The organism is Dactylosporangium sp. CA-139114, from assembly GCF_050955725.1.
In the GTDB taxonomy this organism is placed as follows: Bacteria; Actinomycetota; Actinomycetes; order Mycobacteriales; family Micromonosporaceae; genus Dactylosporangium.
Genome location: NZ_CP192080.1, coordinates 6649007 through 6705725, shown reverse-complemented (window position 1 = coordinate 6705725; position 56719 = coordinate 6649007). Strand labels below are relative to the sequence as shown.

Sequence of the window (56719 nt, the reverse complement as noted above, 5' to 3'; positions counted from 1 at the left end):
CCCGGCTACGACCGTGCCACCAGCGACCGGCCCGGCTACGACCGGCTCGGCACGGAGCAGCGGCCCGGCTTCGACCAGCCGGGCGGGGAGCGCGCCGGGTCCGACGCGGACCGGCCCGGAACGGAACGCCGGCCCCGCTGACGATCGGCGCGGCGCCGCCGTGCGCTGCGGCGGTCATCCGACGACGGGAGCCCGTCCACTGCCTACAGACGGGCTCCGTCGGGTTTGGCTTGCGGCGCCCGAGCACTGAGCGTGGTCATCGATATACAGAAGGTTCGGCCGGGCGTAGCATTCGACCATGAACAACTCCGGCGAGATTGCGCAGATCGAGGACGCGGAGGGCTACATCGCGTCGATCTGCTTCAAGACGGGTCCGCCCCTGTCCGTCGGCGTCGAGATCGAGCAACTCGTGCACGACGCCGATCATCCGCACCGGCCGCTCAGCGCCGCGGCGCTCACCGCGGTCGTCGGCGGTCACGAGCCCGGCGACGGCGGGCGCGTCTCGCTCGGGCCGGGCGGGCAGGTGACCCTCGCGGCGTGGCCCCAGGCCGGCCTCGAGCGGCTGCACGAGACCGTCCACGCCGAGATCGAACGGGTCGATCTGCTCATCACGCGGGGTGGTCTGCGCCTCGCCGGGCTCGGCATCGACCCGCACCGGGCACCCCGGCGGGTGCTCGCCTCGCGGCGGCAGCGGGCCATGGCCGCCGCCTTCGCCCGGCGCAGCGGTGACGGGCGCATCCTGATGTACAGCACCGCCGGGCTGCGCCCCCTGCTCCCGGCCGGGCCGCCCGGCGAGCTCGCGGCGCGCTGGGCCGCCGTGCACGACCTCGGGCCCGCGCTGCTCGCGCTGTTCGCCAACTCCCCGGTTCACGCCGGCCGCGACACCGGCTGGGCGTCCACCCGCATGCGCGCCTGGCAGGGCCTCGCCCGCGCCGGCGCCCGCCCGACCGGCCCCGACCCGGCCGCGGCCTGGGCCGAATACGCGCTGCGGGTCCCGCTGCTCTACGTGCGCGGCCCCGGCGCCAGCTGGAGCGTGCCCGACGGGGTCACGTTCGCGGACTGGATCGGCGGCGCGCTGCCCCGCCGGCCGACCTACGACGACCTCGACGAGCACCTCGGCACGCTCTATCCGCCGGTGCGCCCGCGCGGACACCTCGAGGTGCGCTACCTGGACGCGCAGCCGGGCGGGGACTGGTTCGCGCCGGTCGCGTTGCTCTCGGCGCTGCTGGGCGACCCGGCCACGGTCGACGCCGCCCGCGCGCTGGCCGAGCCGGTCGCCGATCGCTGGGTCGAGGCCGCCCGCTACGGGCTGACCGACGCCGGGATCGCCGCGGCCGTCGCACCACTGGTCGACCTGGCGCTGGGTGCGCTCGACCGGGGCGGGCTGCCGGGGTCGCTGCTCGAGGAGGTCTCGGGCGCGGTCCAGAGCCGGTTCCGTCGTGCCCATATGCTATAAATTCGATAGGAGACGTCGGCTGATTGCGGGGTCGTGATGGCGGTCGCGGCCCTGCTCTTCACCGGCGCCTTGGTCGCGCTCGGCCTGCGCCACGAGCTCGGGTTCTGGGTGCTCGCCGGGCTGGCGATCGGATGGCAGCTGGTGCTGGTCGAGCGGGCGCTCGGCCGGTCGCGGGGCCGTGATACCGGAAGTCCGCCTCCGCCTGATGCGTGATGCGGTGCAGGGCGCGGTCCGGCGACAGCTCGGCCCACACGGGCGGCTCGGGCGGGGTGTCGACCCCGAAGCCGACGAGCTGATGGGCGAGCCGCACGACCCGGTTCACCACGAGTGTCATGGCCTGTCGTCGCATGCCAAAAGCATACTTCTCCGATAGGATTCAGTCGAGGGTGTTCGCCGGCTTCCGCCGCCGGCGGTGCGGCGTCTGCACCCGGGCCGCGCCCCGCGGCAGCCGGCCCGCGCCGGGCGTCACACGGGCTGCGCCGCGCGGCGGCCGGCCCACCGCCGGGCGTGGCACGGGCTGCGCCGCGCGGCGGCCGGCCCACCGGGCGTCGCACGGGCTGTGCCCCGCGGCAGTCGGCCCGCCGCCGGGCGTGGCACGGGCTGCGCCTCGCGGCGGCCGGCCCACCGGGCGTCACACGGACTGCTGCTCGGTGATGCCGGGCCGGAGGTTGGCCGACGCGACCGCCTTGCCGTTGGGGCTGTAGACGGTGATCCGCGGGTACTGCGCCGCGGGCAGCGGCGACGTCTTGCCCTCGACGGCGACGCTGGACGGCGCCGGCTTGCCGTGCCGCTGCAGCCAGAAGACGACGACGGGGGCCTGGGCCGGCGCCGACCCGGCGGGCGTGTCCGTCCAGCGCGCGAAGGTGGCATCGGTACTGGTGCCGTCGGCCTGGCTGGTGATCCGGGACACGGCACCCTTGTAGGCGCCGTACTCGATCAGCGAGCCGTCGGTGGCGACGCACTGGTGCAGGCCGAAGAACGGATTCTGGTCGTCCGAGCCGGTGCCGCCCGTGCACAGGCCCTCGCCGTTCGGGTCGACCTTGCCGGTCGCGGTGTCGCGCACGGCCGCGTCGAGCTGGGGGCGATTGCCGAACACCAGGATGTACAACACCAGCTCTTTGCCGTTCACGGCGATGCCCGTCGGCATCGTGTTGCCGGCGACCTTGGCGCTGGGGCCGATGTCGATCGGGATCGACGTGGGGGTGACCGGCCCGCCCGGATGCGACCCGTTCGTCGCCTTCGCGCAGGCGGCCGGGGCGAACAGGAGCGGGACGAGCAGGAGCGGCAGGCTACGACGCATATCGACCAGACGCCGCGGGCGGGTCAGATGGTTGGCGGGGCGGTGCTGCCGCGCACGACGAGCTCGGTGGCCAGCTCGACCCGGGCCGGCTCGACGGCCCCGCCGAGGGCGAGCTGGAGCACCATCCGGGCCGCGGTGGCGCCCATCTCCGCGAACGGCTGGCGGACCGTGGTCATCGGCGGGCCGCACCAGCGGGTCACCTCGATGTCGTCGAAGCCCACGACGCTCAGGTCCGCGGGGATGCGCAGGCCGAGCCGGCGCGCGGCCTCGTAGACCCCGAGGGCCTGCAGGTCGTCGCCGCACACGATCGCGGTCGGCCGGTCGGCCCGGGCGAGCAGGTCGTGGCCCAGTTCGATGCCGTCCTCGAAGGTGAACCGCCCGTGCCGGACCAGCTCGGGGCCCAGGGGGCACCCGGCGGCCTCGAGCGCGCCGCGGGACGCCTCGAGCCGGGCCCGCGCGCACAGGTACTCCATCGGCCCCGTGACGACCGCGATCCGCCGGTGCCCGAGGTCGAGCAGGTGCCGGGTCGCGGCCACCCCGCCGCTCCAGTTCGTCGCCCCCACGGACGGGATGGTGTGCGTCGGCTCGCCGGTCGGGTCGAGCACCACCATCGGCACCCCGCTGGCGATGAGCTGCTCGTACTGGCGCATCCGGTACGCGGAGTTCACGGCGATGACCCCGGTGGGGCGGCGCGCGAGGAGCCGGTCGGCGGGGCGGCGGCCGCTGGGTGCCGGGCCCTGCAGGTCGGTGAAGCCGACGGCCAGGCCGTGCTCGCGGACGGTCTGCTCGACGCCGCGCAGGATCTCCATCGCCAGGTGGCTCTCGAGGCCGAAGAAGGCGACCTCGACGTTCGGGGTGGTCGCGGCGGCGTCGGCGCGGCGGTACCCGTGCTCGCGCAGCAGCGCCTCGACCCGGTCGCGGGTCTCGGGCGCGATGCCGGCCCGCCCGTTGAGCACCTTGGACACGGTGGGGACGGAGACTCCCGCCAGCTGCGCGATGGCGGCCACGGTGACCTCCCCCCGGCGGCGCGCGCTCATGCCGTCACCTCCGCTTCGCTCCGGCGCCGGCATGAGGGAAGGCTGTGCTGCTGATGAGCGGCCACTCCGCTTCGCTCCGTACCGCTCATGCGAGCGGGGCCGTGCTGCCGCGGATGACCAGCGGGGTGGCGAGCTCGAGGCGGGAGGCGTCGAGGCGTCCGCCGGCGGCGAGGGTGAGCAGCATCCGGGTCGCCAGGGCGGCCATCTCCGTCAGCGGCTGCCGCACGGTGGTCAGCGGCGGGATCGCCCAGCGGGCCTGCTCGAGGTCGTCGAAGCCGACGACGGACAGGTCGTCGGGGACCCGCCGGCCGCGCTCGTAGAGGGCCTCGTAGGCGCCGCGGGCCATCTCGTCCGAGCACGCGAAGATCGCCGTCGGCGGCTTCGGCAGGTCGAGCAGGGCGAGGGTCTCGCGGTGCCCGGTCGGGCTGGTGAAGTCGCCGATGCGGATGAAGCCGGGCGGGATCTGCAGGCCGGCCGCGTGCATCGCGGCCCGGTAGCCGTCGATGCGGGCCTGGGAGCACAGCACGTCCTCGGGGCCGCCGATGACGGCGATGCGGCGGTGGCCGAGGCCGATCAGGTGCTCGGTCGCGGTCAGGGCGCCGGTCCAGTTCGTCGCGCCGACGGACGGTACCGCCGGATCGGGCTGCCCCACGGGGTCGATGACGACGACCGGGATGCCGAGCCCGGACAGCTGCTCGAGCTGCTGCGCGGACAGCTCCGACAGGACCAGGAGCACCCCGTCGGAGCGGCGCGCGGCGAGGCCGTCGAGCCAGCGGCGGTCCGGCTCGGTGCGCACCCGCCCGTGCACGGCGGAGACGACGACGCCGGTCCCGGCGCGGTGCGCGGTCTCCTCGACGCCGGCGAGGATCTGCATCGACCACGAGTTGCCCAGGTCGACGAAGACGACGTCGATGAGCCCGGCCGCGGTGGACGGCCGGGCGCGCCGGGGCTTGTAGCTGTGCCGGCGCAGCAGCTCCTCCACCCGGTCCCGGGTCGCCGGGGCGACGTCGCGCCGCCCGTTGAGGACCTTCGAGACCGTGGGCACGGAGACGCCCGCCTCGGCGGCGATCTCCGCCATCGTGGCCCGGTGGTGCTGCGGCATCCGGTGTCCCTTCGCGTGTGCGGCCCGCAGAGTCTACGTCGAAACTTTCGCGAGCCACCGCACCTGCCGGGCCGTGTGCAGTGCCTCGCCGCCCTCGTGGCCGTTGAACTCGTACACGTGCATGGTCCGGTCCGCGCCGCCGTAGCGGTTGTAGGCCGCGAACGCGGTGCTGGGCGGGCACACGGTGTCGCGCAGGCCGACGCCGAAGTGGGCCGGGGCGGTGGCCCGGCGGGCGAAGTGCACGCCGTCCACGTAGGACAGTGTGCGGCGCACCCGCTCGTGGGCCTCGCGGTGCACGGCGAGGTACTGGGTGATCTCGCCGTACGGGGCGGCGTCGGTGAGGGCCAGGGCCCGCTCGATGTGGCACAGGAACGGCGCCGAGACGAGCACCGCGTGCAGGTCCGCCGCCAGCCCGGCGACGGCCAGGGCGAGCCCGCCACCCTGGCTGTTGCCGGCCGCCGCGACCCGGGTGGGGTCGACGCCGGGCAGCGCGCGCACGGCGCCGACGGCGCGCACGGCGTCGACGATGAGCCGGCGGTAGTAGTACTGCGCCGGGTCGAGGATGCCCCGCGTGGTGGGCCGGTGCCCGCCCGCGCCGCCGCGGTGCGGGTCGGGGGTGTCGCCGCCGTTGCCCCACTGGTCGCCCTGCCCGCGCACGTCCATGAGCAGGTGCGCGTAGCCGGCCGCGGGCCAGGTGAGCCGCTCGCCGGGCAGGCCCCGGCCGCGGCCGTAGCCGGGGAACTCCACGACCGCCGGCAGGTCTTCGGTGGCGCCCGCGGGCCGGGTGTACCAGGCCCTGATGGGCGCGCCGCCGAACCCTTCGAACGCGACATCCCAGACGTCGACGAGCGTGAGCCCGGTGTCCCAGGGCCGGGCGCTGAGCACGGTGCCGCCCTGGGCCGACGCCCAGAATGCGGCGAAGTCGGGCGGCTCGGGGACGTCGGGCGCGTAGTGCTCCAGTTCCGCCAGTGGCAGGTCGAACGCGGGCATGCCGGGGCCTCCGATAACCTCCGAAAGTTTCTGATCGCCGGACGGTCGGCGCCGCGCGTCATGGTAGCGCTACCAGGCCGTCGGCAACAGATCGGCGTTGGCAAGTGTTTGCAGCTCAAGGCGGCACAAGCGGGTCCCTTGACACCATCCATCGAAAAATCTACATTACGCGTTGCCTGACGTCAGGTTTCCGAAACTTTCGGGAGGACGCGTGATCCGAGCCCTGCGCCGGGACTGGCAGCTGTACTCCCTCGCCGTCGTCCCGCTCGCGTTCTTCGTGGTCTTCCGGTACCTGCCCATGGCCGGCAACGTGATCGCCTTCCGCCGCTACAAGCCCGGCGGCGACCTCTTCGGCGAGCGGTGGGTGGGCCTGCACTACTTCGCGATGTTCTGGGACGACCCCACGTTCTGGCACGTCTTCACGAACACGCTCGTCATCGGCGCGCTGACCCTCGCGTTCACGTTCCCGCTGCCGATCGTGCTCGCGCTGCTGCTCAACGAGGTCCGCACCCGCTGGCTCAAGCGCCTGGTGCAGACCGTCTCCTACCTGCCGCACTTCATGTCCATCGTGGTCGTGGCCGGCCTGGTCTTCCAGCTGCTGGCGCTCAACGGCGCGGTGAACGCGGGCATCCGGGCGCTCGGCGGGTCCCCGATCGCGTTCCTGCAGGAGCCGGGCTGGTTCCGCGGCATCTACGTCTCCTCGGAGATCTGGCAGACGGTCGGCTGGGGCACGATCCTGTACCTCGCCGCGCTCACGACCATCGACCAGGAGCTGTACGAGGCCGCCCGCATCGACGGCGCGGGCCGGTGGCGCCAGACCTGGCACGTCACCCTGCCCGGCATCCGGCCCACGATGATGACGCTGCTCATCCTCAACGTGGGCACGTTCATGGCGGTCGGGTTCGAGAAGATCCTGCTGCTGTACAACCCGCTGACGTTCCCGACCGCCGACGTCGTCTCCACGTACCTGTACCGCGTCGGCGTCGTCTCGGGCAGCTTCAGCTACGCCGCGGCCATCGGGCTCTTCGAGTCCGTCATCGGGCTGGCCCTGGTGCTCACGACCAACCTCATCTCCCGGCGCACGGTCGGGACGAGCCTGTGGTGAGCCGGCGCGTCTTCGGGGTCGTCAACGCGATCGTGCTCACGGCGGTCGTGGTGCTCACGCTGTACCCGTTCGTCAACGTCGTCGCCCGCTCCTTCAGCGGCGAGCAGTACATCCAGGCCGGCCAGGTCAACCTGTGGCCCCGCGGGTTCAACACGACGACCTACCGGCGCGTCCTCGGCGACCCGGTGTTCTGGACCGGCTACGGCAACACCGTGCTCTACACCGTCGTGGCCACCGCGATCTCGATGGTGCTGACCACCACCTACGCGTACGTGCTGTCGAAGCGGCACCTCAAGGGCCGCCCGGTGCTCATCGGCGTCGCGGTCTTCACGATGTTCTTCAACGGCGGGCTCATCCCCAACTACGTGCTGGTCAGCTCGCTCGGCCTGCGCAACTCCCTGTGGGCGATCGTGCTGCCCAACGCCATCAGCGTGTTCAACCTGCTGGTGATGAAGGCGTTCTTCGAGAGCATGCCGGCCGAGCTGGAGGAGGCCGGCGCCGTCGACGGGCTCGGCACCTACGGCACCCTGTGGCACATCGTGCTGCCGCTGTCCAAGGCCGTGGTCGCCACGATGACGCTGTTCTACGCGGTGTCGTTCTGGAACTCGTGGTTCTCGGCGTTTCTGTACCTCGACGACGCCGACCTGTTCCCCGTCACGATCTACCTGCGCAACCTCATCGCCGGGGCGACCGGCGGCACGGACATCAGCGCGCCCAGCGAGATGACGCTGCAGATCGCGGCCAACATCCAGGCCGTGACGATCGTCCTCACCGCGCTGCCGATCGTCATGGTCTACCCGTTCATCCAGCGCTACTTCGTCACCGGGGTCACCCTCGGCGCGGTCAAGGGCTGACGCGCCGCCCCGTTCGAGAAGGACCGAGGAGTCCACATGAAGGTTTCCAGACGGGCCGTGCTCGGTGCCGCCGGTGCCGCCGCGTTCGCCACCCTCGCCGGCTGCTCGGGCGACGACGGCGACGACACCGGCGACGGCAAGGCCCAGGACTACAGCGCCAACCGCGAGGGGGCGATGGACGGCTACACGACCGGCACCCAGTTCACCGCGAAGTCCCCGCTGACCTTCTCCATCATGATGCTCAGCAACGCCGCCTACCCGTACAAGGAGAACTGGACGTTCTTCCAGGAGCTCACCAAGCGCACCGGGGTGACGCTGCAGTCGACGGTCGTGCCGGGCAGCGACTACAACCAGAAGCGCAGCGTCGTGGTCGCCTCCGGGGACGCGCCCATGATCATTCCGAAGACGTACCACCCGGACGAGGAGGCGTACATCGCCAGCGGGGCGATCCTGCCCGTCAGCGACCACCTCGACCTGATGCCGAACTTCAAGGAGCAGGTCGCGAAGTGGAAGCTGGAGCCGGACCTCGACGGCTTCCGGCAGGAGGACGGCAAGTTCTACCTGCTGCCCGGCCTGCACGAGGACGCCTGGCAAGACTACTCGCTGGCCATCCGCACCGACATCCTGCAGCAGCTCGGCCTGCAGATCCCCAAGACGTGGGACGACCTGCACGCCGTGCTCAAGGCCATGAAACAGGCCTACCCGGACACCTACCCGCTGTCGGACCGCTGGAGCACCCCGCCCCAGCCCGGCGGCAACAACCTGCTGAACCTCGTCGGCATGTCCTACGGGGCCCTGGCCGGCTGGGGCTTCCAGCACACCACCTGGGACGACGGGGCCAAGAAGTTCGTGTACTCGGGCGCCACCGAGCAGTACAAGGCGATGATCCAGTATCTGAACACCCTGGTGGCGGAGAAGCTCGTCGACCCGGAGAGCTTCACCCAGCCCGACGACCAGGCCAAGCAGAAGTTCGCCAGCGGCAAGTCGTTCGTGATGAGCTGCAACGCGCAGACGCTCGTCAACGAGATCCGGCCCAGCATCAAGAACATCCCCGGCGCCACGGTGCTGAAGATCCCGGTGCCGACCGGCCCGATGGGCGAGACCATCTACGTGTCCCGGCTCGAGTGCGGCGTGATGCTGTCGGCCAAGGTCCGGCAGAGCAAGAACTTCGTCGCGCTCATGCAGTTCCTGGACTGGCTGTTCTACTCCCCGCAGGGCAAGATGTTCGCCAAGTGGGGCATCGAGGGCACCACCTACACCGGCAGCGTCGAGGACGGCACGTTCAAGCTCGCGCCCGACGTGAACTGGGGCGGGCTCAACCCCGCCGGCACCAAGAACCTCCAGGTGGAGTACGGCTTTTCCAACGGCGTCTTCGCCTACGGCGGCTCCACGAAGCTGCTCAACTCGCAGTTCCCCAAGGAGGAGCTGGCCTTCCAGGAGGTCATGAACAAGCGCACCAACCGGCCCCAGCCGCCCCCGCGGCCGCTCAACGCCGAGGAGCGCGAGCAGGCCACGCTGTGGGAGACCGCGCTGAAGGACACCGTCTACCAGCAGACCCTCAAGTTCATCCTCGGCACCCGGCCGCTGTCGGAGTGGAGCGCCTACGTCAGCGAGCTCAAGGGCAAGAACATGGACAAGTACGTCGAGCTGGTCAACGGCGCCTACCAGCGCTACAAGAAGGCGCACGGCTGAGTGACCGCCCCGATGCACGTGCCGGACCGGCCCTCGGGCCGCCTCACCGACGCCTGGCGCCACTGTGTCGGCGCCGGGCGGTTCGAGCTGGCGCTGCGCCGCGACTACCAGGACTCCCTCGCGCTCGTGCAACGGGAGATCGGGTTCCGGCACATCCGCCAGCACGGCCTGCTCAGCGACGGCGTTGGCATCCACCGCCCCTACGAGTTCGCCGGCTCGCGGCGCGTCGCGCACACCTACACCTACGTCGACCAGATCGTCGACGCCTACCTGGCGCTGGGGGTGCGCCCGTTCGTCGAGCTCGGCTTCACCCCCGCCGCCCTGGCCTCGGGCGGCCAGACGGTGTTCTGGTGGCAGGGCAACGTGACGCCGCCGGAGTCGCCGAAGGAGTGGACGGCGCTCGTGCGCGCCACGGTGGCGCACCTCGTCGACCGCTACGGCCTCGACGAGGTGCGCGGCTGGCCGATCGAGGTGTGGAACGAGCCGGACCTGAGCGTCTTCTGGCCCGGCGCCGACCAGGACGCCTACCACCGCCTCTACGAGATGACCGCGCACGCGGTGAAGGAGGTCGACGCGTCGCTGCAGGTCGGCGGCCCGGCCCTGTCGCCGGGGGCCGACGGGGACTGGCTGGCCCGCTTCGCCGGCTTCGTCGCCGACCGTTCGGTGCCGATCGACTTCGTGAGCCGGCACGCCTACACGTCCGGGCCCGCGCAGCCGGTGCCGTTCGGGTCGTACCAGACCCTGCAACCGGCCGCGGCGCTGCTGGAGCAGTTCGCGGCGCCGCGCCGCACCCTCGCCGGCACCGCGCTGGCCGGGCTGCCGGTGCACATCACCGAGTTCAGCTCCTCCTACCGCCCGGACAACCCGATCCACGACACCGCGTTCCACGCCGCCTACCTCGCGCCCGTGGTGGCCGCGGCCGGCGATCTCGTGGACTCGTTCTCGTACTGGACGTTCTGCGACATGTTCGAGGAGGCCGGCGTGCCGGCGACCGTGTTCCACGGCGGATTCGGGCTGCTGACCCACCGCCAGATCAAGAAGCCGACCTTCCACCTGTACGCCTTCCTCGCCCGCATGGGCCCCGACGTGCTCGCCCGCGGCGAGGACCACCTCGTCACCCGGGACGCGGCCGGGCACGTCACCGTGCTCGCGTGGGCCCCCGCCGACCACACCGGACGGTCCACCGTGGACGGCCACCGGGTGCGGCTGTCCGTGCCCGTCGGGCGGGCCGGGCACGCGTTCGCCGCCCGGTCCTCGGCCGGCGAGGACGCCGGCAACGCCCGGGCCGCCTGGGCCGCGATGGGCCGCCCGGCCTCGCCGAAGCCGCGCCAGCTCGACGCGCTGCGCGAGGCCGCCGAGCCGGTGCGCACCCACCGCCGCGTGCCGGTGCACGACGGCCGGGCCGAGCTCGACCTGACCCTCGGCCGCCACGAGGTGACCCTGGTCGAGGTGAGCCCGGTGACCGACGAGACGCCGCCCTGGTTCGACGACGACCGGTTGTTCGGATGAGCACCCTCTCGCGCGGCGCCGCCCTGATCTACACGCTGCTCGTCGTCGAGCTGCTGTTCCTGCTCGCGGCCGCGCCCGGGCTGGGGCTGCTGCTCCTGCTGGATCGTTGCGCGAGCAACGTGCCGCTGTTCGCCCTGTGCGCCGTGCCCCTGGCCCCGGCGGCGTCCGCCGCCGTGTACGCGTTGCGGCGCCGCCGGTCCGACCTCGCCGACCTGCGTCCGTCGCGGGATTTCCTGCGCGGCTACCGGCTCAACGTCGTCGCGGTCGTGAAGCTGTGGGTCCCGGCCCTCACCGTGCTCTCGGTCCTCGCCGTGACGCTCACGAACCGCGGCGCCGCGGGCATCCCGGCCTGGTGGTCCACGCTCCTGCTGCTGCTGGCTGCGGTCGTGCTGCTGTGGAGCGCCAATGCGCTCGTCATCGCCTCGCTGTTCGTCTTCCGCACCGCCGACATCGCGAAGCTGGCCTGGTATTTCCTGGTGAGGCGGCCCGGTGTCGCGCTCGGCACCGCCGGGATTCTGCTGACCGCGGGCGCGATCACCGTGCTCGCCTCCGAGGCCGTCGCGCTGCTGCCCGCCTCGCTGCTCATCGCCGGGCTGGTGCTCGTGAGCCGGCCGATGTGCGCCGAGATCGAGGAGCGGTTCCTGCTATGAGCACCGGCATGAGCACCGGCACGAACGCGCGGATGGACGGCCTCCGGCGAAGGCTGGGCGGGTTCGCGTTCGGCGGGGACTACAACCCGGAGCAGTGGGACCCCGCCGTGTGGCGCGAGGACGTCGAGCTCATGCGCCGAGCCGGCGTCAACCTGGTCACCGTCGGCGTCTTCGCGTGGGCGTCGCTGGAGCCGGAGCCGGGCCGCTTCACCTTCGGCTGGCTCGACGAGGTGCTGGACCTGCTGCACGCCGGCGGCATCAGCGTCGACCTCGCCACCCCGACCATGGCCCCGCCCGTCTGGCTCTCCCACGGCCACCCCGAGGTGCTGCCGGTGATGGAGGACGGCGAGACCTTCGGCTTCGGCAACCGGCTGCACTTCGACCCGACCTCGCCCCGGTACCGCGAGCACGCCGTGCGCATCGCCGGCAAGCTCGCCGAGTGCTACTCGCACCATCCCGCGCTCGCGATGTGGCACGTGTGCAACGAGTACGGCCCGACGTCGTACGGCCCCTGCGCCGCCGAGGCGTTCCGGGCCTGGCTGCGGCGCCGCTACGGAAGCCTCGACGCGCTCAACGACGCCTGGTACACCCGGTTCTGGGGGCAGCGCTACACCGATTGGGAGCAGGTCGCCCCGCCCGAGATCCCGCGGTCGTGGTCGAACCCCGCGCGCCGCCTCGACTTCAAGCGCTTCACCTCCGACGCGCTGCTGGAGTGCTTCGTCGCCGAACGGGACGCGATCCGGCGGTACCGCGACGACCTGCCGATCCTCACGAACTTCATGCGGTTCTACCGCCACACGGACTCCTGGCGCTGGGCGCGGGAGGAGGACTGCGCCGCGCTCGACATCTACCCCGATCCCGGGCAGCCCGACGCGCACGTGTCGGCCGCGCTGCACTTCGACCTCATGCGGTCCCTGCGCGGGGAGCCCTGGCTGCTCATGGAGCAGGCCGCCTCCGGGGTGTCGCAGTGGCGGGTCAACAACGTCAAGCGCCCGGGGCGGATGCGGCTGGGGTCGTACCAGGCGATCGCCCACGGCTCCGACAGCGTCCTGTTCTTCCAGTGGCGGGCATCGCGGGGCGGGCACGAGCGGTTCCACTCGGCGATGCTGCCGCACTCCGGCACGGGATCGCGCACCTGGCAGGAGGTCTCGACGCTGGGCAACGAGCTGCCGCTGATCGCCGGGGTCGCCGGCCGCTCGTCCTCGGCGTCCGTGGCGCTGCTGTTCGACTGGGAGGCCTGGTGGGGCCTCGAGGACACCTACGGCCTGCCCCGCAACGACTTCGACTACGCGCGGATCGCGGTGGAGCACTACCGGCCGCTGCTCGAGGCGCACTACGCCGTCGACCTCGTCGCGTTCGGCTCGGCGCTCGATCGCTACCGGGTGCTCGTCATACCCAACGCCTATCTTGTCCCCGACGGGTTCGCCGAGCGCGTCGAGGATTTCGTGGCGGCCGGCGGGAACGTCGTGATCTCCTTGTTCTCCGGTGTCGTCGACCGGGACAACCAGGTGCGGCAGCCCGCCTATCCGGGTGCGTTCCGGCGGCTCATCGGGGCCCGCATAGACGAGTACTGGCCGGCCCGGGAGGGGGAGTCGTTCGAGGTCGAGTTCGCGGACGGGACCACCGCGACCGCCGACTGGTGGCAGGAGAGCCTGCACCCGGAGACGGCCACGGTGCTGGGGCACTACACGACCGGTGAGCTGGCCGGGCGTCCGGCGCTGCTGCGCAACGACATCGGCGCGGGGCGGGTCGTCTACATCGGCACCCGGCTGCCGGCGGACGCGCTGCGGGACACGGTGCTCAGCGCGGTGCGGGCGGCGGGGGTCGCGCCGACCGTCGAGGGCGCACCGCCGCACGTGGAGGCGACCCGGCGCGAGCGGTTCCTGTTCCTGCTCAACCACTCCGGCACCCGCACCACGACGGTCGCCCTGCCGGGCCCGGGCGTGGACCGGCTGACGGGGTCCACAGTGGACGACGCCGTCGTGCTGGCGCCGCTCGCCGTGGCCGTGGTGGAGCTGTCGTGACGGCGGTGCACCCGGCCTGGCTGCCGCGAGACGTCGACGACAGCATCGTGCTGACCCGCGACCCGGACTGCGGGCTGGGGGAGGAGGGCTACACGATCGCGCGGGCCGGCGGGGTCACGACCGTCGTCGCGGCCGGCGAGCCCGGGCTCATGTACGGGGCGTTTCACGCGCTGCGGCTGCGCGGGGACTGCCCGGCCGCCACGCACCGGCCCGCCAAGGCCCGGCGGGTGATGCAGCACTGGGACAACGTGTTCGTGCACCCGGTGATGGGGCAGGTCGAGCGCGGGTACTCCGGCGGGTCCGTGTTCTGGGAGGACGGGGCGCTCACCGCCGACCTCGACCGGGTCTCGGACTACGCGCGGCTGCTGGCCTCCACCGGGATCAACCTGGTGTCGGTCAACAACGTCAACGTGCATGCGGGGGAGGCGCGGCTGCTCACCGACCGGCTCGGCGAGGTGGCGGCGCTGGCGGCGCGCTTGCGGCAGTACCACATCCGGGTGCTGCTCTCCGTGTCGTTCGCCTCGCCGGTCACGCTCGGCGGGCTCGGCACCGCCGACCCGTGCGACCCCGCGGTGCGGGCGTGGTGGGCGGGGGCGGCCCGGCGGGTGTACGCCGTCATCCCGGACTTCGGCGGGTTCGTCGTCAAGGCCGACTCGGAGGGGCAGCCGGGGCCGTTCGCCTACGGGCGCACGCACGCCGACGGGGCCAACGCGCTCGCGGCCGCGCTGGCGCCGTTCGGCGGGGACGTGTACTGGCGGGCGTTCGTCTACAACCACCGGCAGGACTGGCGGGATCGGACCACGGACCGGGCCCGGGCCGCGTTCGACCACTTCGGCCCGCTCGACGGGCAGTTCGCCGACAACGTCATCCTGCAGGTCAAGCACGGGCCGATCGACTTCCAGACCCGCGAGCCCGTCTCGCCCGTGCTGCTCGGGATGGCCGCGACCCGGCTGGCGGTCGAGTTCCAGGCGACCCAGGAGTACACGGGGCAGCAGCGGCACGTCTGCTACCTGCCGCCGATGTGGTCGCCGGTGCTGTCCGCCGTGGCGGATCGCGTCGATGCCGTGGTCACCGTGTCCAACGTCGGCGAGGACCCGTACTGGACCGGGCACCCGCTCGCCCAGGCGAACCTGTACGCGGCCGGGCGGCTCGCGTGGGACCCCGCGCTGGACCCGATCGCGCTGCTGGACGAGTGGATCCGGCTCACCTTCCCGGCCGCGGCGGCCGACGTGCTGCACGCGATCATGGACTCGTCGTGGGCCGTGTACGAGTCGTACACGGCGCCGCTCGGGGTCGGGTTCATGGTCAAGCCGGGGCATCACTACGGGCCGGACGTCGACGGGTACGAGTACAGCCCGTGGGGCACCTACCACTTCGCCGACCGGGACGGGGTCGGCGTCGATCGAAGCGTCGCGACCGGGACCGGGTTCAGCGGGCAGTATCCGCCGCCGTGGTCCGCGCGCTACGAGTCGCTCGAGACGTGCCCGGACGAGCTGCTGCTGTTCTTCCACCACGTGCCGTACGGCCATGTGCTGCACTCCGGCGTCACCGTGATCCAGCACATCTACGACACCCACTTCGCCGGCGCGGCGGCCGTGACCGAGATGCGCCGGCGGTGGGCGTCGCTGCCGCCCGCGCTCGTCGGGGAGGACCTGCACGCGCGGGTCGGGGAGCTGCTGGCCGAGCAGGAGCGCTCGGCCGTCGAGTGGCGGGATCGGATCAATACGTACTTCTTCCGCAAGTCAGGCGTCGCGGACGCGCTCGGCCGCCGCCTGTACTGACGCCTCGGTCACCGCCGCTCGTCGAGCACCGGCCCGGTCCGGCCCGCGAGCCGGGTGTGCAGCCGGTTCTCAGGCCGGCTGCGTGGGCCGGTTCGCGGCTCGTCGCAGCCGCAGGGCGGAGACGAGGAAGAAGATCCCGCCGACGGTCGCGTAGCCGGCCACGTTGGTCAGCGCCGGGTCGTCGGCGCCGGCCGCCAGGACGAACGACGTCCCGGCGAGGACGGAGAGGCCGCCGCTGAGGATCATCGCCCACTGGCCGCCCATCGCGCGCCGGCCGAGCGCCACGAACAGCTGGACGAGGCCGGCGACGATCGCCCACGCGCCCCAGACCCGCAGGACGGCCGGGATGCCGGACGCGCAGGCGACGGCGAGGCCGATCGCCGCGAGCGTGCTGATGGCGATGTTGGCGTAGAGGAGCCGGGTTTTCCGCGCCCCGGCCCCGCGGGCGTCGACGATCGCGGCCGCCACGTCGAACGCGGGGTAGAGCACGAGCAGCGCGACGGTCGCCGGCCCGAGCCGGTCCGCCCCGGTGACGAGCACGAGGGCGGCCCAGACGATGGCGAATCCGAAGCGGGTGAAGTAGAGCTGGCGCAGCGTCACCGGCGTCTCCTGGTTCATCGAGGGGTAGAACGTTCTGTCTCCCTAAATCTGACGGCCGGAGGCACGGTTGTCAAGACCGAACGTTCTATCTAGTACGATGGGCGCATGAGTCGCAGCGAGGCCGGGGCCCGGCCGTCCGAGGCGCGCTCGCGGCTGCTCGGCACCGCGAGCCGGATCTTCTACGCCGAGGGCATCCACGCCGTCGGCATCGACCGGATCATCGCCGAGGCGCAGGTGACGCGGGCGACGCTGTATCGGCACTTCCCGGGCAAGGACGACCTGATCCTGGCGTACCTGCACGCGGCCGACCGGGCGATCCGCGACCAGACCGAGCAGGCCCTCGCGGACGGGCGGCCCGCGGACGAGGCCGTGCGGGCGATCAGCCGGGCGATCGCGGACGGCATCAACGGCACGGGGTTCCGGGGCTGCGCCTTCCTGAACGCCGTGGCCGAATACCCGGACCCCGCCCACCCCGTGCACCGCGCGGTCCTCGAGCACCGGCAGTGGTTCCTGGACACGATCACGGCCCTGCTGGCCCAGCTCGGCTTCGAACCCCCGGAGCCCGCCGCGCGGCACTACGTGATGCTGCGCGACGGCGCGATGGCGTCGGGCTGCCTGTTCGACCCGGCCCTGATCGGCGACACGTTCCTGTCCGGCGTCGAGGCGCTGCTGTCGACCCGCTGAGGCCGCCGACGACCGGCTCCGGCTGGGTAGGGTTCGTCGGTGTGGACGCTCGTAGCCGGCGGGCCGCTCGCCCGGTGCGGCGGGTCGAACGCGATCCGGCCGCCGAATGGGACGCGCACGCGTGGTGGGCCCGCATTCCCGCGGTCCGTCAGGTGCTGGACGCGGGTCTCGACCTGCCGCCCGGCGTGACCTTCCTCGTCGGGGAGAACGGCTCCGGGAAGTCGACGCTGGTCGAGGCGCTCGCCCAGGCGTACGGCCTGAACGCCGAGGGTGGCTCGCGAAGCGCGATGCACCGCACCCGGGACACCGAGTCGCCGCTCGGCGACGTGCTGCGGCTCGTTCGCGGCGCGGGCGGGCGGGGCGACGCGTACTTCCTGCGCGCGGAGACAACCCACGGCCTGTACACCTATCTGGAGGGGCTGCCCGATTCGCCCGACCGGGACCTGCACGAGCGCAGCCACGGCGAAGGGTTCCTGGCGCTGCTGGAGCGCCGGTTCGCGCGGCCGGGCTTCTACCTGCTCGACGAGCCGGAGGCCGCGCTGTCGTTCACCTCGACCCTCGGGCTCATGGCGCGCCTGTCCTCGCTGGCCGAGGCCGGGGCGCAGATCGTGGTGGCCACGCACTCGCCGGTGCTCACCGCGCTGCCCGGGGCCACCGTGCTCGAGCTCGGTGAGCACGGCATCCGGGCCACGGCGTGGTCCGGGCTCGCCGTGGTGGAGCACTTCCGGGCCTTCCTCGGCGAGCCGGACCGGTATCTGCGCCACCTGCTCGACTAGGACGGCCCGGCGCTCAGGCGGTCTTGCTCGACCAGACGGACTGCTTCGCCGCGGTGTAGAGCACCGCCGCCCCGGCGTCCTCGACCTGCAGCAGCACGGACGCCGGAAACCGGCGAAATCCGGCCATTTGCCGTATACCGTGACCAATATGCGGATGAACGGATTGACCTGGCCGGCCGCTGCCGCCACCTCCGTCGTGCTGCTGGCCGCCGGGTGCGGCTCGACGACGGAGGACGCCGGCACGACGACGCCGGCCACCACCGCCGCGGCGACCACGAAGGCGGCCAGCGCCACCGAGCAGCTGACCGCCGCGGCGGCGAAGACGAGCGCGGCGGCGTACACGTACAAGGCGGCGGACCCGAGCGTCGAGGGCTCCATCGAGGGCGCGATCGACCCGGCCGCGGCCACCGCCACCGGCAAGCTCTCCGTCGGCCTCGACGCGAGCACCAAGATCTCCGTCGAGACCCTGCTCGTCGCGGGCGGGTACTACGTGAAGATCGGCGGGCTGCCGATCCCGGGCATCGACGGGTCGAAGTGGTTCAAGTACGACCCGGCGAAGGTCTCCGCGGACAACGCGCTCGGCCTCGGCGACGCCAAGGACCCGGTCCAGCTCTCCGCGATGCCCGCGAGCATCGCCGGCGCCCAGAGCACCGACGGCAAATCGTTCACCGGCACGCTCGACCTCACGAAGAAGGCCTGGGGCCCGTTCAACGACCCCGAGCTGATCACGGGCCTCGGCGACAAGGCGAAGGCGGTGCCGTTCACCGCGACCGTCGACGCCGAGGGGCACCTCGCGGCGCTGAAGGTCAGCCTGCCCGCGTACGCGGACACGCCGGCGTCCGACACCGAGGTGACGTTCGCGGGCTTCGGCCAGCCGGTCACCGCGACCGCTCCGGCGGCGGCGGACGTCATGGAGGCACCGGCGGCGCTGTACGACGTGCTGAACAACAAGTAGCTACGGCGCGGCGCGGCGGTCGCGGCGGATCAGGGGCAGGGCCGGCAGCATCAGCGCGGCGGTGAGCAGGAACGTCGCCGGGTAGCCGGCCGCGCCCACGATCAGCCCGGCGGCCATCGCGCCCGCGGCCATGCCGAGGTCGTACGCGCTGTTCCAGATCGCGCTCACGGTGTCCTCGCCGCCGGCGGGCACCCGGTTGAACATCAGCGTCAGGGTCGCGTTCTGCAGCACGCCGAAGCCGGCGCCGAGCAGCAGGGAGCCCGTGACCATCGCGGCCGGGCTGCTCGTCAGGGCGAGCGCGGCGGTGCCGGCGGCGGCCGGCAGGATGCCCGGCGTGAGCAGGCGGGCCGGGCCGTGGCGGTCGCCGAGGCGCCCGGCGAGCCAGCGCGCGACGGTCGCGGCGGCCGGCTGGGCGAGCAGTGCCGCCGGGGCCACCCACGCCGGGAGCCCGGCCGCGGCGAGCGGCAGGTACGTCACGATCACGCCCACGGCGGTCGTCGACGCCGCGAAGATGAGCGCCGGGCGGGTCAGCGCCGGGCTGCGCAGGCCCGCGAGCACGCCGCGCTGCCCCTCGGCCGCCGGGGTGCGAGCCGGCAGGCCCGGCACGGACAGCAGCGCGAGCAGCGTGGCCGCCGCGGTCGCGACGAACACCGGGCCGAAGCCCCACCGGTGCGCCGCCCACACGCCCAGCGGCAGCGCGACCAGGCTCGTCACGCCGCTCACCACACCGATGAGCGCCAGGCCCTCGCCGCGGCGCCCGGCGGGGATCAGGGTGGCGGTGAGGGCGCCGCCGGCGACGGTACAGACGGCAAACCCGGCGCCCCGCACGAGGCTCACGGTGATGATCGCCGGCGGCGAGGACTCGAACGCGAGCACCACCGTCGGGGCGCCCAGCAGCAACAGCCCCAGCCCCAGCGACCAGCGGTAGCCGATCCGGGCCACCAGCCGCGGCGTCACCAGCTCGACCACCACCGTGGCCACGAGCAGGGCCACGGTCGCGAGGCCCGCGCCGGCGGAGGAGTCCGCCAGCATCGGTACCACGGACAGCGGCAGGTAGAACCCGATGGCCGACCCGGCGATGGAGACCAGGCGCAGCAGCACGGGACGGGTCACGAGGCGCGGGCGAGGGAGCGTCTGAAGGGCCATGCACAGGACGCTATGCGCCGACCGGCACACTGATAAGGTCCGGTTCCATGCCTGTGGAGTGGGCCGGTTTGGGCCCGGAGCTGCTGGTGACGATCGACCGGAGCAGCGGCACCGGCCTGCGCACCCAGCTGGAGGAGGCCCTGCGCGCCGCGATCCGCACCGGCCGGCTGGCCGGCAACGACAAGCTCCCGTCGTCCCGCGAGCTGGCGCAGCTCACCGGCCTGTCCCGCGGCCTGGTGCAGGACTGCTACGCGCAGCTGCAGGCCGAGGGGTACCTGACCAGCCGCCCCGGCTCCGCGACGCGCGTCGCTCCCGGCGCGGCCACCCGCCCCGGACCCCCGCCGCGGCGGCCGTCGGCACCGGCGCCGCCGTCGGTCGCGGATTTCCGCACCGGCGTGCCCGACCTGGGCCTCGTCCCGCGCGAGGACTGGGCCTGGGCGGTCCGCGAGGCCTGCCGCACGATGCCGGACGCCGCGTTCGACTACGGCGACCCATCCGGTCAGCGCCGCCTGCGCGAGGTCCTGGCCGCCTACCTGACTCGCGTCCGCGCGACGGCCACGACCCCCGGCCACGTGATCGTCTGCGCCGGCATGGCCCAGGCCCTGTCGCTGATCCTGCCGGTGCTGCGGGCGGACGGGGTGCACACCCTGGCGGTGGAGGACCCCGGCCCGGGCTCGTCGACGGCGCAGCAGGCATCGGCCGCCGGCCTGCGGGTGCGGCCCGTGCCCGTGGACGAGCACGGCCTGCGGCCCGGGGCGCTGGGCGACGCGCGCGCGGTGCTCGTCACCCCGGCCCACCAGTGGCCGACGGGCGTGGTGCTCTCGGGTCCCCGGCGGCAGGAGCTCATCGCCTGGGCCCGCGAGCGCGACGGCATCATCATCGAGGACGACTACGACGCCGAGTTCCGCTACGACCGCGACCCCGTCGGCTCGCTGCAGGGCCTGGCGCCGGACCGGGTCATCTCCCTCGGCACCGTGAGCAAGTCCCTGGCCCCGGCCATCCGTCTCGGCTGGATCGTCGCGCCGGAGCGCTGGCTGCCCGCGATCGCCCACGCCAAGCACCTGGCCGACCGCGGAAGCCCGGGGATCGACCAGCTGGCGCTGGCGGCGCTGCTGGAGTCGGGCCGCTACGACCGGCATCTGCGCCGGGTGCGCGCCGAATACGCCGCGCGCCGCGAGACGCTCGTGCGAGCCCTGGCGCGGCACGCCCCGCGGCTGCCGGTGACCGGCCTGGCGGCGGGCTTCCACGCCGTGCTGACCCTGCCGGACGGCACGGACGAGGCGCGGCTGATCCAGCGCGCCCGCGCCCGCGGCGTCGGCCTGTACGGGATGTCCGGGATGTACCGCGGGACGGGCGCATCGAGCCCGCGCCTGGTCCTCGGGTTCGGCGACACGGGCCGGCGGGCGATCGAGGCGGGCATCGAGGCGGTCGCCGATCTGCTCGACGCCCCGTAGCGAGCGCCGCTCACGTGACGAAGAGGATCACCGCCACCGTCGTGGCGAAGACGACGATGATCCAGCGCAGCACCTCGCCCGGGAGGCGGCGGGCCACGCGCGCGCCCAGGTAGCCGCCGGCGATCGTGGCCGGGGCCAGGATCGCCACCACGGCCCAGTTCACCGGGCCGAAGACGCTGTAGAGCAGCACCGTGGTCACGCCGACGACGGCCGAGAACACGTTCTTGAGGGCGTTGAGGCGGCGGAGGGGCTCGGGCAGTACCAAGGCCAGAAACGCGATGAGCAGGACGCCCATGGCGGCGTTGAAGTAGCCGCCGTAGAGGCCGCAGCCGAAGACCGACAGCTGGGTCTGCACCGCGGCCCGCCGTGGCGAGATGTCGTGCGGGTGGCCGGCCAGGGCTCGCAGCCGGTTCTGGAAGGCCATCATCGCCGCGGCGCCCAGCAGCAGGAACGGCACGACGACGTCGAAGACCTCGTGCGGGGTGAACAGCAGCAGGGCGCTGCCGCACAGGGTGCCCGCGACGATCGTCGGCAGGATGGCGCGGATGCGGCGCGCCTGGCCCTCGAGCTCCGGGCGGCTGCCGACCGCGCTGGCGGCGTAGCCGGGCGCCACCGAGAGCGCGTTGGTGACGTTCGCGGCCACGCCGGGCAGGCCCAGGCCCACGAGCAGCGGGAAGGTGATCAGGGAGCCGCCGCCCGCGATCGCGTTGACGGTGCCGGCCAGGAGGCCGCCGCCGAGCAGGAGCAGGGCCTCACCGGGGTTCACACGATCATCATGCCGGATCCGGGGGCGGGCGGCCCGCCCCCGGATCCGCGTCAGGCCCGGCTGATGGCGTCCAGCACGTCCAGCCGGGCGGCCCGGCGCGCGGGCAGCAGGCCGGCGACGAGCCCGGCCACGGTCGCGACCGCCACGATCAGCGCGAGCCGCCCGAACGGCACCTCCACCGCGAGCGGGGTGCTCGAGCCGAGGGCGGTCACCGCGCCGGCCCCGAAGCCGAGCCCGAGGGCCACGCCGATGACCACCGCCAGCACGGCTACGAGCACCGCCTCGCCCCGCACCATCCAGCGCAGCTGCGTCCGGCTCATGCCGATGGCCCGTAGCAGGCCGATCTCGCGGGTCCGCTCGACGATCGACAGGGCAAGGGTGTTCGTGATACCCAGCAGCGCGATGGCCACGGTGAACAGCAGCAAAGCCGTGGTCACGCCGAGGATCTCGTCGACGCCGCGGGTCCGGCCGGCCACCGCCTCGGCCTGGTCGCGCAGCTGGGCGGTGGGCGTGCCGGCCAGCGCCGCCTCGATCGCGCGCCGGGCGGCGGCCGGGTCCGCCCCGTCGGCGAGCCGGACGAAGACGCTCGCGTCGACGTCCTCGGCGTACAGGCGGGCGTAGGTGTCCAGGCCGATGATGTAGTCGGTCGACAGCGCCTGCGCGTCCGCGTCCCGCAGCAGCCCGGCGACCGGCAGGCGCTGCTCGCCGGTGCGCGCGAACGTCATCGGCAGCGTGTCGCCGACGGTGAGGCCGCGCCCGCGGGCGACCCGCTCGGCCAGGATGACGCCGCCGCCGGCCAGCGCGTCGAGCCGGCCCGCGACCAGGTGCAGGGACGTGACCCGGGGCAGGGTCGCGGGGTCGACCGCGGTCAGGGCGCTGGTCATGGTGCCGTCCTTCCAGTGGCCGTACCGCAGCCGCGACGCCACCGCGACCTCGTCCAGCGCCGCGACATGGTGCTGCACGTCCGGCGGCAGACCGCCGAGCATCTCGTTGCGACTGCTCTCGATGACGTAGTCGGCGGTGATGGTCTCCCCGTAGGACTGGCGGATCGCGGACCGGACCGACGTGCCGACAACGGCCACGAAGCCGATCAGCGTCAGGCCGAGGGCCAGGGCCATCGCGGTCGCGGCGGTGCGCCGGGGCGCGCGGGCGGCGCTCTGCCGGGCGAGGCGGCCCGGCACGCCGGCGAGGTCCAGCGGCCGTCCGGTGACCCGGGCCAGGACGGGGGCGATCGCCGGGCCGAGCAGCGTCAGGCCGCCGACGGTGACGAGCGCCCCGGCGCCGAGCAGGCCGAGCGACCCGCGCCCGGCCAGGACCACCCCGAGGGCCGCCGCGCCGGCGAGGGTGACGAGCGCCCCGCCCAGCGCGCGGGCGCGGTTCGTCGCCGGGCCGGTCCGGGCCTCGAGCATGGCCTCGCGCATGGCCTCGACGGGCGCGATCCGTGCGGCCCGGCGGGCGGGCGCGACGGCGGCGGCGACGGTGATCACGACGCCGATGACGGCCGCGGCGGCCACGGTGCGGGGGAGCAGGACGAGGTCGCCGTCCGGCAGGGGTACGCCCACCCGTCCCGCGAGCGCGCGCAGCCCGGCCGCGGCGGCGACGCCGAGCCCGATGCCCGCGGCCGAGGCGGCGGCGCCGATGAGCGCGGCCTCGCCGAGCACCGAGGCGAGCAGCTGACGCCCGGTGGCCCCCGCGGCCCGCAGCACCGCCAGCTCGCGGGTGCGCTGGCCGACGACGACGGCGAACGTGTTGGCGATGAGGAACCCGCCGACGAGCAGGGCGGCGCCAGCCAGCGCGAGGAGCATCGCGCGCAGGTACCCGACCTGGCCCTTGGCCGCCGCCGCGCTCGCTGCGGCCACGTCCTGGCCGGTGACGACCTCGGCGTCGGCGCCCAGCCGCTCCGCGAGGCGCTGGCGCACCTGCGCCACCGTCGCGCCCTCGGCAACGGCGACGGCGATCTCCGGCACGCCGTCGCCGAGCCCGAGCAGTCGCTGCGCGGCCGGCAGGGTGACCAGCGCGACCGTCGTGTCCGGCAGGCCGGGCCGGTCGCCGAACCAGGCGAGCCCCACGACCCGCAGCGCGGCGGTCGACGCGGCCTGCACGGTCACCGTGTCGCCGAGCGCGACGTGGTACTCGCGCGCGGTGGCCGCGTCGAGCACGACCTCGGCGGCGGTCAGCGGCGGGCGGCCGGTGCGCACGGCGAACGCGTTGAACGGCTCCGGCGTCCACGAGCGCAGCAGCGACGCCCCGGACGGCACGAGGGTGCGCCCGCCGGCGGTGAGCAGCGCCTGGCCCCGGGCGGCCGGCTGGGCGTCGGCGACGCCGGGCACCGCGCGGACGCGCTCGAGGGTCGCGGCCGGGAGCGGGTCGCGCTCGACCTCGACGCCCATCGCGTCGTCGAACGCGGTGGCGCGCCGGACGGTCAGGTCGGTGCCGGCGGCGGCGGTGCGGAACTGGGCGTCCAGCGCACGGCCGGACGTGTCGGTGAGCACGAGGGTGCCGGTGACGAACATGATGCCGAGGGCCACGGCGAGCAATGTGAGCGCGAGCCGGGCCGGGTGGGCGACGGCGTTGCGCAGGGTCACGCGCCACATCGCGGTCACCGCCCCGCCCGCGCCGGCGCGTCCAGGCGCGTCATGCGGCACAGGACCGCGTCGGCGGTCGGCTCGCCGAGCTCGTCCACCACCCGGCCGTCGGCGAGGAAGACGACCCGGTCCGCGTGGGCGGCGGCCCGCGGGTCGTGGGTCACCATGACGATCGTCTGGCCGAGGTCCCGCGCGGCGTGGCCCAGGAACGCCAGCAGGGCCTCGCCACTGCGGGAGTCGAGGTTGCCGGTGGGCTCGTCGGCGAAGACGATGTCGGGCCGGGCGATGAGGGCCCGGGCCACCGCGACCCGCTGCTGCTGGCCGCCGGAGAGCTCGGCCGGGCGGTGGTGCAGCCGGTCGGCGAGCCCGAGGGTGGCGACGAGCTCGTCGAACCAGGCCCGCTCGACCGGGCGGCCGGCCAGGGCGAGCGGCAGGCCGATGTTCTCCGCGGCGCTCAGGGCCGGGATCAGGTTGAATCCCTGGAACACGAAGCCAAGCCGTTCCCGGCGCAGCAGGGTGCGGCGGCGCTCGTCGAGCGCGGTCAGGTCGGTGCCGCCGAGCAGGACCCGGCCGGAGTCGACGGTGTCGAGGCCGGCGAGGGCGTGCATGAGCGTCGACTTGCCGGAGCCCGACGGGCCCATGACGGCCGTGAAGCTGCCGGCGGTGATCGCCACGCTGGCACCGTCGAGCGCCCGGACGGCGGTGTCGCCGCGGCCGTAGATCTTGACGAGGTTCTGGGCCTGTGCGGCCAGGTCTGGTTGCATGCCCGGCAGCGTGCGGCCCGGCGCTGTCCGGCCCCTGGCGCGGCGCGGACAGCGGGCGGACAGCGGCTTGCGGGAGGCTGCCCGGGTGACGACGGTGATGATCGGCGGGCCGGTCTGCCGGCGCTGCGTACGGCGGATCAGCGCCCGGGTGCGGGACCTGCCCGGGGTGGTGTCGCTGGAGCTGTGCGGGGACTGCGGCCGGCTGCGCGCGGTGGGCGCGGCCGGCCGGGCGGCGCTGCTGGCCGCGGTCAGGGAGCCGTGAACGCCCGCAGCTTCTTCAGCGCCCACGGGAACTCGTGCTCGCCGAGCAGGTCCAGCGCCCGGCGGCCCTCCGCGGCGGCCGTCGCCTCGTCGCCGTCCGCGCGGGCGATCCGGGCCCGGCCCCACGCCGCCCACGCCTGGCAGCGGGGGTTACGGGCCTGCCGGGCGACCGCGTCGGCCTCGGCGAGCAGCGGGGCCGCGGCGGCCGGGTCGCCCGCGTCGAGCCGGGCATGGGCGAGGTGCACGAGGGCGAACGCGAGCCCGTGCGGCGCCTGCAGCCGGCGCGACCGATCGACGACCCGCACCAGCACCCGCTCCGCCTCGCCGGGCCGCCCGGCACCGAAGAGCGCGACGCCGAGGTGCGCCGCGGCCGCCTCGGCCATCATCGAGTCGCCGGCGTCGAGGAAGCGCGACTCGGCGCCGCGCCACCGGGTCACCGCGGTGTCGAAGTCGCCGATGCGCAGGTCCAGCATGGCCTCGAGGTACTCCGCCGCGGCCAGCCCGTAGGCGTCGCCGATCTCGTCGCGGCTGCGGCGCACGAGGGCCCGGTGGTGTTCGGGGTCGCCGATGTACTGCCCCTCCCAGGCCACGACGAGCCGGGAGATCGCGGCGTTGCCCGCGTCTCCGATCTGCTCGAACAGCGCGAGGCTGGTCCGGGCCGCGGCCCGGGACTCGGCGGTGGGGTAGTACACCCCGAGCAGGCCAACGCCCTGCAGCAGCCTCGCCCGCTCGGCGGGTGGCGGGTCGCCGGTGGCGAGCAGCACCGTCAGCGCCCGGACGCCCTCGTACCGCACGCCGTAGTTCCAGTACGGCATGAGCGCCTCCACGAGGCGCATCCCCGCCCTCAGGTCCCCGGGCGCCAGTTCCAGGGCCCGCTCGACCGCGGCGCGCAGGTTGTCGGCGTCCTCGCGCAGCCGCTGCCAGGCGCGCGCGGCGGAGCGCACGGACGGTCCGAACCGCTCGGCGAGCCGGGTGTAGTGGCCGAGGTGCCGGTCGCGGCAGGTGCCCGTCTCGCCGGCCTCGGCGAGGCGGTCGGCGGCGTACTCGAGCACCGTGGCGAGCAACCGGAACCGCCCGGTGGCCGGGTCGGGCACCACCAGCGAGCGGTCGACCAGGCGCAGCAGCAGATCCAGCACGTCGCCGGCCCCGATGGCCCCGAACGCGCCCACGTCCTCGGCCGCGGCCAGGTCCCAGCCGCCCCGGAACACCGCCAGCCGGCGCAGCAGCACCCGCTCCGGCTCCGGCAGCAGGTCGTGGCTCCAGTCGAGCGCGGCCCGCAGCGTGCGGTGCCGGGCCTCGGCGGTGCGGGGACCGCCGGTCAGCAGGGCGAACCGGTCGTCGAGGCGTTCAGCGATCTCGGCCGGCGGCAGCGCCTTGACCCGGGCCGCGGCCAGCTCGACGGCGAGCGGGATGCCGTCGAGCGAGCGGCAGATGGCCTCGACCGCGGGCGTGGTGCCGGCGTCGAGCGCGAAGCCGGGGCGCACGGCCCGCGCCCGGTCGGCGAAGAGCCGGGTCGCCGACGGCAGGTCCAGCGGCGCGAGGGGCACCTGCACCTCGCCGGTGACGGCGAGCGCCTCCCGGCTGGTCGCCAGCACCCGCACCCCCGGGGCGGCCTGCACGATCCGGTCCACGAGCGCGGCGGCGCTGTCGACGACGTGCTCGCAGTTGTCGACGACGAGCAGCATGCGGGCGTCGGCCAGGTGACCGGCGAGGGCGTCCCCGTCCGGGACCCCGAACTGCACGGCCACGGACTCGGCGATCTCGGTGCCGGGCGGCAGCGCGGCGAGCCGGACGAGCCGGACCTCACCGTCGGCGGCCAGGTGGCGGGCGGCCTCGACGGCGAGGGTGGTCTTGCCGACGCCGCCGGGCCCGACCAGCGTGACGACCCGGGCCGTGCGCAGCTGGTCGAGCACGAGGGCGAGATCGTCGTCCCGGCCGAGCAGCGAGGTGAGCCGGGCCGGCAGCGCCGGCCCGGTCCGCACGGGCATCGGCACGGACACTGCCGCGGGGCGGTCCGGCACCTCGTGGCGCAGGATGGCCCCGGCGAGCGCCTCCAGCTCGGGGGAGGGATCGATGCCGAGCTCGTCGGCGAGCCGCTGCCGCAGCGCCCGGTGCACGGCGAGCGCGTCGGCCTGCCGCCCGGCGCCGTGGAGGGCGAGCATGAGCAGCCGGGCCGGGCGCTCCCGCAGCGGGTGCTCGGCCGCGAGCCGCTCCAGGTCGGCGACGGCGCCGCCGGGCCGGCCGGTCGCGGTCAGCAGCTCGAGGCGGTCCTCGACGGCGCCGAGCCGCAGCTCCTCCAGCCGGTGCCGCTCCCGCCCGGCCCACTCGGCGTCGCCGACGTCGGCCAGCGCCGGCCCGCGCCACCAGGCCAGCGCCTCGTCGAGCGCGTGCTCGGCGGCGGCCGGGTCGCCGGCGTCCCGGGCCGCGCGGGCCCGCCCGAGGGCCGCCTCGAACCGGTGGACGTCGACGGACTCGGGCGGCACCGCGAGCCTGTAGCCGGGGGCGCGGGTGAGCAGCCGGTCGCCCTCCTCGCCGAGCGCCCGCCGCAGCTTCGACACCCGCGTCTGCAGGGCGTTGGCCACGTCGACGGGCAGGTCCTCGCCCCAGAGCGCGTCGGTCAGGGTGTCGACGGAGACCACCCGGCCCGCGGCGAGGACGAGCCGGGCCAGCAGCGGGCGCACCGACGGCGCCAGCGCGACCGGCGGCCGCCCCGGCAGGCGGACCTCGACCGGCCCGAGCAGGCGGAAGACGACCTCGGTGCTGTCCAGCGTCACGGGGGATCATGCTAATCGCCGCGCAGGAGCCGGTCGCCGAGCCGAGCCGCGTCGCGCCCGACCCAGCCGAGCACCGCGGAGCCGCGGGTGCGCTGCCACGGCAGGCCGAGGAAGAACAGGCCGGGCCAGTCGGTCACGCCGTGGCGGTGCACCGGGGCACCCGTGCCGTCGAGCACGGGCACCTCCAGCCACGGGTAGTGCGGCCGGAATCCGGTCGCCCACACGACGGCGTCGACCGGCCGGGCCGAGCCGTCGGCGAGCAGGACGTTGCGGCCCTCGGCGCCGGTGACCCGGTCGAGCCGGTCCACCTGCCGCAGCAGGGCGCGCACGTCGGTACCGATGATCGGGTTGGCGGCCCGGATGCGGCGGCCCAGCGGGCTGTGGGGTCCGAGGCCCATCGTGCCGAGGCGCGAGAACCACCAGAAGATGTCGCGGCCGAGCCAGCGCTGCGGCATGGCCGGGCCGATCGCCGCGACCGACAGGGCGACCCGGCGGCCGGCCGCGGCGAGCTCCTGCGCGATCTGGACCCCGGTGTTGCCGGCCCCGACCACGACGACGTCCGCGCCGGGCACCTGGGCGGGGTTGCGGTACCGGCTGCTGTGCACCTGCACGACCTGCGGCGCGAGCCGGTCGGCGAACGCGGGGACGTGCGGGGTGTGGAACGCCCCCGCGGCCACGACGACCCGCCGGGCCGCGTAGGTGCGGCCCGGGGTCCGCACCGTGAACCCGCCGCCCGGCTCGGGCCGGACCGCGCTCACCGGGCTGTCGAGGCGCACCGGCAGGTCGAAGCGGTCCGCGTACGCCTGCAGATAGTCGGCGACATCGTCCTTGGTGGGATGGGCGTCCGGGTCGCCGGGGAACGGCAGGCCGGGCAGGGCGTTGAACCGGTTGGGCGTGAACAGCCGCAGCGAGTCCCATCGCCGCCGCCACGCGTCGCCGACCCGGGCGTGCGCGTCGAGCACGGCGAACTCGCGCCCGGCCCGGCGCAGGTGCCAGGCCAGCGCGAGCCCGGCCTGGCCACCGCCGACGATCACCACGTCGAGCATCGCGGCCTCACACCGTCTCGTAGCCGGCGTCGTCGATCGCGGCACGCACCGCGGCGGGATCGGCGGTGCCGAGGGTCCGGACGGTCTTCGCGGCGACGTCGACACGGACCTCGGTGACGCCGGGCACGCGGCCGACGGAGGCGGTGATGGCGGCGACGCAGTGGCCGCAGGTGATACCGGGGACGTTCAGCATGATCTCGTTCATGCCGGCCAGCTTGCGAGGGGCCGCTGTCCGGCCGCTGTCCGCACGCGGGCAGGGGGCGGACAGCGCGGCCCGGGATCGTCCGGCGCATGGAGAACTGCACCCTGGAGATCGGCGGCATGACCTGTGCGTCGTGCGTGGGACGCGTCGAGAAGGCTCTGCTGCGGGTCGATGGCGTCGGTACGGCCACCGTCAACCTTGCCACCGAGCGCGCGACCATCACCTTCGACCCGTCTCGCGTGACGCCCGCCGCGCTGGCCGCCGCGGTGGGCCGTGCCGGGTACCGGGCCGCCGCCATGTCCCGGCCCGAGGCCATGGCCGCGGAACCGGTGGAGCGGGATCCGCGCAAACGGACGTGGATCACGACCCTTGCCGCCGGCCTCGCCATGATGACCCTGATGTACGTCCCGCTGCCGCTCGACGCGATGGACTGGCTCATGCCGCTGCTGTTCGTCGTCGCGACGGTCGTGCAGATCGGGCCCGCCCGGCCCTTCTACGCCGCGGCGTGGGCGGCCGCCCGGCACCGCGCGGTCGACATGAACACCCTCGTGGTCCTCGGCACGACGGTCGCCTACGGCTACAGCGCCTTCGTGACCCTCTGGCCCGCCCAGGCCGAACGATGGGGCCTGCCGCTGCACGTGTACTTCGAGATCTCCGTCCTCGTCACCGCCCTCGTCCTCGCCGGGCGGTGGCTCGAGGCCCGGGCGCGGCGGCAGACCGCGGCGGCGATCCGGACCCTGGTCGGGCTGCAGCCCCGCACCGCCCGAGTGCTGCGCGGCGGCGAGGAGCTCGACGTCCCCGTCGAGTCTGTCGCCGTCGGTGAGCTGGTCCGGGTCCGCCCCGGTGAGCGGGTGCCCGTCGACGGCGTGGTCACCGAGGGCGCCTCCAGCGTCGACGAGAGCATGCTCACGGGGGAGAGCCTGCCCGCGGCGAAGGCCGTCGGCGACGTGCTCATCGGCGCCACGGTCAACCGCACCGGCGCCGTGGTCATGCGGGCCACCGCCGTCGGCCGCGACACGACCCTGGCCCAGATCGTCCGTCTCGTCGAGGACGCCCAGGCCGGCAAGGCGCCGATGCAGCGGCTCGTCGACCGCGTCTCCGGCTGGTTCGTGCCCGCCGTGATCGCGCTGGCGGTGCTCACCTTCGCGGTCTGGGCCGTCGCCGGCTCGCTCACCGCCGGCCTCGGCGCCGCCGTCGCCGTGCTCATCGTCGCCTGCCCCTGCGCGCTCGGGCTGGCCACGCCGACGGCGATCATGGTCGGCACCGGGAAGGCGGCCGAGCTCGGCATCCTCATCGGCGGCGGCGAGGCCCTCGAGCGGGCCCGGCGGGTCACCACCGTCGTGCTCGACAAGACCGGCACCCTGACCCTTGGCCGGCCCGCCGTCACGACCGTCGTGGCGCGGCCCGGCACCGACCCCGGGGACCTGCTCGCGTGTGCCGCCGCCGCGGAGGCCGGCTCCGAGCACCCGGTCGGCGAGGCGATCGTCGCGCACGCCCGCGACCGCGGCCTGGCGCTGCCGCTGCTCGACGCGTTCGAGGCCGTGCCCGGCCACGGCATCCGGGCCCGGGCCGGCGGCCGCGACGTCGTCATCGGCAACGCCGCCCACCTCGACCGCCACGGTGTGTCCACCGATCCGCTGGCCGCGGCGGCGGCCGAGGTCGCCGGCGCGGGCGGGACCGCGGTCTACGCCGCCCTCGACGGCGAGCTCGCGGGCCTGATCGGGGTCGCCGACACGGTGCGGCCCGAGGCGGCGGCCGCCGTCGCGCAGCTGCGCGACCTCGGCCTGGACGTCTGGATGCTGACCGGCGACGAGCGGCGCACCGCCGAGGTCGTCGCGGGCCGGGTCGGCATCGAGCGGGTCGTCGCCGGGGTGCGCCCCGACGGCAAGGCCGCGCACGTCGAGGCCCTCCAGCGCGACGGCGCCGTGGTCGCGATGGTCGGCGACGGCATCAACGACGCCCCCGCGCTGGCCCGGGCCGATCTGGGCGTCGCCATCGGCACCGGCACCGACGTGGCCATCGCCGCCTCCGACATCACGCTCGTCGGCGGCGACCTGCGCGGCATCGTGACCGCGATCGCGCTGTCCCGCCGCACCGTCGCCACGATCAAGCAGGGGCTCGGCTGGGCGTTCGCCTACAACGTCCTGCTCATCCCGGTGGCCGCCGGCGTGCTGTACCCCCTGAACGGCACCCTGCTCGACCCGTCCCTCGCCGCCGCCGCGATGGCGATGAGCTCGGTCAGCGTCGTCACCAACGCGCTGCGGCTGCGCCGGTTCCGCCGTCCCGTCACCGCCGCGCGGCTGCGGCCCCGGCTCGGTGCCCGGCTCGCCGATCTCGGGTACCTGGCCGGCGTCGCGGCCCTGGCCGTCGCCGTCGGCGCCGGGCTCACCGGCCTGAGCCACACCGCCGCCGCCCGCCGCGGCATGAACGGCGTGCTGGCCTGGACGCAGGGCACCGGCATGCCGATGCGGCCGCCGATGAGCGTCATGATGGACGCCGACATCGAGCCCCGGCCCGCCGAGGACGACGGCGTGCGGGTCACGCTCGACGTGCCCGCCGGCATCGTGCCCGGCGAGCCCGCGACCGTCGGCATCCGGGTCACCGACGCCGCGACCGGCCGCCCGATCGGCGACGTCGGCCGCAGCCACGAGGCCTGGATGCACTTCATCGCCACCCGCGCGGACCTCGGCACGTTCGCGCACGTCCACCCGGAGCCGACCGGCCGCCCCGGCGCGTTCGCGGTGCGCGTGACGTTCCCGACCGCCGGCCGCTACCTCGTGCACACCGAGTTCCGCCGCAAGGGGGCCATGAGCGACCTCGTCGAGCGGCACGAGATCGTCGTCGGCGACCCGTCCGGGGCGCCCGCCGGACCCGCGCCCGCGGCCTCACCCCGCGACCAGGTCGTCGACGGCGTTCAGGTGATCCTGGCCGGCGCCGCGACCGTCGGCGCGCCGAGCCGGCTCAGCTACTGGTTCGCCGACACGGCCACGGGTGAGCCGCTCACCGGGCTGCGGCCGTACCTGGCCGCCGCGGGCCACGTGGTCGTCATGCCGTTGGACGGCTCCGGCTTCGCCCACGAGCACGCCGAGGCGGTGGACGACGGGGGCCGGACGGTCTACGCGCTGCCCGGCGCCACCTTCGGACCCGAGCTGCGGATGCACGCGGACTTTCCGCGCCCCGGCCTGTACCGCCTGTGGGGCCAGTTCCGCCTCCCCGACGGCCGCGTCATCACGACGACGTTCACCGTGGCGGCGTCGTGATGGCTCCGCCCGGGTCTGTGCCGTTGACGGTATATACCGCTGAGGGTATGTTCAAGGGGTGCTGTCGGTCTTCGAGGTGCTGTCACTGCCCGCGCGGCGGGAGATCATCGAGCGGCTGCGGCTCGGGCCGCGGTCGGTGAGCGAGCTCGCCGACGGGCTCGGGGTCAGTCAGCCGATCATGTCCAAGCACCTGCGCGTGCTGCGCGACGCCGGGTTCGTGAGCGTGCGCGCCGATGCGCAGCGGCGGTGGTACGAGCTGCGCGCCGAACCGCTCATCGAGGTCGCGCAATGGCTGGAGCCGTACCGCTGGATGTGGGAGCACCGCCTCGACCGGCTCGGTGACCGGCTCGACGCGATGCGCGACGAGGAAGCAGGAGAGCCACGATCATGACCGAACCCGAGTTCGTCGAGACCGGGCCGCGACCGGCGGTGCAGGTGATGCGTGTCTATGACCATCCGATCGAGCGGGTCTGGCGGGCGGTGACCACGCCGGAGCACCTGGAGCACTGGTTCCCCACCGCCGCCCACTTCGACCTGCGGCCGGGGGGCCGGATCCGCTTCGGCGACCTCGGCGACGGCGGCTCCGAGGGGGAGGTGCTCGCCGTCGAACCGCCGCACCGCCTCGACTTCCTGTGGGGCGGCCAGCGCTTCGAGTTCCGCCTGGTGCCCGAGGGCTCCGGCACCCGCTTCACGCTCGTGCACCACTTCGACGACCGGGCCGGCGCCGCCAGCTTCGCGTCCGGATGGGAGACCTGCCTGCGGGCGCTGTCGGCGGTGCTGTCCGATGAGCCCCCGCCGCCGCCCGGACGCGCCGTGGCCCGCCACGAGGAGCTGGTGCGCCGCTTCGGCCTCGACCGCCCGCGGGTCACCCGCGACGCGGCCGGCTGGCTCGTGCGCTTCGAGCGCCAGCTGACCTGCCCGGCCGAGCGGGCGTGGAGCCTCTTCTTCGACGGCGACGCGCCCGGCGTGGGGGAGCCGTTCCAGCGATTCGGCACCGTCACCGAGGCCGACGCCGCCACGGCGTTCGCGTGCCCGGGCGTGCGCCTGACGCTCGGCCCCGGCACCGGACACGGTGCGCGGCTGGTGCTGGAGGCCGGCGGCACCGGCGAACCCGAGCTCGCCGCGGCCGTCGAGCAGTGGGGTGGCGCGGTCGCCCGCGTCGCCCGCGAGGCCGCCGCGTCCGACGCCTGAGCGGCGCTCAGCGGCCCCCGGTCACGTCGATCGTCGTGCCCGTCACGTAGGCGGCGTCGGGGGAGAGCAGCCACGCCACCGCGCCCGCCACGTCCTCGGCCGTGCCGGCGCGGCCCAGCGGCTGGTCCGGGCCCAGGCGGTGGGCGCGGCCCGGCTCGCCCCCGCTCGCGTGGATCTCGGTGTCGATGATGCCCGGGCGGACGCTGGTGACGCGGATGCCGTACCTCGCCACCTCCAGCGCCAGCCCCCGGGTGAGCGTGTCCACCGCGGCCTTGCTCGCGGCGTAGTCGACGTATTCGCCCGGCGCCCCCAGCTGCGCCGCCTTCGACGAGATGTTCACGATCGCCCGGTCGGGCCGGTCGCTGCCGCGCATCCGGATCACGGCCTCCCGGCAGCACAGGGCCAGCCCGACGACGTTCACCGCGAGGACCCGCGCCCACCGCTCGGCCGTGATCTCCTCGAACGCGCACTGCCGCTCGAGCACCCCGGCGCTGTTGACCAGGCCGGCCAGCGGGCCCAGCGCGTCCGCGGCCGCGAACAGCTCGCCGGCCCCGGCCGGGTCGCCGACGTCGCAGGCGACCGCCCGCACCGGGCTGTCCGCCCGGTGCAGCTGCGCGACCAGCGCTTCGGCGCGTTCGACGTTGCCGCGGTACCCGAGGATGAGCCCCCGGCCGGGCACCCCGGCGAGCCGGCGGGCCACGGCCGCGCCGATCCCGCGGGTCCCGCCGGTGATGACGTAGACAGCCTGCATGGATGGTGACCGTACGAGTACCCGCGGCCGGCGGCGAGGTCCAGAATCACTGAGTGAGTCACACGATGATCGGCCGGGTCCTGGCGCTGCTCGACGCCGTGGCCGGCGCGGGCGCCATCGGCCGCCGCGACCTCGCCCGCGCGGCCGGCCTGCCCCAGGCGACGGCCAACCGGATCGTGGCCACCCTGCTCGAGCAGCGCCTGCTCGCCGAGTCGCCCGCGGGGCTGCGCCTGGGCCTGCGGCTGTTCGAGCTCGGCACCCTCGCCGGCGAGTCCGGGGTCAGCCTGCTCGACGTCGCCCGCCCGTACCTCGTCGACCTGCACGGCGCCTTCGGCTGGACGGCCCAGCTCGCCGCGCTCGACGGCGACGCGGTGATCTACCTGCTCAAGGTCGACTCCCACCGCCGCCCCCGGCTCGACACCCGCATCGCCGGACGGTTCCCGCCGCACTGCACCGGGGCCGGCAAGGCGCTGCTGGCCTTCGGCCCGCCCGAGGCCGCCGAACACCTCCCGCTGCCCGCCCGCACCCCGGCCACCATCACCGACCGTGCCCGCCTCGCCGCCGACCTGCGCGCGACCCGCCGCCGCGGCTACGCCGTCGACCGCGGCGAGTTCCAGCCGGGCATGCTCGGCGTCGCCGCCCCCGTCCGTGTCGCGGGCCGCCCCCTGGCCGCCGTGACCCTGGCCGGCCCCGAGGACTCGCTGGACGTCCCGCGCGCCGCCCACGCCCTGCTCGTCGTCGCGCGCATGATCGAATCCCGGCTGCGATAGGGCTCGGCATGGGCGCTCGCCAGCCCGCTCCTCGCGGTGCTCACACGCACCGGGTCCTCGCCCCGGGCGCGCTGCTCTACGGGAGCGACACGGGCCTGCGGGATGACGAGCGCAACCGGTCCCGCTACGAGCGGTTGCGCCGGGCCTGAACCGAAAATCGGGTCTGGCGCAACGGCGCCGACTCGGGCTAATCTTCTTGGCGAGACCGGCATCTTCCCCCGTGGATGCCGGTCTCCATGACGTTGCGGCCCCACCGGCCCCATCGGCCCGCTCGGCCCGCGCGACGATCCTCCCTCGGTGAGACTCGCTCCGACGCGGATGGTCGGCTCGACAACGGCGCAGGGGGCAGGCATGGACCGGGGGACGCGCGAGGAGTTGCTGGGCCGGCTGGCCGCGGCGGTCGGGGCCGTGACCGTCGCGCACCCGACGCGGGTCGCCGTCGACGGGCCGCCCGCCGCGGGCAAGACCACGCTCGCCGACGAGCTGGCCGTCGCCCTGCGCGCCCAGGGCCGGCACGTCATCCGCGCGACGATCGACGACTTCCTGTTCCCCCGGGCGCGGCGCTATCGGCGCGGCGAGTTCTCGGCCGAAGGCTGCTACTTCGACGCCCACGACTACGACGGGCTGACCCGGGTCCTGCTCGATCCGCTCGGCCCGGGCGGGGATCGGCACTTCCGGCCCGCGGTCTACGACCACGCGACGGACACCACGCTGTCCGCGCCGGTCGCGACCGCCCCCGCCGACGCCGTGCTGATCTTCGACGGCGTCTTCCTCATGCGCCCGGAACTGAACGACCGGTGGGACCTGCGCGTCCTCGTGTCGACCGAGCTCGAGAAGACCGTGGACCGTGCCGTGATCCGGGCGCGCCGGGTGTCGTCCCGGGCCGACGTCGAACGACGCTGGCGCGAGCGGTACATCCCCGCCCAGCGGCTCTACTTCGCCACGGTCCGCCCGGCCGACCACGCTGACGTCATCGTGCACAACGACGAGCCGCAGCGGCCGGTCTGGGCGACCCGCACACGCTGAAACGCGACGCTCCGGGCGTCTCGGATTCGGCGGCCGCGGGCTTATCCTCGGCCTCGGCAGCCTCTGACGTGCGGAAGGGAGCGGGCGATGAGCGCCGATGCGAAGGCCCCGGAGACCGGCGGCGTCACGGTGGAGGTCCTGGCGACGGTCGACCTCACCGACGAGATCGAGGGGCTGGCGGGGCACCAGCTCCGCATGCGCATGGTGACGATCGCGCCGGGTGGCGTCTTCGGCCCGTTGCACGATCACCAGGGGCGGCCGGGCACCGTCTACGTCCTGCAGGGCACGATCACCGACCATCGCGACGGCGGCACGACGGACTACGGGCCGGGGCCGGGCTGGCCCGAGGACCGGCACACGCGGCACTGGCTGGAGAACCGGGGAACGGTGCCGGCCGTGGAGATCTCCGTCGACATCGTCCGGCCGCAGTAGCGCCACCGTCCGGCCGCGGTAGCGCCGGCGCCGGTCAGGGCCGCAGGCCGGACAGGAACACGTCGACCAGGCGGCGGCCGTAGCCGGGCTCCTCGCCCGGCACCGGCTGGCACAGCAGGGCGACCGCGTGCAGGATGTCCACGGCGCGCACGTCGGGGCGGATCTCGCCCGCCCGCGCCGCGGTCTCGATGAGCGACTCCAGCACCGGGGCCATGCGCTCGTAGAAGTACACCCGCAGGTGGTGGTGGGCCGCGTCGCCGGCCTGCAGGGCCGAGGCGAGCCCGGCCTTGGTCGCGACGAGCTCGGTGTAGCGCCGCACCCACGACGCGAGGGCCGCGGCGGGCGGCTCGGCCGCGCTCAGCTGCGCGCCCGCCGCGGCGCACGCGTCGATCTCGTGCTCGAGCACGGCGATGACCAGGTCCGAGCGCTGCGGGAAGTGGCGGTAGAGCGTGCCGACGCCGACGCCGGCCCGGTCGGTGATCTCCTTCGCGGGTGCGTCGACGCCCGACTCGGCCAGCACGATCTTCGCGGCCTCGAGCAGGGCCTCGAGGTTGCGCCGGGCGTCGGCGCGCCGCGGGCTGGACACCAGGGTGCTCCTGTTCTGTCGCGGAAAATCTCGGTCGCGAGGTGCCGTTGCGGAAACGGAAAGGCTTTCCGTATGGTGAAGCGGAAGAGCTTTCCAGTTCACCATACGGCAGGAGACCGCCATGCAGTACCGCACCCTCGGACGGACGGGCATCAAGGTCAGCCCGTACGCGCTCGGCACGCTCATGTTCGCCACGTCCGTCGGCAACGCCGATCCCGCCGACTCGGCCCGGGTCCTGCACAAGGCGCTCGACGCGGGCATCAACTTCATCGACACCGCCGACGCGTACGGCGACTCGGAGGAGGTCGTCGGCAAGGCGCTGCGAGGCCGGCGTGACGACGTCGTGCTCGCCACGAAGTTCGCGCGCCCGACCGGCGAGGACCCGAACCACCAGGGCGGCTCGCGGCGCTGGATCATGCGGGCGGTCGAGCACTCCCTGCGCCGGCTGCGGACCGACCACATCGACCTGTACCAGGTCCACCGCCCCGACCCGTCCACCGACATCGAGGAGACGCTGTCGGCGCTGTCGGACCTGATCCACAGCGGCAAGGTGCGGGCGATCGGCACCTCCGGCCTGCCGCCGTCGGAGATCGTCGAGGCCCAGTGGGTCGCCGAACGCCGGGGACTGCCGCGGTTGCGCACCGAGCAGCCGGTGTACTCCCTGCTGAACCGTGGCATCGAGCGCGAGGTGCTGCCGGTCGCCCAGCGCTTCGGCCTCGGCACCCTCGTCTGGGGCCCGCTGGGCCAGGGCCTGCTGACCGGCCGCGTGCGCAAGGGCGGCGAGAACGACCTGAGCCGCGCCCGCTTCTTCAAGCACCTCACCGACGAGCGCCGCCTCGACGTCGTCGAGCGGCTCATCCCGCTCGCCGCGGAGGCGGGCCTGCCGATGACCCACCTCGCGATGGCCTTCACGATCGCGCACCCCGGCGTGACCAGCGCCCTGCTCGGCGCCCGCACCGAGGCCCAGCTCGACGACCTGCTGGCCGGACTGGAGGTCGCCCTGACCGACGACGTGCTGGACCGCATCGACGAGATCGTCCCGCCCGGCACCGACGTGAGCGCGGTCGACCAGGCCTACGTCCCGCCGCCCCTGCAGACCCCGCAGCTGCGCCGCCGCCCGCTCGCCGAGCGCTGCGCGGCCTGAGCGCCCTCAAGCGCGGCGGACATCGGGCACCGCGTCGAACAGGTCGGCCCCGAGGCCGGCCAGCCACTCGGCCGGGCACAGCCGCACGGCCGGCATCGTGACATATGGCCGTTGTGGCCCCTGAGCACGTGCCGTGCGGCGCGGGCGGCGGGACGGGGGAGGCCCCGCACGCCGGGCGTGCGGGGCCGTCCGGCTCAGCGCAGGGTGTCGACGTCGATGACGAAGCGGTACCGCACGTCGGAGGCGAGCACCCGCTCGTAGGCCTCGTTGACCGCGTCGGCGCCGATGACCTCGACCTCGGGGGCGATCCCGCGCTCGGCGCAGAAGTCCAGCATCTCCTGCGTCTCGGCGATGCCGCCGATGCTGGAGCCGGCGAACGTGCGCCGGTTGCTGAACAGCGCGAACACCGGCACCTCGAGCGGCTGCGGCGGGGCGCCGACGCTGACCAGGGTGCCGTTGAGGCGCAGCAGGCCCAGGTAGGCGGCCATGTCGATCGGGGCGCTGACCGTGTTGATGATCAGGTCGAACCGGTTCTTGAGCGCCTCGAAGGTGGCCGGGTCGCTGGTGGCCTGGTAGTCGCCGGCGCCGAAGGAGAGTCCGTCGTCCTTCTTGCCGAGGGTCTGCGACAGTACCGTGACCTCGGCCCCCATCGCGACGGCGATCTTCACGGCCATGTGGCCGAGCCCGCCGAGGCCCACCACGGCGACCTTCGTGCCCGGGCCGGCGTTCCAGTGGGCCAGCGGCGAGTACGTGGTGATGCCGGCGCACAGCAGCGGGGCCGCGGCCTCGTACGGGATCGCCTCGGGCACCCGCAGCACGAAGTCCTCGTCGACGACGACGTGCGTGGAGTAGCCGCCCTGCGTGACGGTGCCGTCACGGTCGATGCTGCCGTAGGTGCCGACGTTGCCCTTGAGGCAGTACTGCTCCTGTCCGTCCCGGCAGTTCTCGCACTCGCGGCAGGAGTTGACCATGCAGCCCACCCCGACCCGGTCCCCGACGGCGTGCCGGCTGACCTCGGCACCCACCTCGGCGACCCGGCCGACGATCTCGTGCCCGACGGTCAGCGGGTAGGGCACCGTGCCCCACTCGCCGCGGACCGTGTGGATGTCGGAATGACAGATGCCGGCGTAGCGGATCTCGATGAGCACGTCGCGCGGCCCGAGGTCGCGCCGCTCGATCGTGGTGCGCACGAGCGGGTCGGTGGCCGAGGTCGCGGCGATGGCGTTGACGGTGAGCAAGGTGTCCTCCGGTGCAGACGTTCAGGTGCCGGTGTCCAGTCAACCCTGCCGGGCGGGTTCGCGGGAGTTTCCAGCGAGAGGTGTACCAGCGGTACACCCCAGGGCGTGGTGGCGCGCCGTACCTTCGAGGGGTGAACAACCGAGTCGAGGTGCGCGAGTTCCTCACGACCCGGCGGGCCCGGATCACGCCGGAGCAGGCCGGGTTGCCGGCCGGCGGGCAGCGCCGGGTGCCCGGGCTGCGCCGCAGCGAGGTCGCCGCGCTGGCCGGGATGAGCGTCGAGTACTACGCGAAGGTCGAGCGCGGCTCGCTGGCCGGGGTCTCGGCCGGCGTCCTGGAGGCGATCGCCCGCGTGCTGCAGCTCGACGACGTCGAGCGGGCCCACCTGATGCGCCTCGCGCAGGAGGCCAACGGCGGCGGCGCGCTGCTGCGGCCGAGCCGGCGGCCCAAGCAGCGGGGGGTGCGCCCGAGCCTGCAGTGGGCGCTGGACGCCATCACGACGCCCGCGATCGTGGTCAACAACCGCGCCGACCTGCTCGCCGCGAACCATCTCGGCCGCGCGATGCACAGCGACCTGTACGCCGACCCGGCGACCCCGCCGAACCTGGCGCGGTTCACGTTCCTCGACAGCGCGGCCCGCCGCTTCTACCCGGACTGGAGCCGCTTCGCCGACATGAGCGTGGCCAACCTTCGCACGGCGGCCGGCATCGACCCGCACGACAAGGGCCTGCAGGACCTGGTCGGCGAGCTGTCGACCCGCAGCGACGAGTTCCGCCGCCGCTGGGGCGCGCACAACGTGCGCATCCACGGCGCCGGGGTCAAGCACTTCCACCATCACGTCGTGGGCGACCTCGCGCTCGCCTACGAGAGCATGGACCTGCAGGCCGACCCGGGCCTGACGCTGACCATCTACGCCGCCGAGCCCGACTCGCCGACCGCGCACGCGCTCGCGCTGCTCGCGTCCTGGGCGGCGCCGTCGGATCTCGTGGAGATGCCGTGAAGGTCGCCCCGCGGACCGGCACCGGCCACCTACCATCACGCGCATGGATATCGCCCTGGCGCTGCTCATCGGCCTGATCGCCGTCTACGCCGGCGGGGTCGCCGCGCTGGTGCTGCGGCGGCCGCTCGGACCGGCCCGGGCCCTGACGGCCGGCGCGGGCACGGCGGCCGGCGTCGTCGCGGCGTTCGCGCTCATGCTGCTCTTCGCCCACGTCTGGTTCCCGGGCACGCTGATCGTCGTCGCGCTGTTCGCCGGCGCCGTGGCCTACCTGACCCTGCTGCGCGACCTCGGCGGCGCGAAGGCCGGGCCGGCCGCGCTGCTCGGCGCCCTGCTGACCTGCGGCAGCTTCGTGTTCGTGTCGTACCTCGCGGTCATGGCGGTGCTCGGCGCCGCGGGCGTGTACCTGGTGCTGCGCCAGTGGCTGCGCATGCGGCCGGCCCTGCTGCTCATGGGGGGCACGCTGGGCGGCCTGCTCGCGGCGTCGGCGGCGGTGTTCGCGGCCGCGCTGGCGAACATGTGACACGGTGCCGCCCCGCAGATCCCGGGACGGCACCGTGTCCGTTGACGCAGGCCGATCAAGCCAGGCGCCGGCGGCCCTCGTCGCCGGGCAGGTCGTCCTCCACCGCGATCACGTCCATCGGCTCGGTGTCCGTGTACAGGTTCCGGTCGCGGTCGTAGCGCGACGGCTCGGTGTCCGCGGAGACGTCCCGGCCGCGCTCGTAGCGCATCGTGCTCGCGGGGTCCATCTGGAGCTGGTAGTGCCGGTACAGCTCCTGCACCTGCTCGCTCGTCAGCGGCTGGTCGGCCTCGTGGTCCACGCGGGGCGCGTCCTTGACGGTCGCCTTGTCGAACGGCACCTGCACGCCGTCCTCGAGGCTCGTGGCCCCGGCCAGCGGCACCAGTGACTGGTGCAGGCCCAGGAGCCCGGTGCTGACGCTCGCCCACGTCGGCCGGCCCGCGTCGTCCGCGTACACCTGGCCGACACTGCCGATCTTGTCGCCGTCGCGGTCGTACACCTCGCGGCCCAGCAGCGTGGCGCCATCGGTCTGGTTGGAAGTCACGGGGGATTTCCTTCCTCGCTCGTGCGTGTCGCTTGCACCATCAGGCATACCCGTCCGAAAGCGATCTATCCGCCCCGCTATCGACGACTGATGCACCTCTTCCGGGTCCACGCTCATTCCTAGAATCCTAGGAAGCCGTACGCGATGTGGCCCGTGTAGCGCCCAGGGCAGTGGTTCGCCGAGCCGGGCCGGGCCCGGACGGATCGTTATGCTGGGCATTCATGAGCTGGTGGCAGCTGTACCCGCTGGGCTTCGTCGGTGCCCCGGTGCGCCCGGGCAGTACCGATGCCGCCACTGGGGTCGTGCACCGGCTGGGGCGGATCGAGCGCTGGCTCGACCACGTGGTGGACCTCGGGCTGGAGGGCATCGCGCTCGGGCCGGTCTTCGCGTCGATGACCCACGGCTACGACACCGTGGACCACTTCCGCATCGACCCGCGGCTCGGTGACGACGCCGACTTCGACCGGCTCGTCGCCGCGGCCCACGACCGGGGGCTGAAGGTGCTGCTCGACGGGGTGTTCAACCATGTCGGCCGCGCGCACCCGCTGGTTGGGCGGCCCGGGACGAGGGGCGAGGTGTTCGAGGGCCACGACTCGCTCGTCGTGCTCGACCATGACAGTCCCGCCGTCGCCGATCTCGTGGTGCGGGTGATGGAGCACTGGCTCGGCCGGGGCGCGGACGGGTGGCGGCTCGACGCGGCGTACGCGGTGCCGCCCCGCTTCTGGGCCGCCGTCCTGCCCCGCGTGCGCGAGCGGCACCCAGGGGCCTGGTTCGTGGGCGAGGTCATCCACGGCGACTACGCCGCGATGGTGCGGGAGTCCACCATGGACTCGGTGACGCAGTACGAGCTGTGGCAGGGCATCTGGCACGGCATCGCGGACCGGAACCTCTTCGAGCTCGCGCACGCGCTCAAGCGCCACAACGACCTGCTCGCCGGGTTCGTCCCGGCGACGTTCGTCGGCAACCACGATGTGACGCGCATCGCCTCGGCGGTCGGGGCGGACTTCGTGCCGCACGCGCTGGCGGTGCTGCTCACGGTCGCGGGTGTGCCGAGCGTCTACGCCGGGGACGAGTACGGCTGGACGGGCGTGAAGGAGCGGCGGCTGGGCGGCGACGACGCCGTCCGGCCGGAGTTCCCGCAGCACCCGCCGGCGGACAACGACATGGTGCGCCTGCACCGGGAGCTGGTGCTGGTGCGCCGGGCGCGGCCGTGGGTCGTTCGGGCCCATACGGATGTGGTGCACCTCGACAACCGTCAGGCGGTCCTGCGCACGGCGACCGGCTGGGGTGCCCTGATCACTGCGCTGAACTTGGCCGATGATCCGGTGGCGGTACCGTCGGGTGGCGCGCAGTCCCGCGCGGCCGGCCCCGCCACCCTGGACGGCGCCCGGATTCAGCTCCCGCCGCGCGGCTGGGGCGTGTTCACGTCCTGAGCGCCGCGCTGGAACGTGTGGAGCTGATCGCGCAGGTCGGGGTCGGACATCACGAGGTAGACCGTCGGGCAGTCGGCCGGCCCGGTCGCGCCCGGCACGCACAGCGTGCACGGCTCACCCCTGCGCAACGGGCACCGCGCGTCTCGTCTCATGCCTCGAGCGTGCGGGTGGGCCGCACCGGGCCGTCAGGGCCGGAGGTCCCCTCTTCGCGACCGCGGCGGCACGTCACGCGCCGGTGATGGAGCCGGGGCAGGATGGCCGGGCTTCACGGTGTCCGGCTCAGCGGTGGAACCTCAGGCTGTTCCGTGCTGGCTGGTGTGGCGAGCCGGTCCCGCAGCAGGGCATGGCGGAACTGCCAGACCCCGCCGGCCTGCCGCAGGATGCCGCGCCGGTGGGCGTCGGACAGGAAGGCCATGGTCCGCCATGGCAACCGGCCGTGGCGCCACCACCACAGCCGCGCCAGCTCGAACCGCCCCCAGGCACCGGATGCGAGCTCGTGCCCGAACGCGAACGCGAACGCGAGCGCAAACGGGAACCCGAACGCGAACCTGTCCGCCAGCACGCCCACCAGCCCGCCCACAAACCCGCCTATGAACCCGACTCCGAGGCCGCGCGCAAGGCACACGATGACGGTCCGGCGGCGATCACCGCGCAGCAGGCTGAGCGGGTCGGTGGCGGCCGGAACATCGGCTTCCGTGTCGCGCAGGAGCGTTGTGAACTCCCATACGAGCCCGTACGCGAGCGAGACCGCGAACCCGTACGCGAGCCCGTCATCGAGCGTCAGCCCGCCCGCGAACGCGATCACGAACCCGGACAGGTTGGCGAACAGCAGCCCGAAGATGAGTGTGCCTGCGAGCCGGAGGAGGATGGGGTCGCCGGTGCGGCGCCATCGGATCTGATGCCAGGATCGGGGTGGCGGTTCCTGCGGCCCTCCCGCGAGCCCGTAGGTCAGCCCGGCCACGAGCCCGCCCAGGACCCAGCCCACGAGCCCGCCCACGAGCCCGAGCCCGCCCACGAGCCCGAGCCCGCCCACGAGCCAGCCCACGAGCCGCGTCGGCCGGGGGACGGCGAGGCAGAGTTTCCACCACGCGAGGTCTTGGGTGTCGCGGTGGTGCATGTCGGCGGCGAGGTGTCGCAGCCATCGTTGGGCGTCGTCTCGTCGCCAGGTGTGTCCGTCCGGGCCGGGCTCGGGCGGGTCGGGGTAGGCGGCGGGGATGAGCCGGTCGAGCAGCCGCCCCCGCACGGCGTCGACGTCAGGCAGGCAGAGCAATGCGGCGGGATCGTTGTCGGCCTCGTCAGGGTCGGTGTAGGTGGTGCGGGCGAGGTCGACCCACAGCGGTGCCGACAGCGCGGCGGCCAGGCGCCCGTCGTGATCGGCGTCGCGGGTGAACACGCCCGCCCAGTCGACCGGGCGGGCGGTGGTCAGATGCAGGTAGTCGCGCACGGTCGTCGGGGACAGGGCGGTCAGTTCCAGGACGGCGGCGGCGGCCAGTGTGTTGCCGGCCAGGGCGGTGAGGGTCTCGAGGTATTCGGTGGTGCGGCTGGTCAGGACCAGCGGGGTGTCGGTGAAGGTGCCGCTGACGGCTGACAGCGCCTGCCGGCGGCGGTGTTCAGGCATCTCGTCCAGCCCGTCCAGCAGCGGCATCAGCTGAGCGGCGGGGACGGGACTGCGGTGGCCGTAGTCGGCTTCCAGCCGGGTGGTGATCCACTGGCCGAGCGTCTGTTCGTCGGGGTTCCACGTCGACAGGCGCAGCGGGACCGGCACGGGTGGCGGCGTGGCGGGGTGGTCGTCGTGGGTGTGCCGGGTGGTGGTGTGGAGGCGGGCGGCCAGGAGGGTGAGCGTCAGCCGGATCAGCAAGGCGGTCTTGCCGGCGCCGGGGTCACCGAGCACCACGACTCGGCCGTGGAGCCGTGGGTCGGTCACTAGTTGGTGGAAGGCGTCGGGGTGGGCCAGATCAACCGCGCCGGACAGGTCGAGCGGTTCGTTCATGCCGTCGGCGCGGATGTTGGCCCAGTGGTCGGCGATCGGGGGGCCGACCGTGGTCCACGAGGTTGGCAGCGGCCGGGGGTTGAGCAGTCGCCGACGGCTCTGCTCAGCTTTCCATACGGTCTCGACCGCGGTCGCCAACGCGGACAGCGTTCGCTCCGTCACGGTGGGGTCCGGGACCGCTGTACCGGAGTCCGGCCCGTGCATGCGCCGTGCGACCAATCCGCTGGCCACGGTCGCCGCGATGGCTGCGGTGAGCCATCTCCAATCAAACTGACCGTTGTTGAGCACCTGGTTGATCGCGACACCGCCGAACACGGCGATGAGCGCGGCCGTCACGATCCGCGCTGCGGCTTTGCTGGTCACTGGTCGCTGCTCCCACCAGCGAGGAACTGCCAGTCGTTCAGGTGCGACACTGCGACCCGGCACCCTCACTCGATCGAGGTTCAGCAATGATGGAACGGGCCAATTGTGGCAGCCTGCCACCACGCTGTCACGCCGATGAAGGCATCCTTGAGGGTTCACGGCGACCGGCTCGCTGAGGACGCGGCCCGGCAACGCGCAAGCAAGGTCCCCTCTCCGCCGCCGCGGCGGCACGTCACGTGCCGGGGCCACCGTGGCAGAATCTGCGCGTGCAGATCCGGCTCCTGGGACCGTTCGAGGTGCGTGCGGACGACGGCGCGCTCGCCGACGTGCCGGGGGCCCGGCTGCGAGGGTTGCTGGCCGCGCTCGCGCTGCGGGCGGGGCACGCGGTGCCGAAGGCGACGCTCGTGGACTGGATCTGGGGTGAGCAGCCGCCCGCGGACGCGTCGAACGCGTTGCAGCGGCTGGTGTCGCGGCTGCGCAAGGCGCTGCCGGACGGGGCGATCGAGGGGCACACGGACGGGTATCGGCTCGCGGTGCCGGCCGATGCCGTGGACGCGGTGCGGTTCGAGCGGCTGCTGGGCGCCGGGCAGGTGCGCGAGGCGCTGGCGTTGTGGCGGGGCGCGGCGATGCAGGACGTGGGGCTGCCGGACAGTGCGGCGTTCGACGCGGCCGCGGGCCGGCTCGAGGGGATGCGGCTGGCGGCGCTGGAGGAGCGTTTCGACGCCGAGACCGGGCACGGCGGCGGGGCCGAGCTGGTCACCGAGCTGACCGATCTGGTGGCGGCGCATCCGGTGCGGGAGCGGCTGGCCGGGGCGCTGATGCGGGCGCTGGCGGCGGCGGGGCGCGACAGCGAGGCGCTGCTGGTGTTCCAGCGGGCGAAGGAGGCCCTGGCGGACTCGCTGGGGGTCGATCCGGGGCCGGAGCTGTCGGCGCTGCACGTGGCGTTGCTGCGGGGGGAGCTGGGGCGGCGGGAGGAGCAGCGCAGGACGAACCTGCCGGCGGAGCTGACCACGTTCATCGGGCGGGACGCCGACGTGGCCGGGGTCCGGGAGCTCGTCGGCGGGCATCGGCTCACGACGCTGACCGGGCCGGGCGGGGCGGGCAAGACGCGGCTGGCGACGGAGACGGCGCGGACCCTGGCCGGGTCGCTGCCGGACGGGGTGTGGCTGGTGGAGCTCGCGCCGATCGGGGCGGGTGCCGACGTGGCGCAGGCGGCGCTGGCGGGGCTGGGGCTGCGGGACACGCTGCTGGGCGGCGCGCCCGACGCCGACCCGGAGGAGCGGCTGATCGCGGCCGTGCGGGACCGGGAGGCGCTGCTGATCCTGGACAACTGCGAGCATGTGATCGAGGCCGCGGCCGGGTTCGCGCACCGGGTGCTGGGCCGGTGCCGGCGGCTGCGGATTCTGGCCACGAGCCGGGAGCCGCTGGGGATCACCGGTGAGGCGCTGTGGCCGGTCGAGCCGCTGGGGCTGCCGGACGGGCATGCGGGGCCGGGGGCGATCGAGGCTTCGCCGGCGGTGCGGCTGCTGCGGGACCGGGCGGGTGCGGTACGGCAGGATCTGACGGCCGACGAGCACACCCTGGCGACGATGGCGCGGGTGTGCCGGGCGCTGGACGGGATGCCGCTGGCGATCGAGCTGGCCGCGGCCCGGCTGCGCACGATGTCGGTGGATCAGCTCGCGAACCGGCTCGATGACCGTTTCCGGTTGCTGACCGGCGGGAGTCGTACTGCCCTGCCGCGCCACCGCACCCTGCGCGCGATGGTCGACTGGAGCTGGGAGCTGCTGAGCGAGGACGAGCGGGCGGTGCTGCGGCGGCTGTCGGTGTTCTCGGGCGGGGCGAGCCTGGAGCTCGCCGAGCGGGTGTGTGCCGGTGCCGGGGTCGGCGCGGAGCTGGTCCTGGAGCTGCTCACGTCGCTGGCGGAGAAGTCGCTGGTGGTCGTCGCGGGCGGCGGGGGTGCGCCACGGTACCGGCTGCTCGGCACGATCAAGGAGTATGCGGCGCAGCGGCTCGCCGAGGCGGGGGAGACGGATCTGGCCCGGCGGGCGCACCTGGCGTGCTGCATCGAGCTGGCCGAGGCCGCGGATCCGCATCTGCGCCGGGCCGAGCAGCTGCAGTGGCTGGCGGTGCTGGAGGCGGAGCACGACAACATCGCGGCGGCGATGCGGGCGGCGATCGCGGGCGGTGACGCGCACGCGGCGATGCGGCTCGGGGCGGGTGCGGGCTTCTACTGGTGGCTGGCGGGGCACAAGGCCGAGGGCATCGAGCTGCTGGGCGCGGCGATCCGGCTGCCCGGCGCGGTGCCCGATCTGGTCCGGGCCCGGGCGCTGGCGTTCATGGGGATGTTCGCCAGCGGCGGGCGCAACGACGAGCGGCAGGCGGCGCAGTACATCCACGAGGCGTACGAGCTCGGCGGGCGCGGCGAGTCCAGCGACCCGGTGCTGGAGTTCATCGCGCCGCTGGAGCGGATGCTGCAGGGCGCGGATCAGGCGCTGCCGGCGTTCGAGACGCTGCTGGACGCCGACGATCCGCGGGCGCGGGCGCTGGCCCGGCTGCAGCTGGGCAAGATGCGCATCGTGCTCGGGCACGGCGGGCGGGACGCCGACGCGTTCCTGGAGCTGGCGCTGGCGGAGTTCCGGGCGATCGGGGAGCGGTACGGGATCCAGTTCGCGCTGACCGAGCTGGCCGACCGGGTCGCCACCCGGGGCGAGTTCGCGACGGCGTGCGAGCTGTACGAGGAGGCGATCGCGGTCACCACCGAGCTCGGCTCGGCCGAGGACGTGATCCGCACCCGGGCGCGGCTGGCGCCGCTGTACCGGCTGGCGGGGGACGACGCCGCGGCGGCGGCCACGATCGCCGAGGCGGACCGGCTCGCGGAGGGGGTCACGTGGCCCGACGCGCTGGCCGATCTCGCGCTGGCGAAGGCGGGGCTGGCGGGGATGGCCGGCGACGCGGAGGGGGCCCGCCGGCAGATCGCCGTGGCGAGTATCCTGCTTGGCCCGGAGGCGGACTGGCCGGGCAACCGGGCGGTGGTCCACGACCTGCTCGGGTATCTGGCCGACGACCTCGGCAAGGCGCGGGTGCACCGGGCGGCGGCGGTCGCGGCGGCGTCCGAGATCGGCTATCTGCAGACGATCGCGCAGGTCGTCGTCGGGGTCGCGGATCTGGCCCTGCGCCTGGACCGGCCGGAGCAGGCGGCGCGGCTGCTCGGGGCCGCGGCGGCGGTGCGGGGGCTGCCGGACCGGTCGCATCCGCGGATGGCCGGCATCGAGCGGGATGCGCGGAGCCGCCTCGGCGACGTGCGGTACGCCGAGGCGGCTCGGGAGGGTGCGGAGTCGAGCTGGCGGGAGCTGGCCGAGGTCACGCTCGCCGCTTGAACGAGCGCAGCGCCCACAGGTAGCCGGCGAGCCCGATGCCGGCGCACCAGGCGACGGCGGCGAGGGCGGTGCCGGTCGACGGGGCGCCGGTGAGCAGGCCCCGCAGGGTTTCGATGATCGGCGTGAACGGCTGGTATTCGGCGAACTGGCGGGCGCCGGCGCCCATGGTGTCGGCCGGTGAGAAGGCGCTGGACAGGAACGGGAGCATGATCAGCGGTACGGTGCCCAGGCCGGCGGACTCGGCGCTCCTGGCCGCCAGCCCGAGGGCGACGGTGAGCCAGCTGGCGGCGAAGGCGAGCAGCAGGACGAGCCCGGCCGCGGCGAGCCAGTCGACGGGGCTCGCGGTGGGGCGGAAGCCCATGGCGAACGCGACGCCGACGATGGCGGCCACGGCGACGACGGCGCGCAGGGTGGTCTCGATGACGTGCCCGGTGAGCACGGCGGCGCGGGAGACGTCCATGACCTTGAGGCGGTTGATGACGCCCGTGGTCATGTCGGCGTTGACGGCCGTCGCGGTGGCGCCGAGCCCGTAGCTGACGGCCATGATGATCAGGCCCGGGGTGACGTAGTCGATGTACTTGACGCCGACGTCGAAGGCGCCGCCGAGGACGTACACGAACATCAGCGCCATGACGATGGGGAACAGCACCGCGTTGAACACGGTGACGGGGTTGCGCACCGTGTGCTTGAGGTTGCGGCGCAGCATGATGGCGGAGTCGGTCACGGCGCTCACTGGGTCACCTCCGCGGTCGGGCGGCCCGTGAGGGCCAGGAAGACGTCGTCGAGATCGGGGGTGTGCACGGCGAACTCCTCGATGGCGATGCCGTGGGTGTCGAGGCGGTCGAGCAGGGCCCGCAGCGAGCGCACGTCGCTGTCGCCGGGCACGCGCAGGGTCAGGTCGTGTTCGTCGCGGACGGCGTCGGGCAGTGCCCGGGCCGCGGCGTCGAGCTGGGTGTGGTCGGGGAAGCGCAGCCGGACGTGGCTGCCGCGGATCTGGCGTTTGAGCTCGGCGGGGGTGCCGTGGGCGACGATGCGGCCGTGGTCGAGCACGGCGATGCGGGCGGCGAGCTGGTCGGCCTCGTCGAGGTACTGGGTGGTGAGGAAGATCGTGACGCCGTCGGCGACGAGCTCGCGGACGATGTCCCACATGGTGCGGCGGCTGCGCGGGTCGAGCCCCGTCGTCGGCTCGTCGAGGAAGATGATCTGCGGGCGGCCGACGAGCGTCATCGCCAGGTCGAGCTTGCGGCGCATGCCGCCGGAGTAGGTGGCCGCGAGTTTCGGCGCGGCGTCGGTGAGGTCGAAGCGCTCCAGGAGCCCGGTGACGACCCGTTCGCCGTCCGGCACCCGCTTGAGGTCGGCCATGAGCCGGAGGTTCTCGCGGCCGGTGAGCAGCTCGTCGACGGCGGCGAACTGGCCGGTGACGCCGATGGCCTTGCGCACGGCCTTGGTCTCGGCGGCGATGTCGTGCCCGGCGACGCGGGCGGTGCCGGCGTCGGCGTGCACGAGGGTGGTGAGGAGGTTGACCGTGGTGGTCTTGCCGGCGCCGTTGGGGCCGAGGAGGGAGAAGATCGAGCCGGCCGGGACGTCGAGGTCGATGCCGTCGAGGACGACCTGGCGGCCGAAGGTCTTGCGCAGACCCGAGGCGGTGATCGCTGATCCGTTCATGCCGGCAACGATCGGCGCGGGCCCTGACACCCGCCTGTCACGCCGCTGTCACGGCGGCCGGCCGGGGCCGGCCGCCGTGACACCGTGCTACTTGAGGTGCGGCTTGACCTGCGAGTTGTAGATGCCCTCGAGGGTGCCCTTGAGCTTGGTCATCTGGGCCTGGACGTCGCCGTTCTTGGTGAGGATCTCGGCGCAGGCGTTGGCCATCTCCTGGTCGGCGCCCGGCAGGAACACCCGGGCCCAGTCCTGGTTGCGGGTCACCGCGAGCTGGTCGATGGCGACCTTCGACTGGGGCGCCCTGGCGATCAGCGACGACGGGTCGGCGGACTTGCGCACCGGCATGTATCCGGTCGCGGCCGCGAACTTCAGGGTGTTCTCGGGCGAGGTGAGGAACTTGATGAAGGTGGCCGCGGCGACCTGGTTCTCGGGCTTGATCTTCTTCGGGATGCCGATGCCGGCGCCGCCCGTCGGGCACACCGGCGAGGTCTCCTTCGGGCCGCCGGGCAGGAAGCCGGCGCCGACGTCGAACTTGGCGGTCTTGAGGATGCCCACGAGGCTGCCGGTCGAGCCGACGGTCGCGCAGACCGCGCCCGCCGACAGGTCCTGAGTCGAGTCCTTGCCGGCGACGCCCGACCACTTGCCCTTGTAGACGGCGTCGGCGAGGAACTGCAGCGCCTGGACCGACTCGGGCTTGTCGCAGGTGAGGTCGAAGCTCTCCTTGGCCGACCAGCCGCCGCCGGCGCCCCAGAGGTTGTTCTGGAAGCTCCAGCCGGCGTATCCGGCCAGCGCCGGCAGCTGGAACGCGTTCTGCAGGCCGGCGTTGGCCGACTTGAGCTTCGGCGCCCACTCGGCGAACTCGTCCCAGGTCTTCGGCGCCCGGTCCGGCAGCCCGGCCGCGGCGAAGTGCGCCTTGTTCCAGTAGAACAGCGGTGTGGAGCGCGCCCACGGCACGGCCCAGATCGCGTCCTTGTACTTGTAGTCGGTGAGCAGCTGCTCCCGGAAGTCGCCGGTGTCCCAGTTGAGCGCCTTGAACAGCCCGTCGAGGGGGACGATCGAGTCCTGCAGGAAGTAGCGGAACCACCACACGTCGGAGAGCACGACCGCGTCGGGCAGCGTGCCGCCGGCCTGCGCGGCCTGGAACTTCTGCGCGATGTCCTCGTAGTTCGACCCGGCGGAGACCAGCTGCACCTTGATGTCGGACTGGCTGGCGTGGAACGCGTCGATGATCTGCTGGGTCACCTCCTGCGACCCGCCCGGGTTCGACGACCAGAAGGTGATGCTGCCCGCCGGCTTGACGCCGGTGTAGTCGAGGGTCTCCGGCTTGGCGGAGGAGTCCGTCGAGGTCGTCGACGGGCCCCCGCCGCACGCGGCCAGGGCCGCGGCCGACAGCCCGCCGGCGGCGAGGCCGAGGAACCGCCGCCGGCTGATCTCGGTGGCTGGTGGCTTGGACAAGGACATGGTTGGTTCCCTCTCTCGAGAACAGCGCAGTTGTGCGTGGTCATCCCTTGACGGCGCCCTGCGTCAAGCCGGTGACGATGTACCGCTGGAGCGCGGCGAACACGACGAGCACGGGGAGCAGGACCATGACGGTGCCGGCCATGACGATGCCGTACGAGGCGGCGGCGCTCTCGCTGTTGTGCAGCAGGGTGAGCCCGACCGGGAGCGTCATCATCTGCGGGTTCGACACGATGACCAGCGGCCACAGGTAGTCGTTCCACTCGAAGACGATGTTGACCAGCGCGACGGTGGCGATGCTCGGGGCGGCCATCGGGACCACCATGTGCCACAGGCGCCGCCAGTGCCCGGCGCCGTCGGTCTCGGCCGCCTCGAGCACGTCGGGCGGCAGCTGCAGGAACGCCTGGCGCAGCAGGAACGTGCCGAATCCGCTGCCGAGCCCGGGCAGGATGATGCCCCAGTACGTGTCCTGGCCGCCGAGGCTGCTGATGAACGTGAAGTTCGGTACGACACTCACCTGCGGCGGCACCATGAGCGTCGCGAGCACGGCGAAGAACACGTACCGTTTGCCCGGGAACCGGACGAACACCAGCGCGTAGGCGGTGAGCACGGCCAGCAGCACCTTGATCCCGGCGCCGATGACGGTGACGATCGCGGAGTTGAGGAACAGCCGCGCGAAGGGCACCGCCCGGGTCGCGTCGTCGTAGTTCTGCGCGTGCCACGGGTTCGGCAGGATGACGAGCTGCTGCGTGATGATGTCGGCCGGGGTCTTGAACGACGACAGGATCATGTACGCCAGCGGCAGGATCACCACGAGGACGGCGAGCAGGATCGGCACGTAGCCGGTGAGCAGGGTGGCCGCGAGGTTGCGGCGGGACAGCGGTTTCGTCTCGGCGGTGTTCACCGGTAATGCACCCGCCGCTCGAGGACGACGAGCTGCACGAGGGTCAGGATGACCAGCAGCGCGAACAGGACCGTGGAGAGCATCGCCGAATAGCCCGCCTGGTTGTACCCGCCGAAGGCGCGCAGGTACGCGTCGTAGATGAGGGTCGTGGTGCCGCGGCCCAGCGGTGTCATCGCGCGGATGATGTCGAAGGCCTGCAGCGAGTTGAGGATGCTCGTCACCAGCAGGAAGAACGTCGTCGGCGACAGCAGCGGGAACGTGACGGAGAAGAACTTGCGGGTCGCGCCGGCCCCGTCGATGGCCGCGGCCGCGAGAATGTCGGACGAGATGGACTGCAGCCCCGCGAGGTAGATCACCGCCGCGTAGCCGAGGTTCTTCCAGACGTACACGATGACGACCATGACGAGGCTGAGCGTCTCGTCGTTGAACCACTCGGGGCTGGTGCCGCCGAAGCCGCGCACGATCGCGCCGAGCGCGCCGACGGTGGGGTCGAAGATGTACTGCCACGCCAGCCCGACGCCGACGCCGGACAGCACGTACGGCGAGAACACGGTCGCCTGGGCCAGCCCGGCCCCGCGGACCTTCCGGTTGAGCCCGAGCGCGACGAGCAGCCCGAGACCCATGGACAGGACCACGGTCGCGACGGTGAACAGCGCGGTGGTGAGCAAGACCTGCCCGGCCTCCTCGGACCGGAAGAACTGCGTGTAGTTGTCGAGACCGACCGCCCGGGCCGTGTCGGAGCCCAGGGTCCAGTCGAGCGTCGAGTAGTACACGTTGAGCACGAGCGGCCGGTAGGTGAACCAGATGATCAGCGCGATGTTCGGCACGGCCAGCGCGATGAACACGGCCGCCTCGCGCAGTGTCCGTCGCCGGCGGGCACGCCTCGCCGAGCCGCGACTGTCCGCGGCGGCGGGGGCGAGCGGGACCGGCTCGGCCGTCGTCGGCCGGGGCCCTCCAATCATGATCGGCAGCTAACCGAGGCCAGTTGTACGCGTGGATACGTGGCGGTGAACGCACTCCGTCGACACCTGGAAGTCCCAGTCCCGCCGTCGGACAGCGCCGCTCGCCACTGGACGGCTGTCAGCTGCGGGGGCTCGGGCCGGCGTCCTCGGATTGTGATGTGAACGAGCCGGCCACAGGTGGCGGCGGGCGTGCATCAGGGGCATCGTCGAGGCTATGAGATCTTCTCACCGTTGGCGGGTGGCGGCGCTGTTGGTCAGTCTCGGTCTGGGGCTGGCCGCGTGCGGCGGGAACTCCGCGCCGCAGGCTTCGTGGTCGGGTGCGCCGGCCTCGGCCCAGCCGCCGGCCGGGGGCGCGTCACCGTCGGGGTCGCCGGCGCCGACCGGCAAGCCGGTCCACGTGCGGCTGTACGAGAAGGACGGAGCGACGTACGGCGTGGGCATGCCGATCATCGCGTACCTGTCGGCGTCGATCACGAGCGCCAAGGACTTCAACGCGGCGACGAAGGTCACCGTCAACGGGGAGCCCGCCCAGGGCGCGTGGTACTTCCAGAAGTCCACGATCTACTCCGGCTACCCGATCGAGGCGCACTACCGCCCGGCCGAGTACTGGCCGGCGCACGCCTCGATCGCGATGAGCCTCGACACGAAGGGCAAGTCGGGCGGGACCGGGCTCGTGTACGACAACAGCCTGACCCTCGACATGAAGACCGGGCCGGCGAACATCGGCAAGGTCGACGGCGGCACCCTGCGGATGGTCGTGACCTCCGACGGCAAGCAGGTCTTCGACTTCCCGGTGTCCCTGGGCAAGGCCAGCACCCCGACGTTCAACGGCGTCAAGGTCGTCATGGAGAAGAAGGCGGTCGAACACATGGTCGGCGACGGCTACGACGAGCAGGTGCCGTGGTCGGTACGGGTCACCAACTCCGGCGAGTACGTCCACTCGGCCAGCTGGAACGGCGGCAACATCGGCCAGCGCAGCACCTCGCACGGCTGCACCAACCTGACCGAGGCCAACGCCAAGTCGTACTTCGACTTCGCCCAGGTCGGCGACCCGATCACCTACACCAACACCGGCGGGCCGACGATGCCGACGTGGGACGGGTACGGCGACTGGAACGTGGCCTGGACCACCTGGCAGACGGGCGGCGCGGTGCCGGCCAACTGACGCACATCGCCACCCGCTCGTCCCGGCGTGCGGGCGGTATGTTCGGCCCGTGATCGAAGCCGACGTGGCGCGGTTCGCCGGGCTGTTCCATCCCTGTGGCCGCGCCGTTGACACACCGGGCCACCTGGTGGCACTGGTCGATGGCGGTGCGGCGAGTCGGCAGGAGGCGCTGACGCATCTGCGGGGTGCGGTGATCCATCAGGGGACACCGTTGACGGCCACGCCGCCCGCCGCAGTGTGCTCCGTCCGGCGTAGGCGCGGACGGAGCACACTGTTGGGCGTTACGTCACCACCAGAGCCACTGGGCGCAGAAGCGATGCTGCCGGACGGTGGGAATCGTGTCGACACTCCCGTCGCCGCGATACTCCTTGGCGGCATTTCGGCATGCGACTCGCGCTGCCTGGCGTTCTCTGCTGGTCCAGACGCCGTCGATAAACCACTTCGGCGGACCGCCGCCACCAACGAGACGTCGTAAGCCGGTCCGCGGATGATACGGACCGTCCTTGTCTGTACGAGACATGTTGACCCCTTCCGGGGCCGCATCTGCGGCCACCTAAAGGGGGTGGAACGCTGCGCTCAATACCGTACGGAGGTCCACAACCACGACTCGCAGGGTAAACCACCGACCGGCGGCGGTGCAGCGGCGGCAGGTCGTGCCGCCGGCCGGACCACGGTTGCTGGTCGCGTCCGGCAAGGTGCGACGTCCGGAAGCTACGAGTGCTGGTTGCCGCCGGGACCTGTGAGCCGGCACAGGGCCGCGCCGTACGGCGGTTCACTTCGGAGCGCACGTGTAGCGGATGGCGATTCGGGGTCGCGGACGCGGACCCGCGGCGGGCAAGATGTCAGCCGTGACCGAGGATGATCCACTCGCCGATGCGATTTTGGAGCATTGGAGCGCCTGTACCCTGCCGGTGGGGCAGCGTACGCGTGCGGGGACCGCGTTTTTCTACAACGAGCTCGTGGACTCCACGCCGGAGGGTGAGCATGTCCGTGAATGGTGGCTGACCGCCGACCATGTGACGCGTACCAAGGTCGGCGAGGTGCGGTTGCGGCCCGAGCTCATCGAGCCGGCTGGCGTGGCCCCGAGCTACCTGGCCATGGTGGACTTCGACGAGATGTGGTCGCGGCGCTCGGGTGTGGCGGTGATGCGCACGTTCGTCCTGCACGACCATGCGGCGAAGAAGGGCTGGACGTGGGCGGCCGCGCAGATCACCCACGGCGTTGCGGCCACGGCTGAGCATGTGCGCGCCGTCGATGCGCAGCCGCGCCGGGCGTACGCGCTGGGTCACATCACGCGGGAAGCGGGCGCGCCGGGCGAGCAGCGTCCGCTGGCCATCGCCACCTCGAATGTCGCACGGGACCCCGACGGCTTGGTGCGTTGGCAGGGCGCGCTGCCCGATGGGTTCGCGGGCGGTCCGGTCTTCGTCGCCGAGCG

Annotated in this window: 51 protein-coding genes (2 of these 51 cut by a window edge); 28 read left to right on the top strand and 23 right to left on the bottom strand. The window is 73.7% G+C overall.

Translation table 11 applies throughout. From position 1 onward, the window contains the following. The 3 genes from ACQP2P_RS29720 to ACQP2P_RS29710 form a co-directional block, all read left to right on the top strand. A protein-coding gene (locus ACQP2P_RS29720) for an SPW repeat domain-containing protein (RefSeq protein ID WP_433606318.1) crosses the window boundary here: on the top strand, positions 1-141 show its 3' end. Its footprint begins 588 nt before the window's first position; 141 of the gene's 729 nt are visible here — the last part of the coding sequence; its start codon lies off the left edge, out of view; it ends in the stop codon at positions 139-141. Positions 142-298: 157 nt separating this feature from the next. Next, positions 299-1456 carry a glutamate-cysteine ligase family protein gene (locus tag ACQP2P_RS29715; RefSeq protein WP_433606316.1) on the top strand — a complete coding sequence of 386 codons (1158 nt, stop codon included), beginning with the start codon at positions 299-301 and terminating at the stop codon, positions 1454-1456. 33 nt (positions 1457-1489) lie between these two features. Further along, positions 1490-1669, top strand: a complete 180-nt coding sequence (locus ACQP2P_RS29710) for a hypothetical protein (RefSeq protein ID WP_433606315.1) — start codon at positions 1490-1492, stop codon at positions 1667-1669. A gap of 418 nt (positions 1670-2087) precedes the next feature. Here ACQP2P_RS29710 and ACQP2P_RS29705 read toward each other — a convergent pair whose 3' ends face one another. The 4 genes from ACQP2P_RS29705 to ACQP2P_RS29690 form a co-directional block, all read right to left on the bottom strand. Beyond that, positions 2088-2756 carry a hypothetical protein gene (locus ACQP2P_RS29705; RefSeq protein WP_433606313.1) on the bottom strand — a complete coding sequence of 223 codons (669 nt, stop codon included), beginning with the start codon at positions 2754-2756 and terminating at the stop codon, positions 2088-2090. A 23-nt stretch (positions 2757-2779) separates the two neighbouring features. Next, positions 2780-3793 (bottom strand): LacI family DNA-binding transcriptional regulator, encoded by a 1014-nt coding sequence (locus ACQP2P_RS29700; RefSeq protein ID WP_433606311.1) that lies wholly within the window; start codon positions 3791-3793, stop codon positions 2780-2782. An 85-nt stretch (positions 3794-3878) separates the two neighbouring features. After that, a complete protein-coding gene (locus tag ACQP2P_RS29695) occupies positions 3879-4895 on the bottom strand; it encodes a LacI family DNA-binding transcriptional regulator (RefSeq protein WP_433606309.1) in 1017 nt (338 codons plus the stop codon). 33 nt (positions 4896-4928) lie between these two features. Next, positions 4929-5885 (bottom strand): acetylxylan esterase, encoded by a 957-nt coding sequence (locus ACQP2P_RS29690; RefSeq protein WP_433606307.1) that lies wholly within the window; start codon positions 5883-5885, stop codon positions 4929-4931. Between the two features lie 211 nt (positions 5886-6096). On the opposite strand from ACQP2P_RS29690, the gene ACQP2P_RS29685 reads away from it, so the two are divergent. The 7 genes from ACQP2P_RS29685 to ACQP2P_RS29655 are packed head-to-tail and all read left to right on the top strand — an operon-like array spanning position 6097 to position 15500. After that, positions 6097-6990, top strand: a complete 894-nt coding sequence (locus tag ACQP2P_RS29685) for an ABC transporter permease (RefSeq protein ID WP_433606305.1) — start codon at positions 6097-6099, stop codon at positions 6988-6990. After that, positions 6987-7844 carry a carbohydrate ABC transporter permease gene (locus ACQP2P_RS29680; RefSeq protein ID WP_433606303.1) on the top strand — a complete coding sequence of 286 codons (858 nt, stop codon included), beginning with the start codon at positions 6987-6989 and terminating at the stop codon, positions 7842-7844. Before ACQP2P_RS29685 ends, ACQP2P_RS29680 begins: the two co-directional genes overlap by 4 nt. 36 nt (positions 7845-7880) lie before the next feature. After that, complete coding sequence (locus tag ACQP2P_RS29675) at positions 7881-9536, top strand: ABC transporter substrate-binding protein (RefSeq protein WP_433606301.1); 1656 nt, start codon at positions 7881-7883, stop codon at positions 9534-9536. Then, the gene (locus ACQP2P_RS29670; protein WP_433606299.1) at positions 9537-11045 is read left to right on the top strand and encodes a GH39 family glycosyl hydrolase; all 1509 of its coding nucleotides are present in this window, start codon (positions 9537-9539) and stop codon (positions 11043-11045) included. Beyond that, entirely contained in the window at positions 11042-11695 is a 654-nt protein-coding gene (locus ACQP2P_RS29665; RefSeq protein WP_433606297.1) for a hypothetical protein, read from the top strand. Before ACQP2P_RS29670 ends, ACQP2P_RS29665 begins: the two co-directional genes overlap by 4 nt. An 8-nt stretch (positions 11696-11703) precedes the next feature. Next, entirely contained in the window at positions 11704-13719 is a 2016-nt protein-coding gene (locus ACQP2P_RS29660) for a beta-galactosidase (protein ID WP_433606295.1), read from the top strand. Further along, positions 13716-15500 (top strand): alpha-glucuronidase, encoded by a 1785-nt coding sequence (locus ACQP2P_RS29655; RefSeq protein WP_433606293.1) that lies wholly within the window; start codon positions 13716-13718, stop codon positions 15498-15500. The genes ACQP2P_RS29660 and ACQP2P_RS29655 overlap by 4 nt, the downstream gene beginning before the upstream one ends. 69 nt (positions 15501-15569) lie before the next feature. Here the strand turns inward: ACQP2P_RS29655 and ACQP2P_RS29650 are convergent, their stop codons facing one another. Beyond that, on the bottom strand, positions 15570-16118 hold the full coding sequence (locus tag ACQP2P_RS29650) for a hypothetical protein (protein WP_433606291.1): 549 nt from the start codon (positions 16116-16118) through the stop codon (positions 15570-15572). Between the two features lie 87 nt (positions 16119-16205). Between ACQP2P_RS29650 and ACQP2P_RS29645 the strand changes: the two genes are divergently transcribed. The 3 genes from ACQP2P_RS29645 to ACQP2P_RS29635 all read left to right on the top strand — a co-directional run bounded on the left by ACQP2P_RS29645 (position 16206) and on the right by ACQP2P_RS29635 (position 18515). Beyond that, the gene (locus tag ACQP2P_RS29645; RefSeq protein ID WP_433606289.1) at positions 16206-16784 is read left to right on the top strand and encodes a TetR/AcrR family transcriptional regulator; all 579 of its coding nucleotides are present in this window, start codon (positions 16206-16208) and stop codon (positions 16782-16784) included. A gap of 41 nt (positions 16785-16825) precedes the next feature. After that, entirely contained in the window at positions 16826-17560 is a 735-nt protein-coding gene (locus ACQP2P_RS29640; protein WP_433606287.1) for an AAA family ATPase, read from the top strand. Positions 17561-17708: 148 nt separating this feature from the next. Continuing rightward, positions 17709-18515: a hypothetical protein gene (locus ACQP2P_RS29635; RefSeq protein WP_433606285.1), complete on the top strand. Its 807-nt coding sequence runs from the start codon at positions 17709-17711 to the stop codon at positions 18513-18515. On the opposite strand, the gene ACQP2P_RS29630 is transcribed toward ACQP2P_RS29635, so the two are convergent. Continuing rightward, on the bottom strand, positions 18516-19661 hold the full coding sequence (locus tag ACQP2P_RS29630) for an MFS transporter (RefSeq protein WP_433606283.1): 1146 nt from the start codon (positions 19659-19661) through the stop codon (positions 18516-18518). Positions 19662-19708: 47 nt separating this feature from the next. Between ACQP2P_RS29630 and ACQP2P_RS29625 the strand changes: the two genes are divergently transcribed. Beyond that, positions 19709-21115, top strand: coding sequence for a PLP-dependent aminotransferase family protein (locus ACQP2P_RS29625; protein WP_433606281.1), 1407 nt, complete (start codon positions 19709-19711; stop codon positions 21113-21115). Between the two features lie 10 nt (positions 21116-21125). Here the strand turns inward: ACQP2P_RS29625 and ACQP2P_RS29620 are convergent, their stop codons facing one another. Genes ACQP2P_RS29620 through ACQP2P_RS29610 form a run of 3 tightly spaced genes read right to left on the bottom strand, consistent with a single transcriptional unit; the run spans position 21126 to position 25230 of the window. Further along, positions 21126-21881, bottom strand: coding sequence for a sulfite exporter TauE/SafE family protein (locus ACQP2P_RS29620; RefSeq protein WP_433606279.1), 756 nt, complete (start codon positions 21879-21881; stop codon positions 21126-21128). Positions 21882-21931: 50 nt separating this feature from the next. Further along, positions 21932-24475: an FtsX-like permease family protein gene (locus tag ACQP2P_RS29615; RefSeq protein WP_433606277.1), complete on the bottom strand. Its 2544-nt coding sequence runs from the start codon at positions 24473-24475 to the stop codon at positions 21932-21934. 5 nt (positions 24476-24480) lie between these two features. Next, positions 24481-25230: an ABC transporter ATP-binding protein gene (locus ACQP2P_RS29610; protein WP_433606275.1), complete on the bottom strand. Its 750-nt coding sequence runs from the start codon at positions 25228-25230 to the stop codon at positions 24481-24483. Positions 25231-25315: 85 nt separating this feature from the next. Between ACQP2P_RS29610 and ACQP2P_RS29605 the strand changes: the two genes are divergently transcribed. After that, positions 25316-25492 (top strand): hypothetical protein, encoded by a 177-nt coding sequence (locus ACQP2P_RS29605; RefSeq protein ID WP_433606273.1) that lies wholly within the window; start codon positions 25316-25318, stop codon positions 25490-25492. Here the strand turns inward: ACQP2P_RS29605 and ACQP2P_RS29600 are convergent. From ACQP2P_RS29600 to ACQP2P_RS29590, 3 genes are read right to left on the bottom strand one after another with little or no spacing between them, the layout of a single operon-like run. Then, positions 25479-28265 (bottom strand): BTAD domain-containing putative transcriptional regulator, encoded by a 2787-nt coding sequence (locus tag ACQP2P_RS29600; protein WP_433606271.1) that lies wholly within the window; start codon positions 28263-28265, stop codon positions 25479-25481. The genes ACQP2P_RS29605 and ACQP2P_RS29600 overlap by 14 nt on opposite strands. 11 nt (positions 28266-28276) lie before the next feature. Continuing rightward, positions 28277-29311, bottom strand: a complete 1035-nt coding sequence (locus tag ACQP2P_RS29595; protein ID WP_433606269.1) for a flavin-containing monooxygenase — start codon at positions 29309-29311, stop codon at positions 28277-28279. Between the two features lie 7 nt (positions 29312-29318). Further along, positions 29319-29516, bottom strand: coding sequence for a heavy-metal-associated domain-containing protein (locus ACQP2P_RS29590; protein ID WP_433606267.1), 198 nt, complete (start codon positions 29514-29516; stop codon positions 29319-29321). An 86-nt stretch (positions 29517-29602) separates the two neighbouring features. On the opposite strand from ACQP2P_RS29590, the gene ACQP2P_RS29585 reads away from it, so the two are divergent. From ACQP2P_RS29585 to ACQP2P_RS29575, 3 genes are read left to right on the top strand one after another with little or no spacing between them, the layout of a single operon-like run. Further along, complete coding sequence (locus ACQP2P_RS29585; protein ID WP_433606265.1) at positions 29603-32773, top strand: heavy metal translocating P-type ATPase; 3171 nt, start codon at positions 29603-29605, stop codon at positions 32771-32773. Between the two features lie 58 nt (positions 32774-32831). Next, a complete protein-coding gene (locus ACQP2P_RS29580) occupies positions 32832-33164 on the top strand; it encodes an ArsR/SmtB family transcription factor (protein WP_433606263.1) in 333 nt (110 codons plus the stop codon). Beyond that, positions 33161-33964: an SRPBCC family protein gene (locus tag ACQP2P_RS29575; protein ID WP_433606261.1), complete on the top strand. Its 804-nt coding sequence runs from the start codon at positions 33161-33163 to the stop codon at positions 33962-33964. Before ACQP2P_RS29580 ends, ACQP2P_RS29575 begins: the two co-directional genes overlap by 4 nt. Positions 33965-33971: 7 nt before the next feature. Here the strand turns inward: ACQP2P_RS29575 and ACQP2P_RS29570 are convergent, their stop codons facing one another. Further along, positions 33972-34715 (bottom strand): SDR family oxidoreductase, encoded by a 744-nt coding sequence (locus tag ACQP2P_RS29570; protein WP_433606259.1) that lies wholly within the window; start codon positions 34713-34715, stop codon positions 33972-33974. A gap of 53 nt (positions 34716-34768) precedes the next feature. Between ACQP2P_RS29570 and ACQP2P_RS29565 the strand changes: the two genes are divergently transcribed. From ACQP2P_RS29565 to ACQP2P_RS29555, 3 genes are all read left to right on the top strand, one after another. Continuing rightward, complete coding sequence (locus ACQP2P_RS29565) at positions 34769-35485, top strand: IclR family transcriptional regulator (RefSeq protein WP_433606257.1); 717 nt, start codon at positions 34769-34771, stop codon at positions 35483-35485. Positions 35486-35836: 351 nt separating this feature from the next. Beyond that, a complete protein-coding gene (locus ACQP2P_RS29560; RefSeq protein WP_433606255.1) occupies positions 35837-36511 on the top strand; it encodes a uridylate kinase in 675 nt (224 codons plus the stop codon). An 87-nt stretch (positions 36512-36598) separates the two neighbouring features. Beyond that, positions 36599-36943, top strand: coding sequence for a cupin domain-containing protein (locus ACQP2P_RS29555; protein ID WP_433606253.1), 345 nt, complete (start codon positions 36599-36601; stop codon positions 36941-36943). A gap of 34 nt (positions 36944-36977) precedes the next feature. On the opposite strand, the gene ACQP2P_RS29550 is transcribed toward ACQP2P_RS29555, so the two are convergent. Beyond that, on the bottom strand, positions 36978-37529 hold the full coding sequence (locus tag ACQP2P_RS29550) for a TetR/AcrR family transcriptional regulator (protein WP_433606251.1): 552 nt from the start codon (positions 37527-37529) through the stop codon (positions 36978-36980). Between the two features lie 121 nt (positions 37530-37650). On the opposite strand from ACQP2P_RS29550, the gene ACQP2P_RS29545 reads away from it, so the two are divergent. Continuing rightward, positions 37651-38673 (top strand): aldo/keto reductase, encoded by a 1023-nt coding sequence (locus ACQP2P_RS29545; RefSeq protein WP_433606249.1) that lies wholly within the window; start codon positions 37651-37653, stop codon positions 38671-38673. A gap of 194 nt (positions 38674-38867) precedes the next feature. Here ACQP2P_RS29545 and ACQP2P_RS29540 read toward each other — a convergent pair whose 3' ends face one another. Beyond that, positions 38868-39911 carry an NAD(P)-dependent alcohol dehydrogenase gene (locus tag ACQP2P_RS29540; RefSeq protein WP_433606247.1) on the bottom strand — a complete coding sequence of 348 codons (1044 nt, stop codon included), beginning with the start codon at positions 39909-39911 and terminating at the stop codon, positions 38868-38870. A 131-nt stretch (positions 39912-40042) separates the two neighbouring features. Between ACQP2P_RS29540 and ACQP2P_RS29535 the strand changes: the two genes are divergently transcribed. Together ACQP2P_RS29535 and ACQP2P_RS29530 are read left to right on the top strand one after the other, a co-directional pair. After that, positions 40043-40909 (top strand): helix-turn-helix transcriptional regulator, encoded by an 867-nt coding sequence (locus ACQP2P_RS29535; protein WP_433606245.1) that lies wholly within the window; start codon positions 40043-40045, stop codon positions 40907-40909. Positions 40910-40952: 43 nt separating this feature from the next. Beyond that, positions 40953-41429, top strand: a complete 477-nt coding sequence (locus tag ACQP2P_RS29530; protein ID WP_433606244.1) for a hypothetical protein — start codon at positions 40953-40955, stop codon at positions 41427-41429. 55 nt (positions 41430-41484) lie between these two features. On the opposite strand, the gene ACQP2P_RS29525 is transcribed toward ACQP2P_RS29530, so the two are convergent. After that, positions 41485-41970: a PRC-barrel domain-containing protein gene (locus ACQP2P_RS29525; RefSeq protein ID WP_433606242.1), complete on the bottom strand. Its 486-nt coding sequence runs from the start codon at positions 41968-41970 to the stop codon at positions 41485-41487. A gap of 221 nt (positions 41971-42191) precedes the next feature. Here ACQP2P_RS29525 and ACQP2P_RS29520 point away from each other — a divergent pair, with 221 nt between their 5' ends. Further along, positions 42192-43403 carry an alpha-amylase family protein gene (locus ACQP2P_RS29520; RefSeq protein ID WP_433606240.1) on the top strand — a complete coding sequence of 404 codons (1212 nt, stop codon included), beginning with the start codon at positions 42192-42194 and terminating at the stop codon, positions 43401-43403. Here ACQP2P_RS29520 and ACQP2P_RS29515 read toward each other — a convergent pair. Next, complete coding sequence (locus ACQP2P_RS29515; RefSeq protein WP_433606238.1) at positions 43364-43555, bottom strand: DUF6767 domain-containing protein; 192 nt, start codon at positions 43553-43555, stop codon at positions 43364-43366. The genes ACQP2P_RS29520 and ACQP2P_RS29515 overlap by 40 nt on opposite strands. Before the next feature lie 113 nt (positions 43556-43668). Next, the gene (locus tag ACQP2P_RS29510; protein ID WP_433606236.1) at positions 43669-45879 is read right to left on the bottom strand and encodes a hypothetical protein; all 2211 of its coding nucleotides are present in this window, start codon (positions 45877-45879) and stop codon (positions 43669-43671) included. A 143-nt stretch (positions 45880-46022) separates the two neighbouring features. On the opposite strand from ACQP2P_RS29510, the gene ACQP2P_RS29505 reads away from it, so the two are divergent. Then, on the top strand, positions 46023-49133 hold the full coding sequence (locus tag ACQP2P_RS29505) for a BTAD domain-containing putative transcriptional regulator (protein ID WP_433606234.1): 3111 nt from the start codon (positions 46023-46025) through the stop codon (positions 49131-49133). On the opposite strand, the gene ACQP2P_RS29500 is transcribed toward ACQP2P_RS29505, so the two are convergent. The 5 genes from ACQP2P_RS29500 to ACQP2P_RS29480 form a co-directional block, all read right to left on the bottom strand. Next, positions 49117-49839: an ABC transporter permease gene (locus ACQP2P_RS29500; protein WP_433619316.1), complete on the bottom strand. Its 723-nt coding sequence runs from the start codon at positions 49837-49839 to the stop codon at positions 49117-49119. The genes ACQP2P_RS29505 and ACQP2P_RS29500 overlap by 17 nt on opposite strands. A gap of 23 nt (positions 49840-49862) precedes the next feature. Further along, positions 49863-50798: an ATP-binding cassette domain-containing protein gene (locus ACQP2P_RS29495; protein WP_433606232.1), complete on the bottom strand. Its 936-nt coding sequence runs from the start codon at positions 50796-50798 to the stop codon at positions 49863-49865. 87 nt (positions 50799-50885) lie between these two features. Further along, positions 50886-52256 (bottom strand): ABC transporter substrate-binding protein, encoded by a 1371-nt coding sequence (locus ACQP2P_RS29490; RefSeq protein WP_433606230.1) that lies wholly within the window; start codon positions 52254-52256, stop codon positions 50886-50888. 40 nt (positions 52257-52296) lie between these two features. Next, positions 52297-53157 (bottom strand): carbohydrate ABC transporter permease, encoded by an 861-nt coding sequence (locus ACQP2P_RS29485; RefSeq protein ID WP_433606228.1) that lies wholly within the window; start codon positions 53155-53157, stop codon positions 52297-52299. Then, positions 53154-54119 carry a carbohydrate ABC transporter permease gene (locus ACQP2P_RS29480; protein ID WP_433606226.1) on the bottom strand — a complete coding sequence of 322 codons (966 nt, stop codon included), beginning with the start codon at positions 54117-54119 and terminating at the stop codon, positions 53154-53156. The genes ACQP2P_RS29485 and ACQP2P_RS29480 overlap by 4 nt, the downstream gene beginning before the upstream one ends. Positions 54120-54357: 238 nt before the next feature. Between ACQP2P_RS29480 and ACQP2P_RS29475 the strand changes: the two genes are divergently transcribed. Next, entirely contained in the window at positions 54358-55284 is a 927-nt protein-coding gene (locus ACQP2P_RS29475) for a L,D-transpeptidase (protein ID WP_433606224.1), read from the top strand. Between the two features lie 848 nt (positions 55285-56132). After that, positions 56133-56719, top strand: partial view of a hypothetical protein gene (locus ACQP2P_RS29470; protein ID WP_433606222.1) — the 5' portion only. 199 nt of this gene lie beyond the right edge of the window; the window shows 587 of its 786 coding nt (coding positions 1-587); the start codon lies at positions 56133-56135; the stop codon falls past the right edge of the window.

What these genes read in the sequence shown, in the direction of transcription:
- ACQP2P_RS29500 (WP_433619316.1), bottom strand. Translation starts at nt 49,839, where the DNA reads ATGCTGCGCCGCAACCTCAAGCACACGGTGCGCAACCCCGTCACCGTG.
- ACQP2P_RS29515 (WP_433606238.1), bottom strand. Translation starts at nt 43,555, where the DNA reads ATGAGACGAGACGCGCGGTGCCCGTTGCGCAGGGGTGAGCCGTGCACG.
- ACQP2P_RS29650 (WP_433606291.1), bottom strand. Translation starts at nt 16,118, where the DNA reads ATGAACCAGGAGACGCCGGTGACGCTGCGCCAGCTCTACTTCACCCGC.
- ACQP2P_RS29615 (WP_433606277.1), bottom strand. Translation starts at nt 24,475, where the DNA reads ATGTGGCGCGTGACCCTGCGCAACGCCGTCGCCCACCCGGCCCGGCTC.
- ACQP2P_RS29645 (WP_433606289.1), top strand. Translation starts at nt 16,206, where the DNA reads ATGAGTCGCAGCGAGGCCGGGGCCCGGCCGTCCGAGGCGCGCTCGCGG.
- ACQP2P_RS29705 (WP_433606313.1), bottom strand. Translation starts at nt 2,756, where the DNA reads ATGCGTCGTAGCCTGCCGCTCCTGCTCGTCCCGCTCCTGTTCGCCCCG.
- ACQP2P_RS29570 (WP_433606259.1), bottom strand. Translation starts at nt 34,715, where the DNA reads ATGCAGGCTGTCTACGTCATCACCGGCGGGACCCGCGGGATCGGCGCG.
- ACQP2P_RS29715 (WP_433606316.1), top strand. Translation starts at nt 299, where the DNA reads ATGAACAACTCCGGCGAGATTGCGCAGATCGAGGACGCGGAGGGCTAC.
- ACQP2P_RS29695 (WP_433606309.1), bottom strand. Translation starts at nt 4,895, where the DNA reads ATGCCGCAGCACCACCGGGCCACGATGGCGGAGATCGCCGCCGAGGCG.
- ACQP2P_RS29495 (WP_433606232.1), bottom strand. Translation starts at nt 50,798, where the DNA reads ATGAACGGATCAGCGATCACCGCCTCGGGTCTGCGCAAGACCTTCGGC.
- ACQP2P_RS29595 (WP_433606269.1), bottom strand. Translation starts at nt 29,311, where the DNA reads ATGCTCGACGTGGTGATCGTCGGCGGTGGCCAGGCCGGGCTCGCGCTG.
- ACQP2P_RS29530 (WP_433606244.1), top strand. Translation starts at nt 40,953, where the DNA reads ATGGATATCGCCCTGGCGCTGCTCATCGGCCTGATCGCCGTCTACGCC.
- ACQP2P_RS29630 (WP_433606283.1), bottom strand. Translation starts at nt 19,661, where the DNA reads ATGGCCCTTCAGACGCTCCCTCGCCCGCGCCTCGTGACCCGTCCCGTG.
- ACQP2P_RS29575 (WP_433606261.1), top strand. Translation starts at nt 33,161, where the DNA reads ATGACCGAACCCGAGTTCGTCGAGACCGGGCCGCGACCGGCGGTGCAG.
- ACQP2P_RS29690 (WP_433606307.1), bottom strand. Translation starts at nt 5,885, where the DNA reads ATGCCCGCGTTCGACCTGCCACTGGCGGAACTGGAGCACTACGCGCCC.
- ACQP2P_RS29635 (WP_433606285.1), top strand. Translation starts at nt 17,709, where the DNA reads ATGCGGATGAACGGATTGACCTGGCCGGCCGCTGCCGCCACCTCCGTC.
- ACQP2P_RS29625 (WP_433606281.1), top strand. Translation starts at nt 19,709, where the DNA reads ATGCCTGTGGAGTGGGCCGGTTTGGGCCCGGAGCTGCTGGTGACGATC.
- ACQP2P_RS29610 (WP_433606275.1), bottom strand. Translation starts at nt 25,230, where the DNA reads ATGCAACCAGACCTGGCCGCACAGGCCCAGAACCTCGTCAAGATCTAC.
- ACQP2P_RS29700 (WP_433606311.1), bottom strand. Translation starts at nt 3,793, where the DNA reads ATGAGCGCGCGCCGCCGGGGGGAGGTCACCGTGGCCGCCATCGCGCAG.
- ACQP2P_RS29590 (WP_433606267.1), bottom strand. Translation starts at nt 29,516, where the DNA reads ATGAACGAGATCATGCTGAACGTCCCCGGTATCACCTGCGGCCACTGC.
- ACQP2P_RS29480 (WP_433606226.1), bottom strand. Translation starts at nt 54,119, where the DNA reads ATGATTGGAGGGCCCCGGCCGACGACGGCCGAGCCGGTCCCGCTCGCC.
- ACQP2P_RS29555 (WP_433606253.1), top strand. Translation starts at nt 36,599, where the DNA reads ATGAGCGCCGATGCGAAGGCCCCGGAGACCGGCGGCGTCACGGTGGAG.
- ACQP2P_RS29665 (WP_433606297.1), top strand. Translation starts at nt 11,042, where the DNA reads ATGAGCACCCTCTCGCGCGGCGCCGCCCTGATCTACACGCTGCTCGTC.
- ACQP2P_RS29660 (WP_433606295.1), top strand. Translation starts at nt 11,704, where the DNA reads ATGAGCACCGGCACGAACGCGCGGATGGACGGCCTCCGGCGAAGGCTG.
- ACQP2P_RS29520 (WP_433606240.1), top strand. Translation starts at nt 42,192, where the DNA reads ATGAGCTGGTGGCAGCTGTACCCGCTGGGCTTCGTCGGTGCCCCGGTG.
- ACQP2P_RS29490 (WP_433606230.1), bottom strand. Translation starts at nt 52,256, where the DNA reads ATGTCCTTGTCCAAGCCACCAGCCACCGAGATCAGCCGGCGGCGGTTC.
- ACQP2P_RS29585 (WP_433606265.1), top strand. Translation starts at nt 29,603, where the DNA reads ATGGAGAACTGCACCCTGGAGATCGGCGGCATGACCTGTGCGTCGTGC.
- ACQP2P_RS29675 (WP_433606301.1), top strand. Translation starts at nt 7,881, where the DNA reads ATGAAGGTTTCCAGACGGGCCGTGCTCGGTGCCGCCGGTGCCGCCGCG.
- ACQP2P_RS29545 (WP_433606249.1), top strand. Translation starts at nt 37,651, where the DNA reads ATGCAGTACCGCACCCTCGGACGGACGGGCATCAAGGTCAGCCCGTAC.
- ACQP2P_RS29560 (WP_433606255.1), top strand. Translation starts at nt 35,837, where the DNA reads ATGGACCGGGGGACGCGCGAGGAGTTGCTGGGCCGGCTGGCCGCGGCG.